The following is a 57,346-nucleotide window of genomic DNA, read 5'->3' as shown; positions in this document are numbered from 1 at the left end:
TCTGGATTCGTGTTTTCCCAGACAAGCCAATTACGAAAAAACCTCTTGAAGTTCGGATGGGTAAAGGAAAAGGTCCAGTTGAATACTGGGTAGCCGAAATCCAGCCAGGAAGAATGCTGTACGAGATGGAAGGGGTTAGTGAAGAATTGGCACGCGAAGCTTTCGAGCTTGCAGCGGCAAAACTGCCTGTCTCAACTACTTTTGTTACGAGAACGGTGATGTAAATGAAAGCTGCAGATTTGAGATCAAAAACTGAAAAGGAGCTCAGCGAAGAGCTGATCTCCTTATTGAAAGAGCAATTTAATTTGCGGATGCGTAAGGCAACCGGCCAATTGAATCAGACTCATCTTATGAAGAAGGTTCGTCATGATATTGCTCGTGTCAAGACTATCCTGAAAGAGAAGGCAGGTGAGTAATATGGCTGAAACAACTAGTGTTGTGCGCACAGAGACTGGCCGCGTAGTCAGCGACAAAATGGATAAGTCCATCGTCGTTCTGGTAGAGCGCCGTGTAAAGCATCCGATTTACGGAAAATATGTAAAACGCTCCAGCAAGCTTCATGCTCATGACGAGGCGAATGAGTGCAAAATCGGGGATCTGGTAACTGTCCAGGAATCCCGTCCGTACTCAAAGACCAAGACTTGGAAGCTGGTTAACATTGTCGAGCGTGCCGTTAAAGTCTAATCGAGCAACGTTAATAAAAGCTGTTAGGTGGAGATAACCAATGATTCAGACACAAACCGTGCTTGATGTAGCCGATAACAGCGGCGCACGTCGAGTTATGTGTATAAAAGTGCTGGGTGGTTCGCACCGTCGTTACGCAAGTATCGGAGATGTGATTAAGGTTTCTGTTAAGGAAGCCATCCCGCGCGGAAAAGTTAAAAAAGGTCAGGTATTGAAGGCCGTTGTGGTTCGGACGCGTAAAGGTGTTCGTCGTCAGGACGGATCTCTGATCCGCTTTGATGGCAACGCAGCTGTGCTGTTGAACAACAACGATCAGCCTATTGGTACTCGTATCTTCGGACCGGTTACTCGGGAACTCCGTGGTGAGAAGTTCATGAAGATCGTTTCACTCGCGCCTGAAGTGTTATAGGAGTCGGACCGGATGAATAAGATCAGAAAGAACGACGAAGTCCTGGTAATTGCCGGACGCGATAAAGGCAAGCGTGGAAAGGTTCTGCGTGTTCAGGCTGACGGTAAGTTGATTGTTTCAGGCATCAACATGGTTAAGCGTCACACTAAGCCGAACCCCATGCTGGGTACAGCGGGTGGTATTGTCGAGAAAGAAGCTCCAATTCAAGCTTCAAATGTTGCAATTTTCAATTCTGCAACCGACAAAGCAGACCGCGTAGGCTTTAAAATTCTTGAAGATGGTAAAAAAGTACGCATCTTCAAATCGACTAACGAAGTTGTCGATAAGTAAGGGTTGGGTGGTCTGATTATGGCTAAGTATAAAGAGCTCTATCAAAAAGAGGTCGTGCCGGCGCTAATGAAGGAATTCTCCTACAGCAGCGTTATGCAGGTGCCTCGTGTTGAGAAAATCACCCTGAATATGGGTGTGGGTGAAGCGTTGGGCGACAAAAAGCAAATTGATGCGGCTGTTGCTGATCTAGAAGCTATCACTGGTCAAAAGGCCGTGGTAACCAAAGCGCGCAAATCTGTTGCCGGATTTAAGATCCGTCAAGGTTTCCCCATCGGTTGTAAAGTGACCCTGCGCGGTGAGCGTATGTGGGAATTCATGGAAAGATTGGTCGACATCGCATTGCCACGTGTACGTGACTTCCGCGGTATCAACGGTAAGTCTTTCGATGGTCGCGGCAACTACTCAATGGGTGTGAAGGAACAGATTATCTTCCCGGAAATCGATTACGATAAAATCGATAAGGTCCGCGGTATGGATATTACTGTTACAACTTCTGCCGGTACGGATGCGGAAGGTAAAGCCCTGTTAAGTGCATTTAACTTCCCATTTAGAAAGTAAGGTGTTGAACCATGGCTAAAGTTGGAATGAAAAATCGCGAGTTGAAGCGCGAGCAAACGGTTGCCAAGTATGCTGAAAAGCGTGCTGCACTGAAAGCAATCATCAGCAGCCCTACTGCTTCGGATGACGAAAAGTGGGAAGCGCAGGTGAAACTGCAAAAACTGCCAAGGGATGCCAGCCCAAGTCGGCTGCGCAACCGCTGTCAGGTTACCGGGCGTCCTCACGCCGTATTGCGTAAGTTCCGTTTGTCCCGTATTAAGCTTCGTGAAGCTATGATGCGTGGCGATGTTCCTGGACTTAAAAAAGCAAGCTGGTAATATAGCGGCGCCGTTGGTAAGCGGTTTTACCGTGAAAGCGGTGAAACCGCTGCACAACTAAAATGTTTGGAGTAAGTAAATGAGCATGCAAGATACGCTTGCGGATATGTTCACTCGTATCCGTAACGCACAGATGGCGGAAAAAGAGTCTGTGCAAATGCCTTCATCTAAATTGAAGGTTTCCGTTGCTGAGGTATTAAAAACAGAAGGTTATATTTCTGACTTCAGCGTGTCCGGTGAAGCCAAGCCTACACTAGAAGTAGTGTTGCGTTACTTCCAGGGTCGTCCGGTAATCGAGAATATTTCTCGTGTTAGCCGCCCAGGTCTGCGCCAGTATAAAGGTGCTGATGAGCTGCCAAAAGTAAACGGTGGGTTGGGTATCGCAATCGTGTCTACATCAAAGGGCGTCATGACAGATCGTGCCGCTCGTAAAGCTGGTGTGGGCGGTGAAGTTATTTGCACCGTTTTCTAGGAGTGAATCATGTCTAGGGTAGCAAAAAGTCCTGTACAGATTCCTGCAGGCGTAGAAGTTAAGCTTGATGGTCAGCAAGTAAATGTGAAGGGGAGCAAAGGTGCCCTTTCTATCGACATTCATTCTACTGTTGAAATTAAGCAAGAAGATGGTCAGCTGACCTTTGAACCGAAAGGCGGTTCTAAAAATGCATGGGCAATGGCTGGGACCACTCGTGCGTTGATTAACAATATGGTCGTCGGTGTTACTCAAGGGTTCGAAAAGAAACTTGAGCTCATCGGTGTCGGTTATCGTGCTCAAGCTCAAGGCAAAGCACTGAACCTGACTTTAGGTTTTTCTCATCCAGTTGTTTATGACCTTCCAGAAGGTGTGACTGCTGAGACTCCTTCTCAAACCGAAATCATGATCCGTGGTATCGATAAGCAGAAGGTTGGTCAGGTTGCTGCTGAGATCCGTAGCATTCGTCCGCCAGAGCCTTACAAAGGTAAAGGTGTTCGTTACGGTGGCGAGCAAGTACGTGTTAAAGAAGCTAAGAAAAAGTAGGGCGCGGTCATGAGTGATAAAAAAGATTCTCGTTTGCGTCGGGCTAAGAAAACCCGTTTTAAAATTCGTGAACTCGGTATCAGCCGGTTATCTATTAACCGCACGCCCCGTCACATTTATGCACAAATTACCAGTGCTGATGGAAGTCAGGTTCTTGCTGCAGCCTCAACTCTAGATAAGGAGTTGCGTGCTGGCTCAACTGGAAACGTCGATGCGGCTGGTAAAGTTGGTGCTTTGATAGCAGAACGTGCGAAAGCAGCAGGTGTTGAAAAGGTGGCGTTTGATCGCTCCGGATTCAAATACCACGGTCGTGTAAAAGCGTTGGCCGATGCTGCGCGGGAAAATGGTCTCGAGTTTTAAGAGGTGGAACAAATGACAAATAACGAGCAAAAAGGGGCTGAGCTCCAAGAGAAGCTTGTTCAGGTCAACCGCGTGGCCAAGGTTGTTAAAGGCGGACGTATTTTCGGCTTTACTGCTTTGACTGTGGTTGGTGACGGTAACGGTCGTGTAGGTTTTGGTCGTGGCAAGGCTCGTGAAGTGCCAGTTGCGATTCAAAAAGCTATGGACGCAGCCAGAAAGAATATGATCAATGTGACTTTGAACGGTAATACTCTGCAGTATCCAATCAAGGCACGTCACGGTTCGGCCAAGGTGTTCATGCAGCCGGCTTCCGAAGGTACGGGTATCATTGCTGGTGGTGCTATGCGTGCAGTCCTGGAAGTGGCAGGTGTTCAGAACGTTCTGGCTAAATGCTATGGTTCAACTAACCCGGTTAACGTAGTTCGCGCTACTTTTGAAGGTCTGAAAGCAATGCAGGCTCCAGAAGAGATCGCGGCTAAGCGTGGCAAGACCGTGGAAGATATCCTGGAGTAAGTCATGGCAGATAAGAAGATTAAGGTGACTTTGGTAAAAAGCACTATCGGTACCCTGCCTAAGCATAAAGACTGTGTTCGTGGTCTGGGTTTGAGAAAGATCAATCACACTGTGGAAGTGGAAGACACTCCTGCAGTTCGTGGGATGATCAACAAAGTTAACTATTTGGTAAAGGTTGAGGGAGAGTAACATGCAACTGAATACTCTCAAGCCAGGTGAAGGAGCTAAGCAGTCTCCTAAGCGTGTTGGCCGTGGTATCGGTAGTGGTCTGGGTAAAACCTGTGGTCGTGGCCACAAGGGTATCAAGGCTCGTTCCGGTGGCGGTGTTAAGCCAGGTTTCGAAGGCGGACAACAGCCTTTGCAACGTCGTCTTCCAAAATTCGGTTTTACTTCCCGTAAAGGCCGTTTTGTTGAGGAAGTGCGTTTGAGTGAGATCGAAACACTGGGTACGGACATTGTCGATCTGGCTGCCCTTAAGGCTGCCAACATTGTTGATGCACGCGCCAAGTCAGTAAAGGTTATCTTGTCTGGCGAACTCACCAAAGCTGTTACTGTAAAAGGCCTTAAAGTCACCAAGGGTGCTCTGGAAGCTATCCAGGCAGCCGGCGGTAAAGTCGAGGAGTAAATGGCTAAATTGAACTCACTACCTGCAGGCGCAGGCAAAGGTCTGGCCGAGCTTAAAGCTCGGCTTTGGTTTGTACTTCTGGCCATTCTGGTGTATCGCATCGGTGCGCATATCCCGGTGCCCGGAATCAATCCTGATCAGCTGGCTGCGTTGTTTGAGCAGAACCAGGGAACTATCTTGAGCTTGTTCAATATGTTTTCCGGTGGTGCTCTCGAGCGGATGAGTATATTTGCGTTGGGAATTATGCCGTATATCTCGGCCTCTATTATCATGCAGTTACTCACGGTGGTGAGCCCTCAGCTGGAGCAGCTCAAGAAAGAGGGTGAGGCGGGACGCCGAAAAATTAGTCAATACACTCGTTACGGAACGGTAGTACTGGCAACGGTACAGGCATTCGGCATTTCAGTAGGCCTAGCCAACCAAGGAGTAACGTTCACTACAGGTCCCAGCTTCTTCTTTGTTGCTGTGGTTACTTTTGTTTGTGGTGCTGTGTTCTTGATGTGGCTTGGTGAGCAAATTACTGAAAGGGGTATCGGCAACGGTATTTCATTATTGATCTTCTCCGGTATTGTGGCCGGGTTACCTGGTGCTATTGGCAAAACGTTCGAACAAGCTCGGTTGGGCGAAATGAATGTTTTAACGCTGATTGCAATTGTGGTATTTGCTATCGCTATCATCGCTTTTGTTGTTTTCATGGAGCGTGGACAGCGTCGAATCACTATCAATTATGCGCGTAGGCAACAAGGCCGGAAGGTGTTTGCTCAGCAGAGCAGCCATCTGCCGTTGAAGGTTAATATGGCGGGTGTTATCCCACCAATTTTTGCGTCCAGTATACTTCTGTTCCCAGCTTCTCTGGGGCAGTGGTTTGGTCGTGGTGAAGGGATGGAATGGTTGCAGGTTGTATCTCAGGCTTTAGGGCCAAGTCAGCCTCTATACATCATATTGTTTGCCATTGCAGTTGTGTTTTTCTGCTTCTTCTATACGGCGTTAATGTACAACCCAAAAGAAGTTGCAGAGAACTTGAAGCGCTCCGGAGCTTTTGTGCCTGGTATTCGTCCAGGTGAGCACACTGCGAAGTACATAGATGGGGTTCTCACTCGTCTAACATTGTTCGGTGCGCTTTATATAGCTTCAGTAGCGTTACTACCTCAGTTTCTGGTGGTTTCTTGGAATGTGCCTTTCTATTTCGGTGGCACATCCCTGTTGATTGTGGTTGTCGTAGTTATGGATTTCATGGCCCAGGTGCAATCTCACCTGATGTCTCACCAGTATGAATCACTGATGAAGAAGTCCAATCTGAAAAATTACGGCAAGAGTGGATTAGTTAGATAATCGGCTTACGATTGGAGAAGGTCATGAAAGTAAGAGCATCGGTTAAGAAAGTTTGCCGTAACTGCAAAATCATTCGTCGTAATGGTTCTGTTATGGTGATCTGCAGCTCAGAGCCAAGACACAAACAAAAGCAGGGCTAAGACCTCTTACCTTGCATCCGACCGGTCAAAAAGAAGGTCGGTGGAAGGATGGATGTTAAAAAGGCCAAATTGCTTGATTTGTATACATGAAGGCGCTATTATTCTGCGCCTTTTAATTTGTTGGTGATTGCTCGATTTAGGCGACTGGCAACGGTAAGGCTGAATTTGAGTGAGAGTCCAATGGTATAAACGCGGAGTAAGATGGATGGCACGTATAGCGGGTGTCAATATCCCCGACAATAAACACACAGTTGTGTCCTTGACCTACATCTATGGTATTGGACGCACCACTTCCAGTGGTCTCTGCAAGGCTACCGGTGTTGATCCTCAGGCAAAGGTCAGAGACCTGTCAGAGGAACAGCTGGACGCACTGCGTAATGAGATCGGCAAGATCGTCGTTGAAGGTGATCTACGTCGGGAAGTGCAAATGAACATTAAACGGCTTAAGGATCTTGGTTGCTATCGCGGTCTTCGTCACCGTCATGGTCTGCCAGTTCGTGGTCAGCGCACTAAAACTAATGCGCGCACCCGTAAAGGTCCACGTAAGCCTATTCGTAAATAATTTTTAGGTATAGAGCATGGCAAAACCAGGTACACGTACCCGTAAAAAGGTGAAAAAGACCGTTGTTGACGGTGTGGCTCATATCCACGCTTCTTTCAACAACACCATCGTGACTATTACTGATCGCCAAGGCAACGCGCTGAGCTGGGCAACAGCTGGCGGCTCTGGCTTCCGTGGATCACGTAAGAGCACACCTTTTGCTGCGCAGGTAGCAGCTGAAAGAGCCGGTAATGCGGCCTCTGAATACGGCCTAAAGAACCTTGACGTTTTGGTTAAAGGACCTGGACCCGGTCGCGAGTCCGCAATTCGTGCATTGAATGCGTGTGGGTACAAAATCACTAACATCACTGATGTTACGCCGATTCCACACAATGGATGCCGTCCTCCCAAGAAACGTAGAGTGTAAGGAAGAGGAACAGTTTAATGGCTCGTTATATTGGACCGAAATGTAAATTGTCCCGTCGTGAAGGGACCGATTTGTTCTTGAAGAGTGGTGTAAAAGCTCTTGAAAACAAATGTAATATGGAAACCGCTCCTGGTCAGCATGGTCAACGTCGTGGCCGTCTGTCTGACTACGGTTTACAGTTGCGTGAGAAGCAAAAAGTACGTCGTATGTACGGCGTTCTGGAAAAGCAATTCCGTAACTATTACAAAGAAGCTGCACGTCTGAAAGGCGCGACTGGTGAAAACTTGTTGCAATTGCTGGAAAGTCGTCTGGATAACGTAGTGTACCGCATGGGCTTTGGATCTACCCGCGCTGAAGCTCGCCAGTTGGTCTCTCATAAGGCCATTCTGGTTAATGATAAAGCGGTAAATATTCCGTCTTACGTCGTTAAGCCAGGTGATGTTGTCAGCATTCGTGAAAAGTCCAAGAATCAGCTTCGGATTAAGGGTGCACTCGATATAGCTGCTCAGCGTGGCACTGTTGGGTGGATTGAATTAGATGCCGCTAAGATGTCAGGCGTGTTCAAGACTGTACCTGAAAGAACGGACTTGTCTGCGGACATTAACGAAAACTTGATTGTCGAGCTGTACTCTAAGTAAGGCTTGCAATTTGAATAGCCAATAGGGGCATCTATGCAGCGTTCAGTAAATGAATTTCTTACACCTCGTACTATTGAGGTGAATCAAATCACAGCGACTCACGCCAAAGTGACACTGGAACCGCTTGAGCGCGGATTCGGCCACACTTTGGGGAGTGCTCTGCGCCGCATTCTACTTTCTTCTATGCCTGGCTGTGCCGTGGTAGAGGTAGAAATTGAGGGTGTATTGCATGAGTACAGCACCGTTGAGGGTGTGCAGGAAGATGTAATCGAAATTCTTCTTAATATGAAGAATCTGGCGATTAACATGCATAACCGTGACGAAGCAACCCTGACCCTGAATAAGAAAGGTTCAGGTGCTGTGTTGGCGAGTGACATTCAGCTTGATCACGACGTTGAAATTGCAAATCCGGATCTGGTGATTTGCAACCTTAACTCCAACGGCGAAGTCAAGATGACTTTGAAAGTCGCTCGTGGCCGTGGTTACGAGCCAGCAGATGCACGTCATTCTGCGGACGACGAAACTCGCGCAATTGGACGACTGCAACTGGATGCCTCTTTCAGCCCGGTTCGTCGCGTTGCGTATAACGTTGAAAGCGCTCGTGTTGAACAGCGTACGGATTTGGATAAGTTGGTCATCGATCTAGAGACCAACGGTACTATCGATCCTGAGGAAGCGATTCGTCGTGCAGCGACAATCCTTCAACAGCAACTGGCAGTGTTTGTTGACTTCGATCAGCAGAACGAGCCAGAGAAAGTGGAAGAGCAAGAAGAGATCGATCCAATTCTGTTGCGTCCGGTTGATGATCTGGAACTGACAGTTCGTTCTGCGAACTGCCTGAAAGCTGAAAATATCTACTATATTGGTGATTTGATTCAGCGTACTGAGGTCGAGCTTCTTAAGACGCCGAACCTCGGTAAAAAGTCATTGACCGAGATCAAAGACGTTCTCGCTTCGCGTGGATTGTCATTGGGTATGCGCTTGGAGAACTGGCCACCTGCCAGCCTTCGAGGCGACGATCGGGTACTTGGCGGCTAAGCTATTAGGCCGGACTCGTCGAAGTTCGGCCACAGTTGAGCCCTCACTGAGGTTGAAGGATAAAGAAGATGCGTCATCGTAAAAGTGGTCGTAAATTTAACCGGACTAGCGCGCATCGCAAGTCGATGTTCCGGAATATGGCGGCATCGTTGGTAGAGCACGAGCTGATTAAAACCACGTTGCCTAAAGCGAAAGAGCTGAGAAGAGTGGCTGAGCCTCTCATCACCCTGGCTAAAAATGACAGCGTTGCAAACCGCCGCTTGGCGTTTGCTCGTCTGCGTGATCGTGATGCGGTCACCAAGTTGTTCAATGAGCTGGGCCCACGTTATCAGGCACGTCCTGGCGGTTACCTTCGCATTCTCAAGTGCGGTTTCCGTGCAGGCGACAGCGCCCCAATGGCGTATGTTGAGCTGGTTGACCGTCCTGTTGTTGACGTGGAAGATGCAGACGAAGAATAAATTCTTCGACGTGCTTCTGATGCAAAAAGAGCCGCCCATATGGGCGGTTTTTTTATGCCTAAATTATAGAGGCCACAGTTATAGAGGCCACAGTTATAGAGGCCATAGTTATAGCGGCAATTTCTGTTGAAGTGATAACCTCTATCGGCAAGGAATGAATTCCGCTCAGCGCACTTGTAGTATAAAAAAAGCGAACTGGGTTCGCTTTTTGATTGGGTTATTTTTTGGTAAATCTGTCAGCCGTTTAGCATGCGTTTAAGGAAACGCGCAGTATGGGATCTCTCGACATCCTGAACGGATTCTGGTGGCCCCTCAGCAATAATTTCACCTCCACCATTTCCACCTTCCGGTCCAAGGTCGACAATCCAGTCAGCCGTTTTGATAACATCAAGATTATGCTCGATAACCACGATGGTGTTTCCATGATCTCTTAGTCGATGAAGTACTCTAAGCAGCTGATCGATGTCATGGAAATGAAGGCCGGTAGTTGGTTCATCAAGGATATAGAGTGTTTTGCCCGTGTCGCGCTTGGAGAGTTCACGACTCAGTTTTACCCGCTGGGCTTCTCCGCCGGAAAGGGTGACCGCGCTCTGACCAAGGCGTATATATGATAGACCTACGTCAATCAGTGTTTGGAGCTTTTTGGAAATGACAGGAATCGCATCAAAAAACTCCCTGGCATCTTCAACGGTCATTTCCAGGACGTCATGAATAGACTTTCCTTTGTAAACGACTTCCAGAGTCTCACGATTGTAACGTTTACCTTTGCAGATATCGCAGGGTACATAGAGGTCCGGCAGGAAGTGCATTTCAACTTTGATCACTCCGTCGCCCTGACAGGCCTCACAGCGACCGCCGCGGACATTGAAGCTGAATCGCCCAGGTTTATAACCTCTGGATCTTGCTTCCTGAGTGGCTGCGAAGAGTTCTCTTATTGGGGTGAAGATCTGAGTATAGGTTGCAGGGTTTGAGCGTGGCGTTCGCCCTATAGGGCTCTGGTCAATGTCAATGACCTTGTCGAACTGATCAAGACCTTCTACGGCCTGATGTTTCTCTGCACTTAATGTTGTTGCCAAATTGAGCTTTTGAGCAGCAACCGGATAGAGGGTGCCATTTATCAGCGTGGACTTGCCTGAACCTGAAACCCCTGTCACACAAGTAAACAATCCTACAGGAATTTTTAGCGTTACATTTTTAAGATTGTTGCCTTGAGCCCCCTTAACAACGAGCTGTTTTTTAGGGTCTGCTGGTACTCGCTGTGAAGGTATGGATATTTCTTTTTTACCGCTGAGATACTGCCCCGTGACAGAGTGGCTGGAGGCCATGATTTGCTCTGGGCTGCCCTGGGCCACAATTTCCCCGCCATGTACACCGGCGCCAGGGCCGATGTCTACAACGTAGTCAGCTGTTCGGATGGCATCTTCATCGTGTTCAACCACAATGACGGTGTTACCTAGATCTCTGAGATGGTTGAGCGTCGCCAATAAGCGATCATTATCCCGTTGGTGCAAACCGATTGAAGGTTCATCGAGAACATACATGACTCCAACCAGCCCCGCTCCAATCTGGCTGGCTAGTCGAATACGCTGGGCTTCGCCTCCGGAAAGTGTTTCAGCACTGCGATCAAGGGAAAGATAGTCCAGGCCAACGTTGATCAGAAACTGCAGTCGAAGTTGGATTTCTTTGATGATCTTCGCTCCGATCTCTCCTTTTCTTCCAGTCAGATTTAATTGCTGGAAAAACTGTCCGGCTTCACCGATTGCCAGATGCGAGATTTCAGGAAGATTTCTGTTATCTACGAAAACATGCCGTGAGGATTTTTTCAGGCGGCTGCCATCACAATCCGGGCAGGATCTTTGGGTTAGAAACTTCGACAATTCATCCCTGACCATCTGGGAATCCGTTTCCCGGTAGCGTCTTTCCATATTGGGAATAACGCCTTCAAACGGATGTTCGCGAAATACAATATCGCCCCGACTATTTACATACTTGAATTTAATGCTGGTGTTTCCACTTCCAGAGAGGAGGGCTTTGCGGAAACTCTCTGGCAAATCAATGTAAGCAGTATCGATATCGACGTCGAAGTGATCAGCAAGACTGCTCATCATCTGGAAATAAAATACACTACGCCTGTCCCATCCTTTGATTGCACCTTCCGCTAACGTCAGTTCCGGACGTTCAACAACCTTTCCGGGGTCGAAATATTGTTTGACTCCGAGGCCGTCACAGGCGCTACACGCGCCGGCAGGGTTGTTAAAGGAGAAGACTCTGGGTTCTAGTTCGCTGACGCTATAGCCGCAGGTCGGACAGGCAAATTTGGCTGAAAAGATCAGCTCTTCACCTTCCTGATCCATGGGGGCGGCAATCACAATACCTTCGGCTATTTCTATACAGGTCTCGATAGATTCTGCCAGACGTGTCTGGATATCTTCGCGGATCTTAAGCCTGTCAACCACCGCTTCGATGGTGTGCTTACGTTTTTTATCCAGCTCCGGAGTATCGTCCAGGTCGACAACAATGCCGTCGATTCTGGCGCGGATGAATCCCTGGGATTTTAGGCCGTCGATGACGTGCAAATGCTCGCCTTTGCGGTTGCGGACTACCGGAGCCAACAACATCCATTTGCTGTTTTCAGGAAGTGCCATAATACGGTCAACCATCTGGCTGACGGTCTGAGCTTCCAGAACAATATCGTGGTCAGGGCAGCGGGGCTCTCCCACCCGGGCAAACAGCAGTCGCAGATAGTCGTATATTTCAGTAATGGTGCCAACGGTTGAGCGAGGATTGTGGGACGTGGACTTCTGCTCGATACTGATGGCCGGTGACAGCCCTTCGATATGATCAACATCCGGCTTTTCCATCATGGACAGAAACTGCCGGGCGTAAGTCGAGAGCGACTCCACGTAGCGGCGCTGACCCTCCGCATATAATGTATCGAAGGCCAACGATGATTTGCCGGATCCTGACAAGCCGGTAATAACAATCAGCTTATCCCGGGGGAGTTCGAGATCGATATTCTTAAGGTTGTGCGTGCGTGCGCCGCGGACCTGAATAGTGTCCATAAATCCTGCTTACCCGATGAAATAAACCGGCCATTATAAGGCTCTGGGCAGGAGTTTACTAACCGCATTGTCTCTTGTTCTGTAACCATACTGACAGAAATTGTCAGGAGAGTTGCTGCGAATTATTACAATAAAGTTGAACTCCTTCAGAGTAGGGATTGAGACATTAAACTGGGTCCGATGAAATGCTACAATGACGCCTTTTTTGCCCAGGCAGTCTTTTTTCGTATGAAATCGACCAATAGTTTACTACCGGCCGAGAAACGCTCGGTTTCTATTCTTGCTTCGCTTTATGCCATGCGGATGCTCGGTTTGTTCATGGTTCTGCCGGTTTTTATGGTGGAAGGGCAGAGCTTGCAGGGAGCTAATCCGACACTTTTGGGACTTGCCATCGGTGTATATGGACTAAGTCAGGCGGTACTGCAGATCCCATTCGGAATCCTGTCCGACAAGCTGGGTCGTAAAAAAATGATTTTTATCGGCCTTGTACTGTTTGCTCTGGGTAGTGTTGTTGCTGCCAGCAGTTCATCAATCTATGGCGTGATTGTTGGCCGTGTACTTCAGGGCGCTGGCGCTATTGCCAGCGTATTGATGGCGCTGTTGAGCGATCTTACCCGGGAAGAGAATCGCACCAAAGCGATGGCAACTGTCGGGATGACGATTGGTCTCTCATTTGCCGTGGCACTCGTGTTAGGACCTATTTTGACGGCCAGCTTTGGTTTAAGTGGCGTGTTCTGGGTGACGGCAGGTCTGGCGGTTGTCGGGATGTTGTTACTGACAAGAGTGCCCCAGGCGGTTCAATCGAAAAGGCATCTGGAAACCCAGGTGGTGACAGGGTCTCTCAGCTCTGTTTTTGGGAACAAGGAGCTGATGCGTCTGAATTGGGGAATCTTCTCTCTTCATTTGGTGATGACAGCGTTGTTTGTGGCCATTCCTATCTCTCTGTTAAATCAGTTTGGCTTTGAGAAGGCCCAACACGGGTATTTCTATCTGGCCGTCATTTTTGGGGCATTTGTCTCGATGGTTCCCTTAATTATCATCGGAGAAAAACGCCGGCAAATCCGCCGCTTCTTTCAAGGGGCGGTCTTGCTGCTGACAGTGGCTCTATTGGCAGAAATCTGGGGTATGACAGGCTTCATATCTTTTACTCTGTTGCTATTCTGCTTCTTTGTGGCATTTAACTATCTGGAGGCGACGCTGCCTTCTTTGGTCAGTAAAGTGGCTCCTGCTGGTATGCGGGGGACTGCGATGGGGGTATATTCCAGTTCGCAATTTTTAGGGGCATTTCTCGGAGGAACTCTGGGAGGTGTAGCCTATGATATGGGCGGTCTGGCGGCCGTCTATGGCCTTTGTGCAACGATAGGTTTAGTATGGACGATCCTGACAATGTCCATGCCTGAACCGCCTTATACCACCAGTCTTGTTTTGCCTTTAAGGCCTTTTGAGCATGGCTCAGCCGAGCAGGTGAGTCAGCAGTTGGGTAATATTCCCGGAGTGCAGGATGTAACCTTGGTGGTAGAAGAGCATCTTGCATATTTAAAGATTGATCGAAAGTGCCTTGATGAGGAGGCGCTTTATAAACACCCTCTGGCTGCGCGAGCCGAGGGGTAATTGGGTGCCAAGTGCCAAAATATTTTGTCACTCACTAGGGCTGGAAATCAATAAGTTACAAATATTGAGCAGCCAAAACTGTTTGTCACTCACTGATTTATAGGTACGATGCTGAATTCCGCATGCCAAAACCCGCTGTCACTGTCAGGAGGGAAGTTAGTAGAGTATGTGTGGATTGTGTAGCGAATGTCATTATTTTGTAAGCACGACATGCTTAAGTGTATGTTGGCTTTATAGAGATACCTTCAATTTAAGGCGAGAGTTATGTCTCGGGCCATGTGTTTCTTATCCGATCAAAATCACGATATTTCGTTTTGGCTAAATTTGCATCCAAGCCTAACTGTCTTTGTAAATTATCTTTGCTATACCTATTGCGCTCAAGAGCCCAGTGCTGCGGTAACATATTGCTTTGTATGCCGGATACCTAACTCCAAATGTTAAGTTTAGACTTGATGGTAATAGTTAAGGTGAGAGAGCTCAATCGTTTGAACTGACAGATGCTTATATAATAAGTGTCTGCCAGATCAAGCTCAGACTACCAACAGCATAGCGCTGTTATTAAAGACCTCCGCCAAGATTGAATCCACCAGGGTTGAGACCACCAGGGTTGAGACCACCAGGGTTGAGACCACCAGGGTTGAGACCACCAGGGTTGAGTCCTCCAGATTCTGGTTTGTCATCAAAAGGACGATGATAAGGATCTTCGGGATCTTTATCACTACTCGTATCATGGTTATTGGTCTGCTCTAACACTAAAGCTTCAAGAATTTCTAGTGTTGGGGTAATCGGAAGAACATGAATAGAAGGGTCAATATTAACACCTTTTGGCAATTCAAATTTAGCATATGGGATTTCTGTGCAAACACCGCAAGTACTAGGAGGTCCACCTAAGGTAACACTTGTACCTAATGAGACTGTTACATACTCTACTAGTTCTGGTGGCCATTCGGCCATGTTATTTGAGCAATTTCTAACAGTTCGACGCATATAATATTCATTGTCCAGAACTATTTTTCTTTTACACTCAATAAATAATATCTTTTTATCTTTTTCTGCTAATGCAAGCTCACCAGAAATTTCGTACTTGCCTGCTGAATATTCGACTCCTAAATTATGTCCATACTTGTCCTGTATGTATTTGTACTTTAAGTTAGGGTCAGCTAACAAGTCTGTAGAAGTTAATATAAAACATATAAAAGCAATAAATCTATTCATATTTGCCTCCCTGTCAGGGCTTGGAAAAAACTGTGATAATCTCGCTATTATTTATTCTAAGTATTTCTATAGGCTTTCCATGGAATTTTCCACTGCTTCCGAACATTAATATTATAGTTTCATCAGAAGTTCGCCATATTAGTGCTAATGCTCCAGTTCTAGATGCTTTCTTGATATCTTCAATAATTTGCGATGAAAAATTCTCGCCCTTATTTAATGATAGATTGTCGTAAAAGCTATGTGAAAAAATAATGTCTACTGGTCTTGCATTCCTATTCATTACCTTTTCCGCGTCTAACGTGCCAGCTTGTTTGGAGAAAAAGTAAACTGAAATAATTATAAAAATCCACGACCAAACCTTTAAAATGAATAGTCTTGGAAGAATATTCTTCATGCGCTTGGCTATATAAGGCCCTAATAGAAAAAGTATAAATGGAATAATCCAAATTAGTGATATCCACTTGAACCTTGTAATGACCTCAAATAAATTTGCAACAACGGAAAAGGAATATGTGAAGACTGTATAGTCATTAAATGAAAAGCTAGACCGATTAATGTTGAAAGTGGAAAAATACTCATTAACGTACTGCCATCCTGAGAAATAACAAATGATGGCTAAGCTTGTAATAGACTTAGCAGATAGCTCGAGAGATTTTCCATATAAACTAAGAGAGTCTAACTTTTCCATAGAGCTAAAATTATCACAATGGTTAAAATTTGGGGGCGAATACTTCCAATTATCGATTGTGTCCATAATGAGCTTTCGCTAAATCAAGAGGTAGGCTCAATGTTTACCTGGTATAATGTAGCACGCAATCTAATAATAGGTGCTTAAACATAGACAAGCTGTGCGCATTCATCTATAAGCCCAGCATACTCAATTGCTTGACGAGGCAAAATATGCCAATTGGGTAAGCCAAAAGTTTAGGGGAGGTATACAGTGAGTCAGATCTGGTGGTAGAAATAACACAGGACCTTTTAAAGACTTAGTTGAGCTTCTTTCGATGAAAGTGTCTCACCTCCGGAAGTTGGTAAACATCTTCTCTCTGAATTTAAAATACAAGTGATAGCAGTCAAAGATGGAAGTATGGATAAAATCAAGCCCTAAGTTTCAAGCTGGATAAATTGTTCCACTGAGAGGGTTATGGTTCAGGGGGCTGAAAGGGGATGGTTCTTCTATTCCTCTAGCTTTGATCGTTTCGCTACTTGCCCACCAAATCTGTAGATTAATGAGCGGATTTCGTCAATATAAGGATCCAGCTTGCGTGCAGGAATGCCGCACATGCGTCTCAAGCTATTAATGCTGATTTCCAAATCCGCAGCTATTAGCTGTTTTATCCCCCAGCTCACTTTCCGCAACAGGTACTGTTCTTTAGTCTCAACAAATTCATTGAGTACTTCTGTAGTCATAGGGAATCGCGCTGGTTGGGTTGTATATCTTTGGAGTTCACCATGCTCTGACAACAATGTGGTTACGGTAATTCGTTTTAGTTTGATATCACTTGATAGCAATAATTTGGCCGATTCGGTAATAGCTTTTGACAGTTTATAGTCAATATCTTGCCAGTCTAACCGGGGCTCTCTCCTGTCAGGCTGTTGCCCTCTAGTTTTGGCGATCATGGATTGAAACCACGCTTTATCCTTTTTAATCATGTAATCGTATATTCCAGGAAATCGTTTTAGGACATCACTTCGGGTTGCATCTGGTATCTCGACCAATAAATCTGTGATCACCTTTCTATGGCGTTGAAGGAGTATGTCTGAAGTTTTCTTCTTACGAACTATGCTGAGATTTGGGTAGGATAACTCAATCAGTAGAAGACTCCATTCGCTTACTTTGTGATCGTTCATAATCTGCTTTTTCTGAATGCCGTTTTCAAGTTGCCGAATAATCTGAGCAAGGCGCTTTATTCCTATTCGTTGGGTGGCGTGTGAGGAAAGAGGGATGTGAATGTTCTGATCTCGTGCTGTGGCTGCAATTTTCCAGGTAGTCGTATTAAGCGCTGCTGCACATGAGGAAATTCGGAATCCATAATTGTTTAGAGTGTTCTGCAGATTTAGTTTCCATTTTTCTGGTGGCGCTATTTCTGAAGGAACTGATGTACTATCTGCAGTATTTCGAGTAATGGTAATGTTGTTCTCGAAGTCTTGAATGCTTTCGAAGGCAGCAGCCAAAATAAGCAGTCCTGCGATGGTGGACAATTTCCGACCTGTTTTTGCATGAGAAAAATAGCGTCGTAACCAGGCAGAGGGCTTACCATTCTCCGATACAGAATAGTTGATAGAACTGAGGACTTTAAGACCTAGTTGAGCCTCAATGGCGCTGGCAAGCCGGGGATATTCCACAAGAGAACCTTTCCCAAAGCCAGATAAGATAACTCCATTACGTAGTTTATCGATCGGGGCGTCTCCGGGTGGCCTGGAGTCAAGAAGATAGGCGCTATTTCGAGCAAGCCATTTTGCACCTGCAGTTACATAATGCGTAGACACTGCTGTTGGCTGGAATGAATTACAAAGGCACTGCCCTGGCATTGTGAGCTTTTTACCTGGCAAAGGGTATCGGCCGCAATTATTACAGCCGTCACAGAGCACTTGATCATGTTTCCAGCAAACTGAAACGCCTGGAAGTTGGTGTGCTACTAGAAAATAAGCAAAACCGTAATTTACAATTTGTTCGTTGATGCATTTAAGGCAGAAACGAGGACTTTTTGGAGATGGGGGTGTACGGTACATTGTGAGTCCCATCCCAACGATAATTGGCCTAGGGCTCTCCGCCTTAGAGAGCATCTTAAAAGTTAATTGTCTTTTATCGCTAGGATGAAAATAAGTGAAATAAGGTAGGGCTGTATGATGTTTTATTAGTAGGCTAATGTCCTGCCAAGGATGTCCATTCGGCATTGCCAAGGCTATTTTGGCTAAATAGCCAGGGAGGGGAGAAAATAGTGTTTTGACGTAACGTTGGCCGATTAGAATCGACATTAGTTCGTGGTTGGCTATTCCTAATCGCTCAGCGCATCTGCCTACAACGGAAAATACTGTTTCCCCTTCTGCGGGGACAGGAAAAAATGGTAGACGCATGCAGCAATTCCATTATCGCTTAAAGTAGCACTTCTGGTAGGGATTTGGACTCTTCTGAAATAGAGTCTAGGAGAGTTTCGGCATCCTTCTTGGGCGTTTTAGGCTTGGATAGGATGCCCAATGAGCGCTCTTGTTCTGCTGCCTGTTGAGCTTTGATTTCCTCTATTCGGCTTAAGATAGCGTCTGCCTTAAGTTGTTCGAAGGCTTTTGGATAAAGGTCGTCATACTGCTGGATTATTTTTTTGTTATTGGACCGAAGGGCGTTAATGATACGATGTAACGGTTTAAAGCGTACATTGTAGACTTGCTTAATCAGATCTATTGAGACTGTTTCAATACCTGTGTCGATTGCTTCTATTTGCGAAGCAATGAAAAGCGCAATTAATATTCCGGTGACTCCTTGACTGTAGTCATATAAAACATCACGTATTTTATCGTCGTACTCTATCGGGCGCTGTACCCATTGGTACCCCCAGAGGATCTCACTAAATGCCGCGAAGTCGGGGTCTTGAGGAGACGCTGGGCGAGTGAGTTCGTGGTAGCCTCCCTCGACAATTCTCCGGGCTGTACTCAGATCAGATTTGAGGATGTTAGCTGCCTTATGTGTTCCAACCAGGATGACCGGTACGCGCAATTCATCGCGGATATTAATCAGGAGGGCTATAAACTCGCTAACCTCTTTTGGTGTACCTAGTAATAGGTTCTCTACACAGTCTAGTATGAGGGCTCCGACATGATGTGTGACGACGATACGGCGGAGTTGAGCAACGTAATGTGTTCGCGTCATCGATTTGTCTGCAAAGAATTTGGCATATAGCGGCTTTCCCAATAGCGCATCAGTATAGTCGCCATAAGACTTGCAGAATGCTTTTGCTGAGCACTGATCGGGGACATTTCTCATCAAATACAAAATTTGTGTTTCTGGAAATGGTTGGTTCTTGTAATTTGAATGCTGAATTACTGGTTTGCCTAGCATGCTCATACAACCTCGAATTAGGGTCGATTTTCCTATGCCCGGAATTCCACAGATCATAGAAATTGTGGAGAGACGACCTGTACCAGGGTCTATGACTGGGACGAATGATGGTTGCGTTGCTGCATGGTGTAGGTGCTGCTGTCCGGCAGCAGTCATCGGATTTCTTGTTGAGTAGCCGTCAAATACCTGGATGGCAAGGTGATTTAAAAACCGAACATGCTGGTTTGTCGGAAAGAGAAATCTTGATAACCGAGCGGGCAAGAACATTCGCATTGCAGCAGGAAGTTTCCGCTCTTCTGGAAGAAATGCTGGCATATCAGAAAGACGAATTATTGCATCGTCTCTATCCGTAGGAAGTGGGGAGAGAGTCTCTATAAGTGGATTGCCAGAAAACTCCGGTAAGGGGTATGTAGTGTATGTCGGCTGATCATTTATCCAAATCGGCATTCCCATTCTTCCATAGTTCTAGAGCTCGTTGGCCTGCTGTTTTTGAATGACTGGTTGAGGAGGTTTGTTCGTTCCTTTCTGACATTTCCCCACCATCAATGTAGTCTGCAGATATGGAAGCGATGGCTGCGGCAACACTTTTTTGCTCTTCCATCAGTTGCCGGCTCCTTTCTGCGGCAATTTCTATGTCGGTGTTAAGTCGGATTGCCTGTTTCGATTGCGACCGTGAGCTTGGTAATTTTGCAGCTTTACTACGGTCTATGGCGTTACGATTTCGCTGATTGATCCGTTTGGCCTTTTCTGACTTATTCACGATATTGTTCGTCTTGGCTTTGAATGCAAGCCGCTCAGCTTTCTCTCGATGCTCTTCGATTTCCCAAAATGACGCATTTAGGCGCTGTACGTCTGGATTGCTGTTGAAGGCCTCAAGCCAGTCTTGTCGCGTTGGGTCGAGATAATGAATCTTGAAGCTAATTAAATCATCATAGCGAACTTCGATTTTGAAATTGCCATTAATGGACGCTCTCTCAATAAGGCCAGAGGAAAGAAGATCGCTTGATAAATAGTGGTGTTTCTTGAAGTAAAGGCCCTGTGGAGTAACTGAGGCCATATCTTTCAGCATTAGTTCGCTTTTGACGACTTTGGAATCAAGTTTTCGTGTAAATCCTGCTCTATGATTTAGACCCCACTCAAATAGTCCACCATAGGTTATCGCTGAAATTCCTGCGTTAATGGCTTCTGCAGGTAGGTGTTCCACCGGAGCTGGATCATTGTTAAGGTCGATAATGATCTCGACGATAATTGCTTCTAGATCTTCTAATGTAAGCGCCGCTGATTTCTTGCCGTCATCGCCTCGTCGTGGAACATTCTTATTATGCTTGCCAGGCTTCATATAGAAGTTATCGCCGTGCTTGATATTCTCGAATTTTCCTTCAACAGATCCTTTTCGATCTGGTCGCATAGGGGGCATGATTTCTAACTTGATTCCTAACTCAGGAATTATGCCAGCTTTATCACTGACGAGCTCACCTCGATCTGCCGCAAGGCGACTGGGAAGATGTTTGGATTTCCACACCTCTTGGCTATAGGGGAGGTCAAGGCGTTTGAAAACATCAGTTTTTGGAGTAAAGCAGTTTCGCAATGCTTTTGCTGCCATAAACCAACTTGCTGGTTGGAGGGAAAGGGCATAACCGACAATAGCGCCAGACCACACATCTATAATGCTATAAAGAGTCGCTTCTTTGGTTAGCTTGGTTGGGTCAAGTCGAGAAACTATCCGAATCTGAATTATTGTTGCGTCGATTTCGTATCGATAGCCGGGGCCTAAAACACCATCTCTCGCCTTTCCTCGTATTGTTGATTTTTTCCGAGAGGGATGGGACATTCGGGGTTTGAGTTTTCTATCCCCTTCGGTTTTCTTAAGGAGTGAGGCAATATAGCGGAACTGACGGAAAGTGGGACACAGTTTTGGAGGTAAAAGAATGTCCTCAACAACTATCCTACTTCCTGGCTGTCTGGTGATTTGCTTCCCTTTTGAATAATATTTTTGCAAAGTCAGGACGTAGGACTCAAGTTCGGTATGCTTTCCGCTCAAGTAATAGAGTCGAATTCCTTTTTCGAGATTTTGACGGACAATTGGTAGCGGAAGCTGTCCGCTTTCTTCAAAGAGTTTGGACTTGCGGCCTCGCTTTTTTGAACCAGGTTTCTGTTGTCTATGAGGGGATTCAGAAGTTTTTTGTGGGCCAGCAAGCGCCAAGTCTGTCATCCCCCCCCAAAGATAATCATAGAAATGACGCCGAACTGTGCGCACATGAACATTATACTGTTTTGCGATCCGCGCGAACTCGCGTCCTCGATACGATGCATCAAATATCAAGCTGGAGTTGCCTATCACGTTCTCCATAATTGATAGTGCTCGCTCGTATTTTGCCAGGTTGGACTTAGAGAGAGCCTCTTTGCTTGCTGCAAGGTTGGTTCTGAAAGTCTCCAGTCTAACGATTCCGTTCGATTCGATGTCTGGATCAATTGTTTGAAGTAGGCGGTTAAATGGCGCTCTGATTGGCTGATTGTCTAGCCTTATAAGGGCAGCAGTAGTGCTGTCATCAGAAACCGCAACGACGCGGACAATGCCTTCAATGCAGGCAAGGCGGTCTGGAGCTGGGGCTAGTATGTCATTTAGCTCAAGCATGTATCATTAATTCTCAGCAGTTCTGGAAGGTAGTTCTCATGAGTGATAAGCATGCTATCGAGATTGAAGACTAACAGCTTGGTCCAAATCGCTTGACCAAGTAGGTGGAAGCAGTCACCGTTATTAATCCCAAGTTTGTCTGATGTGATTGTGAGGAGTTGATTCAGCGTGAGTTGTTTAGACCAATATTTCCGAACAGCGGATAGAAATTCGGGAATTTTGCAGTTCAGGCTGTCAAGTTCTCGGGCAACCATCGAGGCTCGAAATAAGTCGAGATTTCTGAACTTGTTATAGGGAATCATGGTGTCTGTGGCTAGGGTCCATGGGACGCTTCTGCGCTCCCAGAACGTTTTTTCGATCAAAATTTTTTCTAATGTGCGAGCGGCCTTAGGGTTTGTTTTCTCGATGTCTGAAGCAGGCTTACAACAAAGTACATGTAATGAATGGGAGGTGCCTGTTTTCACTGTCAAGACAAGATCTGACGTCTGAACCCGATGTGCGCCAGTGGCTGAATAGATCGGATGGGATATGCCCAGCTCTCCAGCTATTTGCACTGTCTCTTCTACGGGGAGAAGGGCATATTGCTCGCGGATCTCTATGACTGAGTCTGAGAACTCTGCTAGTACATGATAGGCGTACTCGATATCAGATAAGTAATGATGCTTGCGTTTTAGCTTGAGCCCTTCGACAATTGCAGAGCGGCCTCTAGAAGGAACATCTCTGACAAAGAAAAATGGTTTGTATTTCGGACCGCTCCCTTGTCCGAACCCCATTTTGATCCAACGTTTGATGGTCTTATCTGAAGGTGACCTGCTTTTTGGCATATTCACATCCCTGAATTCGCCTAACAACATCTTAATCTTTGGCAAATAGTTCAGGATAAAATCAAGTACCTAAACTCTACCGTTACGAAATAATGTACACCTTTTGAGCAGAAAAATAATATACATGTCCGAGGATGACAAGTGTCAGTTAGATGAAATAGTTTTGACCCGGTACATTACCCATCTTTGATGGCTGCATAGTTGAGCAATACTGGAGGTATGCCATCCGTTTCAAAGGATGTATGCCAGTTGATAATAAAATAGAGTGGGAAATATTCAATTCATATATTTTTTGTGCATGGCAACTTATAGCTCCCCTTTAAATGAGGTACATGTTGCCTTGGTCCCTACTATCACTAATAGAGACTTTGCCCTACTCATTCCCACATAGAGGAGTTCTATACTACGAGTTAAATCAATCGTATCGAGACCCCACAAGATGACGATGGGAGACTCAAGTCCCTTAAACCGTTTAATCGTGTCAATCAGGACAGTATTATCGGAGCGAATACCTTCCTCCAACCAAATTGCCGGTTTGGGTAAGGTCTGTCGCGTCAACGCTGCGTAATAATCGGCTTTACGTAGCGCATCCCCCACAAGGACTGTGATATCTCCTGCAGGAACCCCCTGGCGAGTGACAAGATCTACTATGCGGCTACTGATTTTTACGGCCTGGGCATCGCGCCCTGATGACATCTCGAACAGAACATCGTCGCCGTCAATATTGGGCGGGCTAACGGGGACGCCCTTATAGTGTTTGTACACAGCCTCATGAATCGGTGCGGTGTTCCTGCAGTTGGCTGTCAGCGTGAATGGTTCCTCACGGATAGGAAAGGTTCCAGCACGCGCATAAATATTTTGGTTGTCGTCGTAGAAGACATATAACGGCGCCCGTTCATAGTCCGACATTGAAAGTTCGAGTGGGACCCAATACTCCTCACGGAAGTCTTGGCCTTCGTCACACACAATTGCATCATATCGGCTAGGAATAATCTCAAGGGAATAAGCAAAAGCATTGGGGAGCTGTACGTCGTAGAGGTCCTTCCCTGGGTACGTCACTTTAGCTTCTGCGATGAGATCACGGCCAGACATCTGATTGGCCTTTTTGACTTGCCTGTAGCAAAGCTGGTGAAAGCTCATTACTTCGAGGTTGCTCGTACCAGCACAAGAGCTAGAGAGGTGATCCGCTAATTGTCTGTTATAACATGTCAGGAGAGTCTTGAAGCCTTCTGAAGCAAGGCGGCGAGCCTTCTCAAGAGCAAGTACAGTCTTGCCGGTACCAGCTCCTCCGCTTACAGCGACCCTACGATGTGAACGCAGAAAATCCAGGATACGCACTTGATCCTGTGTGAGCATCAGTCTTTGAGCCTCTTGATCGACAAGCTGTGAGGCGATAATTGGAGCTACGACAAAGGACCTCGCGAAGACTTCACGCATTACGTCAATGCCACGACGATCTATCGGCGAGAAATTTCCAGCATCATTGCCCCAGTATGCGAAGGCTTTATCAATCCATGACTTGGGGTCATGAAGAGTTCTGGCTGAGCCAATTAATGTTGTAGGCATGTCTGGGCGGCCTAATGCGTTGGGGTTACCAAGGTCAGGAAAGAAGACAGTATGACCACGAAGTACATTGCCCAGGTTAAGGTTGTGCCACTGTGGGTATTCGTTCAGCTTTGAGCGAATGGAGTATTTTGCCCTCAACGCCTGGTTGATTGGGTTTTTAATGGGATGTTTTATTTGGTGTCGGTCTATTGAGAACCATTCATTAGAGTTCGCATCAAAGCCCACTCCACCGCCTTTCACCTCAATACAGAGATAACCTTGATTAGGATGACATACCAAGAAATCTGTTTCGCCATCCTTTGCTTGTTCTTCCTCTCGGCGCAAGATCCAGCCAACCTGAAAAAATACAACATATTCCTTAGGTAGTTTATCTCTCAGAGCCCGGTATACCTTTGCCTCCGCTTGCGATGCTAGGTCTTTGAGTTGTGCTTCAGACAGGTCAGGAATTATTGTTGCCATCGGAATCATCCAAAATACGCATGCGGTACAAGTTCAATGTCACGTGAGGGGTTGGTTGTGGCTTTCCGTCAAACAGGATAGTTAATAGTTTTGTGCTACCCCGAGTGACTACATCTATTATTTTTCCGATACCCATATCCTTATGCTCTATCCGGACCCCGGGAAAAAATTGTGCGGCAGGATCTGCTATTTCCTCCGTTACTGCATCCCGCCAGTTGCCGTCAAACATGAAAGCCGTAACTTGGGTTGCCGGACTATGGATGGGGTGGATACGTATAAGTTCCGGGTCAGAAACAAACTCAACCACATACAACCAGTAGCGGTCACCGTAGTCTTGAGCATTGCTGAATTGGAGACGTGATAGACCGACGCCGGTGTGCCCCCACTCACCGTTTACTCCTTTAACTTCTATGAGCCGATCTTCGCCGGTTACCGGATTGCGGCTGATGATGTCGTAACCAGGATGTGTTTGAGCCATTTGTTCTGGTACGCGGCCATGTTCTTGTTCGTAGGCGCATACTGCTTCACGAGCTAAGGCTTCCGCAGCCAAGTTATGCTCCAACGGCCCCTCAGTGTCAGATAAATCCTCTTGTTTTTGTCGAACGTAGGAAAGCAGCCGTCGGTCCCATTGTTCCTTGTGCTTAGGCCTTAACTTCGTCTTGTGTAGCTCGCTTTGTCCTGTCCGAATACTGCCACCATTTCGGGATGTTGGACTGATTCGTTTGTCGACTATCCGGTTTGGGAGTCCTGTGGATTCTCGACCATTGGGTCGCACTAACGGCCTTATTGCGCTTTGAGGCTCAGAGTCGTAGGAGGGTAATCTCTGCTCATTGCCGTCAGGTTGGGCTTCCAGTTCCTTAGTGCTCTCTACTGCCTTGGTCGCAGTTTCACTTTCATTAGGACTAAAAGATTCAGTAATGCTTCCAATCGCACCGAGATCGGGAGACGTCAAATCCTTAAAGCTGTTAACTTCCTCGTTAAGCTTCGGTATACCAGCATCGCTTAGCTCAAGGTGCGCGTCCTTTACGGACATACCTATCAAAGGGCGAACACTAAGTGTCAACTTGGATATTTCACTGCCTGACTCCTCGGGCATCAGTTGATGAAATAATGCATTGAGAATATGAGCCCAACTCCGATCGCAAACCGGACGCGCAAGGATTAATAGCCCTTTCTCTGGGTCGAAGAACGCTTGCGCTGAGGCTGGTGGAGCGGTTACCTGCTCCCCTCCAACATTAACAGAGGCTTGAATGCGGACTAAATCGTGGCTAACGGCCCTCAAATCCGAGAGAGCCTTCCGCATCTTTCTCCGGACGGTTGTCGGTTTATCGTTCAGCAATCGGGTGAGGATGTCTACCCGATCAGTCAGTTTTATGACAAATTCTGATTCATCCACTTCCGGTCCGTCTACAAACTCAAGTATAACCTGTGCACTTTCACATAACCGTCTGACGCCAATCTTTTCAAGAAATGGCCACAGCTCCGGTTCTGGTTTGCACAAGGCCTGGTCGAGCTCTCCGCCGAAAAAGCCAGTATGCCACTCGCTATCCTGAAGTAGTACCTCATCCATATAGACAGGGCGCCCGTGCAAGTTCAAGATGGTTGGGGCTTCTTGCAAACGTTGTATATCAGAAGGCGTCAACTCCTCCTGCTCAAAAGCGGTGGACATACCGACCAAGCAAACGTCGTAGACAGCCTGGTCCTGGTCTGTCATGGGTTTGGATTTCTCGAAATACTCGCCAACAATATCGAGTATTATGTCGACAAAATCCCTACCTTCCGGCGAATTTTTTACCCCGATTGCTTCAAATAATGGAGTGAATAATTCGTAGGTGTCCGGAATAATGTAAGCATAGCGCCCGAGTTGTTGGGGGACCCAGTACAATTGATTAGGGCGAACGAATGTCTTTTGGCTTTCAACATATATGCATCGAGTATCCTTAAGGGTAGCAATCTCTGGATCGTCTTTTAGCGCACGTTCATTTAGTACCTGGTAAGTTGAAACATGTGGCTGAACCCCTGTTTGGATACAGTGCTGCAGATGGTTGATAACTAGGTGGGTTGGAGGGTTGATGGTAATCCCCAATTTTTCTAGAAGCTCTGACTTTAGGCGTGCAGTATTTTTGAAATCAAGTATGTTGGCTTGTGAACGGAAAGCTTCAGCGCGGTAGGGAGCGTGTAAGGAATCAGATTGGTACCATTCTTCCGAGTTCCCATCTGCGGGGAAGCAGGCAGTTTGTTGTAGACCATGGAGAGCTTCCACAAAGGTCGCATTCTCTTTCCAATTTTCGTAGTTGTCGCACAAGACGTAAAACGCCTCACTACTTGCGCGTCTGGTATCTTCTGTAGGTCTATATTTTTCAGCAATGAAAAGCATTCGATCTACTAGGTGCCTAGCACTCGGAGTTCGTCGTATGCCGAGATTGTCGATGAATGTGTGTACAGACCTCGTTTCAGGAATACGGCTGTGGGCTAGCCAGAGGTGGCGGGCGTCTCCCAATACCTTTACTAGATCGTCTGTTCGGCGATAAGTATTTCTCGGAAGCGACCAACCACCATCTTGAGTGGGAACGATAGGTAGTGATGCGAGCAACCGTAGGATATCGTTGTTGTCTAGTAGTGGCGGGTGATCAGCGAGTTCATTGATAAGCCGGCTGTATTTGGACGGGTCTAGCGGTCCGCAGTCATCAAACAGGTTTGGCAGTACAGTCCGTACAAATGTTTCGATTGTCTGAGTTTCCACACCCAGTTCTATCGTTAGAAAATTTCTAGCTGAGTCTGTAAGGACAGAGATGTCCAGCAAGTTGGCTTGGCCTGTGGGGTCTGTAAAGTCACCAGGAAGAAGCACTTGTGTGGCTTTAAGGAGCCCTTGGCTTGTTTGCCATATGGGCAGATTCCTGAGTTGTTGATAAACCTCGTTCTTGATTGTGTCGCGTTGGTTCAGTTCGGCAAATAGAGAATAAAGGTCGCGCAGGTCATTTGGATCAACACTAATGATATCTGCGATATCACTGGTTTTGTACATATCGTCGATGTGAGAAATCACCGCGGTGAGATTGAGTTTCTTCATCAACCGGATGATTTTTGGATACCTTGTTAGAACGCTAGAGGCAATCGCAAGCCTTGGCAGCAATACTGTAATGCGCGAAGCATCTAACCCGACAGGCACAGTGTAGGATTGGCTGATAGATACTGCGATCAAATCTTCTGTGACGGCACAAGGTAAAGCTAAAAGCCGCTTTATCGTTGGATTAGTTGTTTCTGTTTCTGGAAGAAGTTCGTTAATAATGCTCCAGAGAGAGCGATAGAATGGCTCCAATCTTTCCTGGTCGATTTCCGTTGATCCTGCCACCAGTTTCGCCATTGCTGATTCCAGTAGCGCAACCAGGCGTTCAAGGGTCAGAATCGGCGCGCCCAATTGGTTCATCGCCGTTTGAAATGGACGCAATTCTTCGGTAACGAGCTTACCACCTACTTCCAGCAGTGCCGTTGCCTGCTGTTCATTCAAAGTGATACGAGGAAGAAATACGCCGCTGGGTTGTTGGAGGCTGCCATCCCGAGCCTCAGCGATATGTGCACTGGGCGCGGTGGTTATCAGGTGCTCCCAAAAACGTTTGAAGCAAGGTGGACGTTCTGTCGACCTATTGGCGATATTGTAGGCTTGACTGAGAATCTGCCAAAGCTGGACGGAACCAAGCATTTGCAATAGTCCTTCGGAGTCTCGGGCCAGTTCAGCCGCTGCAGTATCAATGAGCATCTCATTCCATGCTTGCTCGTGCTGATGGCCAGCAAAGATTACAGCTTTGCGATCAGACTCAGGGAAGAAGTCGGCGTTGATATGTAGGGGAAGCCCAATGGATTGCTCCGTAGGTAAGAACGCATAGAGGAGCCCCTCAGCTAGCGGTTCAGGTTCAATTCGCAAACCAATGCTTATCTTGGTGCTTCGATGAAATGCTTCCAGCCGAGGGTGTGTAGTGTAAAGGCGCTGGGCTGCATTCGCTGCATCGGCGTGAAGGATATGCCAGTGCTCGACATCGCCACTAGGCTTGAAACTGACAATGAGGTCCGAACTTTCACTTCTGTCTAGATCGCAGGCCATTATGAGTTGGCCATTTTGCCGTAGCTCTGCTTTTCGAACATGGCGAAGGAACAGTAGGCTATTGCGCAGAACTGCCTGGAAATCGGTGACAAGCTGTTTGATATGGGTAGGGCTTATATGGGAAATGCCAAGTGCAAGCCGCGCCTCAGTGCTGGGATTACTCGCCCAGGGTAGAAAGAAAGACGTGCCTTCAGGTTCATCGAAGGCCTCGATAAACCATTGTCCCCGCTCAGGGTGAAGCACTAATTTTATGCCTGAAGAGCGGATCTCGGGATGATCAGTCACCTGATAGGTGGATACGAAGCCGATACCAAAGCGACCAATGTTCTCTCCGCGTGACAGCTTCCCGCCGCTGCCTACATCTGTGATTCGGTGGTAATCACACTTATAGTTGCCATCGGAAAGTAACCCACATGGGTTGTCCAAGTCACCACAGTAGGTAAAATGGCCGCTGTTACGCACTAATAAGCCACTATCTGTGATATCGAATACGACTTCTTCGGCTTTCGCATCATCCGCATTCTGGATGAGTTCCAACGCCATCACATCGTAGCCCTGCAGTCCGGCTAGGTGACTCCGTATGTTGCCGAGGAGGTTAGCCGTGTAGGAGCCACTAGAGTTGGGCTGGGCTGGCTGATCCATGTGCGCCTCTCAAATCCTATGCTCATATAATATGTTCAATCTTGCCGTACCCTTGCCAATATTACCAATATCTATGGAACTAGCAGCATTAACGGGGTAAACATGTTAAAGGCAACACCGGCGGGATGTTCACACTCGATGAAGTGGCGGCTTACCTCAAGGTGGGTAAGCTACTGCTTATCGATTGTAGCCGCCAGGAAAATTCCTGCATTCAAGGTAGAGGACTCTCAGCGTTTATCCCGTATCGACATTAATCAGTTTTTAAAAAATTCATTTTCGGAATGCTGTTTATTGAACACCCATCGGATAAGTTCGATTGAAAGCATGAACTGTTTCGTAAGAGCACATTTCCCTACCCTAAAAAACAACCTGAATTATTAGAAGAACCACTTAGCGACAAAGCCTCCTATGACCAAACATTCTATGTGTTGCGTCGCGCTCGCTGGCAGCGGCGCCTATCACTGGTTTGCATAAACAGCCAATAAAACAATTGATATTTGGAAAATAGATGGCGTGTGATTGATTAAACAATTTTTTTGTTTGATATAATTGATATATTGGTTGAAATTATCTTTATGGTGGTTTTGTGGGTAAAAAAGTAATTGATGCGGTTTCGCAACGAACGATGACGGCCCCTAGATTGCGGGAGATATCACAGAGTTTACTGAAGTTGGCTGATTCCCTGGAACAGACCAAGCCAGGTGACGCCATCTCCCTGAAGGAAATGGGCAAGCTGGTCCGAAGCCGACGGGAAGCGAATAAGATGAGCATGGAAACGGCCGCGGAGGTGGCAGATATCAGCTTAACCACGTTGCAGAATATTGAGTTAAGTAAAGGCGTTAGCCCCAAGATCAAAACCGTGCAAGCACTGGGCGATCTCCTGGGTTTTGACGTGATGTTAGTTATCAGATGAAAGCGAAAGTGTTTTTTGCTGGAAGGCTCTCGGGGATCCTTAAAAAGCTTCCGGACGGACGGTTCAGTTTTCAGTACGTTCCAGAATACCTAATTGACGGTAGCCCGATTAGCTTGAGTCTCCCGTTACAGGAAGAGCCGTATCTGTCGAACGGACTCCATGGATACTTCTCCGGTCTTCTAACGGAGGGCTGGTTGAGGGAAGTCCAATCGCGAACCATGAAGATTGATCAAAAAGATGAGTTTAAGTTTTTGATACGCACCGGTGCCGATTTGCCCGGGCTCGTGGCTGTGGAACCGGACGAAAATGAATATTTGTAATATCTGTTTAAAGCCTGGAACTTCCCGGGCCCCGTATTATCATTCGAAGTGTTTAAAGCAATTGTTTCAGACCGACAGAGTGGACCCCAGGATCTCTTTCAATCGAGGCGAGCTATTCACCGAAGTATCGAAGAAATTTCCCCGGTATTCCATCGGTGGGATTCAGAAGAAAGGGCTGTGTAAAGTTGTTCGAGGTGATCTGACGATTGTCGACTCCAAAGGGACGCATATTATCAAGCCCAGTCCGGAGCAGTATCCCTACACCTCCGAGAATGAGCATCTAACAATGACCCTGCTCAGAATGCTTGGTCAGGATGTAGCGAAGTCAGGCCTGGTCCCGTTTAAAGATGGCGAGTTATGCTATATCACGCTTCGCTATGACAGGATAGAAACGCCTATTCACCAGGAAGATATGCTGCAAGTAATGGGGATCTCTAATAGCGATTCCGCCAGAAAGTACGACTGTGCCAGTTACGAAGATGTGCTGAACACAGTTAAGAAGGTATCCGGCTTAGCCGCCACCATCCCTGTGTTTAATCGAATCCTGTGTGCGTACATTCTGGGAAATGGTGACTTCCATCTCAAGAACATCTCTGTGGAGGTGGGAAGCCCTGTCAAGCTGACTCCTGCATATGACTTCATCAATACTGCGTTATATGGAAATAATTGCGAAATTATGGCTCTTAAGCTGCTGAGCAACGGGGAACCTGACATCTACTCAAGAGCGGGAAAAGGACTCTATTATGGAGGGGATTTCGTTCAACTTGCGGAAAAAGTAGGTATTCCGTCTGGAGCGGCAAGAGGCCAGATCCAAAGGATATTGAAACTGGCGGCAAAACTTCCACGTACTGCATTAGGGCTGCTGCCAAATGATCTGGAGAAGAAGTACATCGAGGTTCTGGATCAGCGGGCCCGATTCTTGGAAGTGTTCCGATATCTGCACATATAAGAAGAGTTTTTTAGTCGAGCTTCCTTGTTGGATGCGTGAACTATCCTGACTTTCTGGGTCTTATTATTGAGGGTTTCAGCCCTTGAAAGCATGAAAAACTGCACTCAATTCTCCCCAATATCGCATGTTGCGTTGCCAGCAATGATACTTTCAAGCACGGAGTTTGGAGCAGTCTAATTAGCTATTGATAATTAGTGCGGCAATAGCTGCAGCTCCCAGTAAAAGTAGTCCCGTATTCGACTTCTTTTTTTTCTCAACTGTTATTCCCTGAGCTAGAGCATTTTTGTACGTTTGTTCAATACATTGGGTGATGGAAGACATGGACTCCCCATAACGTTCAGAAAGTTCGAATAGCTGCTCCATTGTAAGAGAGTAATCGCCCTTCTCAAGGCGGGAAAGGCTCGAAACCCCTATATTTGTACCTTCTACAGCTTGATACTGATTCAAACCCGCTTTTTTCCTGTAGTGAGTCAGTACAGCACCTACGACTTGATCAAAAATTAATCCAGGCTTCATGTTGATTAAATGCAATGTTTGTGGTTTTGTTGAATTTGCTAAATAAGCAAATTATGTAATTTGACTAATTGGGGGAATTGTAATGGTTGGTATAGTGATAGTCTACATGGGGTTATATCAGCATTGGGCTTTAGTGTCAGATCGACAGCATTCGGGCAAGCCTATGTTGATTTCGAATACTCGCAGAAATGGTACCGTTAGGGAGGAACCATGGGATACGGTAGTTGGAAATCGTCCTTATAAAGTGTTCCCCGCCATGACGCATGAGCCAGTCCACACTATTGTGGCCAGAGCAAGAAAAGCAATAGGGTCTGTGAGATATGATCTACTAGATTACAACTGTGAGCATTTTGTTAAGGAAGTCGTCACAGGTGTAGCGAAGAGCAGCCAATCGTCGATGTTGAAAGTATTAGCCGGGCTGGCGGCCATTGGAGGGATATACATTGTCACGAGGAACCGCTGGGTGGCTTAATAGTCTTTTATAGATAGACAGGGAGAGCTAACCAGCTTCATTTTGCTTGGGTCTATGGTTAGTCGGAAAGTGGTAGCCAACATGATTTTTTTAAGATCTCTTTACTATAGAGTTTCTAGAAAGGCGATGAGAGCACGCAGTTCATTATCACCAGAAATCTCTATGTAGCCCAACAATGGAGATCGGGCACTCAACATTTTTCCATAGCCAAGTAGTTCTTCATCTGAGGTCCAGCCACGTTTCACAAAATAGGGAATCGGATTGGCATGGAAGAGTACAATGTCCTCAAGCGATTTATATTCTCCGTTGTGCCCGTATGGTCCTGTTTCAGCCACTTTGATGAGCGGCGGGGTTCTAAACTTAAAGCGGTCTATCGCCTTGAAGGTTACGTCAGCTCTACCGATATCTTGATGGTGAATATACGGCCCATATTCTCCTTGGGGTACTCCAATAGAATGGAACTGGAAGTCGGAGAAGAAAGGGCCATTGTGGCAGGCTGCACATCGACCCTTACCGTAGAAAACTAGAGCGCCTTCTTTCTGCTCTTCGGTGATTGCTTCCTGTTCACCCTCAATGTACTTTTCCCACTGAGACTGCTCACAGAGGCTGACCTTCTTGGCAATGAAAGCCGCAAGTGCGTTTCCAATGGTTGGAAGATCAAGAGACGAAAGCCCTGCCTTTTGCATGGCCGTCCGCAACTTATCGGCTTCGTTGGAGATATCAGACTCAATAATTTGTTGAATGACATTGTTGGCAGCAGTCAGCTTATCTGAATAATAGGCTTTATTGATTTGGCGTAGGTTTAGGTTTTCATCAAATGGCTTTAATCTTCCCAAAAACTCATCTCTTGCCAAAATGGGCATCGTAGCAGCAACAGCTAGTGGAGACTTATACCCAAGTTGGTAACCTTCCCCAACAGGAGAAATGATACGGCCATTCGTTTCCTGGATTACCCCATTCCAGAAGAAGATCTTATAGTCTTTATGTGCTCGCCCGAAGAGGGTAAAGGAATTCCTCGGGACAACAATTCCATCGCTGTATACGCGATCTACTGATTCTCCTTGTCCACCAACACCGACTGACACCGGCAATCCATCTGTTAGCGCTAATCGATCAATGTGGCAGGTTGAGCAGGAAGTATCCTTATCGCCACTTAAGACAGGAGAGTTGAAGATAATTTCGCCAATGGGGATTAATTGTGGATCGATGAGTTGTTCATTTACCCTGCAACTCACAGCCTTTAGCTGGAAGGTATCGATCACTCGTTGGAGCTTGGCATCAAGTGAAAGAGCGTCTGCTTGCATGGAAAGAAGGACGGCGCCGAGGCAGAGTAGATGATTTTTCATCTTTCAGTGAACCGATGCTGTTGAACTAACGCTTCAGTCCCCTTTTGATCAAGTTCGAGTGCTTTGAGGCCCAAATAGGAAAGAAGGTCTTCTGACAGACCGGCAGTTAGCATCAACTTCCGAGTCTTGTCATAATCGTGACAAATGAGTAAGTGTACTTGAGCTGTGTGGTTGAGAGATTCGTTTTGCTCCTGCTCTGCAAACCACGTTTCGTCCATCGCGTTAGCACAGGCTGATGAGAGTTCTATATAGTCATCATAATAAATTGCCAACGCCAAACCTGGAGCTATGAGGTATTTTCCTAGCCAAGCGATGCAAAAAGCTGATACAGACCACTGGAATAGGTGCTTGGTCATTGTGCTGCTATCCCAAGGGAGTTTAGCAGCTCCTGATCTATTAAATCGGAAGCTGAAAGTCCCTTGTCTATACGATAGCTAAAAATGGCTTGCCTGGTTTGTGGCCCCATGATGCCGTCAACAGCCCCCTGATAGTAGCCGAGTAATTGTAGAGCTAATTGGACACGCCTTATTAGAAGGGCTCTATCCTGTTTGGCTTTCTGCTTCTCGCTTGGCGTGGAGTATTGTGGTTTGCTTGGCTGGCCAAGTGGATCTGACTGCTTGGTAGGAGGCGGTGTATAGGAGGGTTTGGGAGTGTAGTAACTGCTCCCCCCGGAAGATGAGCGATGAGAAGAGTGACTTCTATGGGAGGAATGACTGCGATGTGCGGCTATATAATCCGGCGTTTTCAAATTCAACGGAGCAATTATTGTATCGTTGGGGAACTTGGCCGAATCGGAATGGCTATTCTGTGGGAGAGCCGTGTCCAAGGCCGAACTATTTAATGACAGAAAACCTGGCAATAAGGCTGCTAAGTTCCATTTACGCATTGTTCGATTCTCCTGGGGGGATGATGAAACTTTCCTCTCGATGATGTGAAATATCCAGGGCATTTGGATTTTAGCTGACATTGAGAGCATTCATTCGGATAGTAGTTCTTCCAATCGGAGATAGACTGGACAGCATAGGGCCATAAATCTTCGGGAATATGGCATAAGGGGAAGTTAAATAAGCATACGGGGAGAGAAGCCTCAATGGCAGCTTCAATCCCATTCCGTAGATCATCCAAATAAGATGATGGGGAGAGGTAGAGGTTATGCCAACTATTTTTAGCCCACCCGGTAGGTTCCAGGTTCATGATGGAAACTTGTACGATGTTGGATAGGCAGCGAGAGCTGAACTCGACGATTGTTGAGATGTCCTTGTAGTTTTGTTGGGTTGGTATGATCCGTAACTCAATTGGAATGCCCAAATTCCCTGCGTTAATTAACCCGTTTATGGTATCTCTATATGCTCCATGAGCGCCGACTAACCTATCGTGATTGCTTCCTAGAATGGAATAGAGCGGGATCCCAAAAGTAATCGACGTATCTTGGCAGCGCTTAGCGATTTCAGAAGCGAAGCCAGTATCAGAGAAAGCGCGGCCATTGCTTAGTATATGCAAAGACGTTGATGGAGCATGAAGGATCACGAAATCCAGGAATCGGAGAAATTTCTCCCGATATAGCAATGGCTCACCACCACTGATGCCGATAATGTCATCTGATTGAAATGCCGCTATTGCCAGTCCTGCCTGAACTAACAAGTGGTCATCGTCTCTTTCTTTAGGCGGCTGGGAGCAAAATAAACAACGGTTATTGCATCGCTCAGTTACAAGAACCGTATTGTGGTTTGCATTGCGAGAGAGAATGACCCGTAAGGTTCCGTTAGCGTTAACAACACCGATGTCTCCATCGCTGATGTTGCCAAGCAGACCAGAGCTTCTTACCACACCTGTAATGCATTGAGAATTAGGCTTAGGAGAGTAAACGTCGTCTTTAATTAGAATCTGGTTCAAATAGTGATTGGAGGAATCAGGGACGGTAGTGCGTAGTAAATAGTGTCCTGCAGCAATTGGATTTTCCGGGGGGAGCTGAAAGACGTCTTTCCGGATGGTTTCAACCATGACACCAATCCTTCAAGATATTCCTTGTAGGGGGATGGCTGTAATAACGGTCTAACAAAAAGCGAAACATGTTCTTGTGATAGTGACAAAAAACAGAGAGGGACTTATCTCCAACAGGCTCTCCCATAAGGCTAATATGCTGACAAGGGTCTGATCCACAATAGGGTTGGTAGGCGCAGGTTTCGCATCCTGGATGAACCAGGTTGAATGATGAACTAATCAGTTTTTGGTAGAGGTCATTTTTAACTAGGGAAAGAGAATTCACTTCCCCGCAAGAAAAATCGATGTCGCCGATGACCCGTTGCAACATCCTGGTTTCGTCGCTTCCATACACCTTTGAATCGTAGTTAAAGAGAACACAGTTAAGTAATAACCCACTAGGCGACTTCAGGTCTGCATATTGTGAGTATCCGGGAATCAGTACTCTTTTAAGGTGAATAGCAGCGGAGCTTTCCACTAGTGGGATGCCTTCTTGATTGTGCTTGATTATGGTATTGAATAGCTTCTCATAGAATGTCATGTACTCTGCAATACTGTACTCCGTTGACGGCTTTGTATTGGCAAAACCATAGGGGCTGATCGGCCTTACGAACATCTCGTTGATGCCAAGTTCCAGATGGGCTTCGATGATAGATTCGGGAGCCTCAAGGAGGCTTCTGGTTACTGTCGTGACGGTGGCAATTCGATTTGCCCCTAATTCTTCAAGAATTCTTTTGACAGAGTGTTTCAACCGTTCATAGGAGTCTTGAGATGGAAGTATCCGGTTGGCATTGTGTACTTCTTGCTGCCCATCAAGAGAAGTGGAGAAGTACACCGCCCGATTCCTGGCCCACGAGAGAATGCTTTCGTCCATTAACGAGAGACTGGTGGTGATTACCAACTCAAAATTACCTGGCTGTAGCTGACTCTCCGCCTGATCATAGATTGCTTTGATCAAATCCATTCGGAGTAGTGGCTCACCTCCTTGAATTTCAATTTTGTAGGGAGGGGGCGATAGTCGTTTGATGGTGCTGACAATGATTGAAATAGCGTTCGGATCCAAGTCATAGCCAGAAGCTTTTGCATTGGCCCGGCTGACTTGACAGTAATTACAGGCGTGATCGCAGCGTAGCGTCGGCACAATCATGAATATCGGACGAAATTCGAGTTCCCCTAATAGCTTCTTGGCTAGTGCCGAACTTAGTGCAGCTTGAGTTGCGTCTAGGTTGTCGTTGTCAGAGACAAAGAGTTTGCTTTGAAGTAGATCATTTAAGGTCCTATTGGAGGTTGCCGAGGACTCGATAAATTCATCAAATTCTGATTGGTCCAAACAAGAGTGGAAGCCCGCCACATTGCTGAGGAAAATACTCCCACTGTCGAGGCGGTCGAAATTGAAAGGCAGCATCCTCACGCTTCAAGCCTCTGTTGAATACTCTTGAGAACATTGAGAGTGATTGCCTCGCGAATCGTTGAGGTCTTTTCCATGACATTTTCCCTAAGGGTGTAGTCGTTGAGTAGCTTGTCAAGCTCGTAGAATAGGTCATTGGAAGGGGATTCAAATTGGATTATCCAATGCGTTGAGGAGTCGCTTAGTTGCCATCGTGAGTAGGGAGTGAGCCAATATAAAGTATTTCTGATTACCCACTCGGTGTAGTCAGATTTCTGCAATTCTCTGATTTCCATATGGCCTCCTGCTTTCTTAATAAACTATAGACTGTCCATAAGAGTTGCGACAAATCAAGCCGCACTATCGGCCTAGAATAAGGATCACAAAATAGAGTAACGACTGTTCTTTGAACAGAAACGTTCTTTATGAAACTAGGAGAACGATGTAGTGGTCAACCAATCCCGGACATTGTTTTAAGTTTTTCTTCAGCCACAACCGGAGCAACTCCATCATTAAATGCATGAGGCCTTTGTCGGTTGTAGTAACTCATCAGGTAATTCCCGATATCCCTCCTGGCTTCTGCCAAGCTTCGATACCCAAACCTTGGAATCCATTCTGTTTTGAGACTCCGGAACAAGCGTTCCATCGGAGCATTGTCCCAGCAGTTACCCCGACGGCTCATGCTTTGCTCCATGCGGTAGCGCCAGAGCCTCTGGCGAAACTTACGGCTAGCATATTGGCAGCCTTGATCAGAGTGGAACATAACCCCTGAAGGTTGCCCTCGTTGTTCCCAGGCATGATCCAGCGCTTTCACCACCAGATCAGTATCCGGGCTGGATGATATAGCCCAACCTACAACTCGGCGTGCAAACAAGTCCAGAACAACCGCCAGATAACTCCAGCTCTGACCGGTCCAGATATACGTGATATCTCCACACCAGACTTGGTTCGGTTTGGCTACAGTAAACTCTCGGGCCAGACGATTTGGGATATCAAGCCGCTCCAGTGTGGCCTGTTTATAGTTATGAGGCCCTGGTTGCTTGCTGATGAGTCCTAATTCATTCATCAAGCTTCTGACCTTAAAGCGCCCAATCATCACTCCTTCATCATTGAGCATGCCAGCGATTGTTCGACTCCCCGCAGAGTTTCGGCTTTGAGTGAATATTCGATTCACCCTGGCTCGTAGCTGCAGATGCTCAACATTGATTCGACCACAACGTTGGCGATGCTCGTAATAACTAGAGCGACTGACGCCGAACACTTTACAGACCATTTCTACGGGCTTTTGCTCACTCAAGCGGTCTATTAGCGCGTACGATTGATTTCGTCCGACATCAAGAGAGCGGTAGCCTTTTTTTAAATGTCCTTTTCCTGCTCCAAGCGCTTACAACGGGCTTCCAGTTCCTGAATCAGCTGTTGCTCTGGAGTAAGAGCTTTGCCCTTGGGAGTAATACCATTACGTTCTTCTGACAGTTGTTTCACCCAGCGTCGAAGGGCATTCTCTCCCACATCAAGTGAAGTACTGGCTTGGGAAATGGTATATCCTTGATCAAGCACCAGACGGGCGGCTTCTTGCTTGAACTCTGGTGAAAAGGAACGTCGTTTTCTGGTCATTGAACACCTCTTGTATGGTGGCGATCATACCACCTAATTTGGTGTCCGAGATTATTAGACCACTACACGACCTATTTTTATAAGGTTAGAGGATAAATTGAGTGGAAGCGCAAATGTCAGTTAAGGGCCCCAACATAGACATCGAAGGATGTGCTATCTTTTTAAATCATATCGGATGGTGACAGGGCATTACGGTTCCAAAGCAGCAATTGGGACTGCGTTCTAAAGGAGCAGGTAAGACTCAGCATGTTTAAGGGTGGAATTGCAGATAAACTTGGCAACGGGTATGAGTCAAAGTGGATTGTTAAGTACCTAATATTACTTGTTTCAGGAAAAGCTAAATGGTTTAAATTCGAGGGGCTGGATACTGAATACACTGGCTTTGAGTTTGCCTGCGAGGTTAATGGCCGAACAGAGTGGCACCAATCTAAGAACAACTGTTCGAAAGGTAACTGGTCAATTAATAGCCTAGCAAGCGAAGGCATATTAAGAGCGTTTGCTAATAGGCTAGGAAATGATCCTACTGCACGATGTTTTTTTGTATCGCAAGACAATGCCAAAGACTTCAGAACATTATCAGAAAAATCACGCATAGCTGATGATCTACCCCAGCTAGAAGATCATCTATCTAGAAAACAGGCTGAAGCGCTTGCTGAGTTAAGAATACATTGGGACGTTGATGATGCACTTCTTTTTGATTGGTTGAATCGAAGTATTGTTGAAATTATCCCTGAGCGTGAACTGGATACTTTTATTGACTGCTATGGCGACCTTTACTTTCACGATGGTAAAGGCACTTATTCGTTTCTTAGAGGTATATTGGAAGACAACTTCAACACCAAGCTAACGACGGATGATCTGAGAGAACAAATAGCAAAAAAGGGAACATTGGAATTTAAAAGCTGGCTTTTTGATTCGACGCTGAAAAAGAAAGTTGATATAGAAACAGAAGCTTATTTGGATTCCTACTTACCCTTTGGTTTTTCAGGAACCATAATTGAACGGCAGACCGAGAACGATGTTGTCGATATGGTTTTAAACAGGCAATCCGGCGCAGACATTATATTTGTTACAGGTTCTGCAGGGGTGGGAAAATCTGGAATCAATCGAGGAGTATTAAAAAAGCTGATAGATAAAGAGATACCTGTGTTAGCTTTTCGTATTGACCAATTTCTATCATGCAACAATAAGGAAGAGTTAGGGGCGCAAATTACAGGGCAACGAGAAAGCCCTGTGACAATTCTTAAAACCTTGGCTCCTGATGATATTGCAGTACTTTTTATTGATCAAATCGACGCTGTTAGCGATATTTCTGGTCGAGGAGGAAATGTCAAAAAGGTCCTTTTTCGATTGCTAGAAGAAGCCAAATCATTCGGCACAATAAAAGTCGTAATGTCTTGTAGAACATTCGACTTAAACAACGATGCTAGGCTTAAGGACATTTATGACCAAGACGCAGTCTCAAGCATTGAGGTTCCACAACTGGATTGGGATAGTGAAATATTGCCCTTATTAAAAGGAAAAGATATTGAAGTACAGCAATTTACGGATAAACAGAAGAATTTGCTCAGTCTGCCGATCAATTTAACAATTTTTTTAAATATTTATGAACAAGGCTTTTCATTCAGCTCAACTACCGCTCTATATCGTGAGTTCCTAATTAAGAAGCAGAGACATATTTCCTCCACCTCAAGTCCAAATTGGACTTTGGCTCAGGTTCTTGGTGAACTTTCACTGTGGATGAGTGAAAAGCAACAACTATCAGCACCAGTTCAAATACTTGACCAATATCCAAATGCGCTTGAAATTTTGTCGTCGGAAGGACTAATAACGATTTCTAAGCATAATGTTAACTTTTTCCATGAGAGCTTTTTCGATTACATTTACGCGAGAAGCTTTGTTACTAGTAAAATTAGCATTGATGAGATGTTATGTAGCGGTGAGCAGCATTTATTTAGGCGAACACAAGTTCGTCAGATCTTAGAAGCTATACGCGAAATTGACAGCCAGCGCTATCTGGAAGAGCTATGCCAGATACTCACAAGCGATAAGATTCGTTACCATATTAAATCAGCGATAGCTAGGTGGTTACGATCACTTAATAGCCCTACGAGCACCGAATTTAGGCTGCTTAGTGAGTTAAATACTGAGAAAGGTGAATTTCACTCATTATTTAGGATGGCTGTTCTCGCGCCAGGGGCTTGGTACAATCTATTAATAGATAATGGTTGGATACGACAATACCTAACGAAGGGCAGCGAACGAGAAATACACGACATCTTATGGCTTTTGTCTATATGTGCAGAGAAATCCCATGAAAGTGTAGCATTAGTATTACGTAAAACGTTAGCAGTAAAGCCTGAATTGGTAAGTAAGCTATTTTCTTGGTTTATTAAACTTCATTTGCGCGAACCTGCGCCGGCATTACTAGAGCTATATTTAGAATTGATAGATCAGAATCCTAAATGTTTTCTTAAGAGCCTAGCTGATTATAATTTTTCCCTGCATTTTCATGGATGGGTTGATTCTGCACCAGACCTATGTGGACAGCTCATTAGGAAGGTTTTCTCTATATGGTGTAATGAGAACCCCGATGAAATCCCTTTAGTTGGAGGCAAAGAATCAATTATTGATTCGCACTCCCTATCCGAAATTGCAAAGAAGTCACCCTTAGCCTTTATTGAAGGTACCACAGAAGTTTTTATTTCTGCGGTTACGGCTGCAGTTAATACTAATGAATATCATTATGAAATTAGTCGAAGAGCTTATTCAGGTATAAATCATGGCTTCGACGACTTTTTGAGTAAGTATCGTAAGTCAATTATTCAGGTCGCAGTTGAGCAGCCCAGTGTTGCCAAGGAGTATTTATTACTTCTACCAGCTAAAAAACATAACTGCTTTATGCATATATATCTCGAAGCTATAGCTTCTGCACCTGTATCGCTGTCATATTTGCTACCTGATCTTATTGATGGTGAAATGGCATTTGAAGCAGGCTTTAATGGGGCCAAGTGGTTATCCTTGGCAAACGCATATAAGTCTGCTTCGCCTTATTTGAGTGAGCAGGAATCTAAAATAATAGAAGAGCATATCACCAGCTATATGCCTGAAATAAACTATTCGCTTAGTGCTTATCAAATGGCTATAAGTGATTGTGATAATATCTGGAATACTACAACTAAAACAGCAATTGGCTATTTAAACCGATCAGGTTATTTACAATGGTGTATTCTAGAAACCGTAGGTGAAAAGTTACGTAACGATGTAACGAAACAAAAGCTTTCGCAATTACGTAGGAAATTTCCCAACGGTAAAGTTGAAAAACCTGACCATAACGAGGCTTCATGGGTAGGCCCCCCTTTACCAAAATCCTCAACAGAGAAGATGGATGACGAAAGTTGGCTTTCGGCAATAAAAAAATACAATGAAGATTGGTCATCAGGTAGATCTCTTGGAGAAGGCGGAGCAAGTGAATTGGCAGGCTGCTTACATGGATATGCTGTACTGAACCCGAAAAGGTTTTCTGCTCTTAGTCTAAAAATACCTCATGATTCAAACCCTGCATATGTCAGAGAAATTGTTAGGGGACTTTCCGAGTCTGAAAATAGTTCAATTACTGATGCTGAGCTTATTGACGTTATTATGCATGCTCACGGGCATCCTAAAAAGCCTTTTGGTGAGGCTATTGCAAGGTTGATTAGATGCAAACCTCATCTTACTGAGAATTCAGAGATACTCGATTTATTGATATGGTACGCACTTAATGGCGAGTCTAGTGAAGATGTTGATGAATCAAATTTGGCAAGAGAATCCATAGATATAGATAGCTTGTTAGAAGGTGGAGATCAATTGCACATTAGAGGTCTTAATGGTGTTCGAGGAAGTGCGTGGGATGCGTTACATATTGTGCTTGCTGATGTTTCTTCAGCTGAAGAAAAAATAATTGATGCAATTAAATTTTCTGTAGAGAATGAGCCATTAGTGAGTGTGCGCTGTTGTATCATGGAGTCTTTTTGTGCCATTTTTAATAAGGATAAAGATCTTTTTTCAAAGTTGATTTATCAATTGATTGATCCAGATAATTGTAAAGTTAATGAAACGCATACCGCATTGTCACCGCTTATAACTTATACAGGTATATACCTTTTCCCGTATGTTTTTATTCAACTTCCTGATTTGGCAGTGAGACTGGTTGATAAATTGATAAATAGCAATAATGCTAATATGCACTTAATTGGTGTATGGCTAATTTATTGTGAGAGCTTCCGGGATGAAGGGTTTATTGAAAACGCAGAGTCCTATCCAATAACAAAACCCGTATATAGGAAGATCATGGCAAGTGTTGCTAGAGATGTCATAGGTTGGACTGCTAGTAAAGATCGTGCCGAAATGCTATTGAACGAGTTTTTTCATGATGTTGATGGTGATATCAGGCGTAGGGCTGCATCTGCCTTTAGGAACCTTGAAAAAGATGATTTTGTACATTACAAGAATATGTGTCATAACTTTATTGATTCCCCGGCTTTTACCTTTCACGGTTCATATATGCTATATAAGTTTGAGGATGTCGAAGAAAATATTAGTGACATAATTGTCTCATCAGCGGAAAAAATTATTAGCACAGCTATTGCAAAAAAGCAGGCAGGCGAGACGTTTGGTTCTGATCTACATCAAATTCAAGATCATTTAAAGAGTGCTTATTTGGCTTCTGAAGCTAATCCTGAAGAACGAAAGAAGATTCTAGATCTAATCGATCTTATGTTGGTTTATGAGATATATGGAGGCGAAGAGATTACGACTCTAGATGATCGCTATTAATGTATAAATTGTTAATAAGCTGAGTTTAAGTGCAGTATATTCTAGCTTCTTTCCGTTTTGGCTATCAGGGCGGGTCTGTTCAATTATAAAAAAGGCGACTTTAAAGTCGCCTTTTTAAAACCCGCAAAATGTTTCTAGACATAAAATGTCTGATTACAATTTTTAGCATAAATTGGCCATTGAGGTCATTTTATGTGCAGATCAACACAAGGGTGTCCATAATCTATGGATGAGGAAAGTTAGAAAAGGGACATCCACTAACTGGTATACTGAAAGAGAACTAGGACTTCCACAACCCCTCTGACGGAGCGGTTCTCGTTCCGTAGTCTTCTACTTTTTTATTCAGTATTTAGATTCAAGGATGATCGACCCTAGCTAAAGGAGCTCATTACCCTTTCCGATACCCATAATTATTTTGTATTACCTGCTACGTGTGTCGGGTGTTTTTGTTTGGTTGCGACCACTTTTCTGGACAAAGTTATGGACAGCACAGTTGATGGATTGCGGGTCAACTGTTTGAAATGTCCGATATCTCCGCAATTAACTTTTACCCTCCCAAACATCGGATGATATAGTGGTTCTGTGTGACTAAAACAGTGGTATGTTTATGAGTAAACATGATAACCCTCTGTCTAAAAAGGAAAAAGAAGATATTGAAAGGGGAAATGCGGAAGCTGAGGAATTATTGAGAGAACTGGAATCTTTTTCTGGAGCGCAGCGACTTGGAGACGAAGCGTATGAGACCGCAATGAGAGAGTCTGAGAACAGACGGAGACTGAAAGACACCTCCTAAGAAACAGGGTTCTGTCGGATCAAATTGAAACAATTCCATATAATAGGAACAGAGCTTATTAAATCAAGATAGGCATCCAAGCGGTATAGAATTGGTTTTGATTTAATCAGCTACCAAAGCCAGCACTAGAACTTATTCCTTTTCGCAATATACAAGACGAAGAAATCGGGATTAGTATGATTTGAGGCGATACGATATCATTAGCCCTTTCGACTCATTTAAATGAATGCAGGGTAGGTGGAAGGGTGAGATTGCTCGGCTCTATCTGCCAGTATTAGTATAAGTTAATTAACTCATTGATTTGTAAAAGAGCAGACTGACAGCCAGTTTTGGCGAGTGACAGTTCATTTTGGCGAGTGACAGCTCATTTTGGCTATCGGCATGGGGAGAGCGATATGGCGCGTGGTGTAAATAAAGTAATTTTGATTGGTAATTTGGGAGCTGACCCGGAAACTCGATACACACCTTCCGGGAGTGCGGTCTCGAATCTGAATATCGCTACGGATGAAAGTTACAAGGACAGACAAACCGGTCAGATGGTGCCGCGGACTGAATGGCACCGGGTTGTTATGTTTGGCAAGTTGGCAGAGATTGCCCAGCAATATTTGAAGAAAGGCTCCAAAGTCTATATCGAAGGTCGCCTGCAAACCCGTAAGTGGCAAGATCAAAGCGGACAGGATCGTTATACCACTGAGATTGTGGTCGACATGCAGGGGCAAATGCAGATGCTGGACGGCCGCGGTGGTATGGATAACTCTTCAGCTCCTATGGATGATGGATGGGGACAACAATCTGCTCCTGCATCTGCGCCAGCAGCACCACAGCCGCAAAGAGGCGGCGGATATGGAGGTGGTGCTTCCAGCGGTGGGTATGGTCAACAACAAAGGCCACAGTCTCAACCTCAACCCCAGCATCAGCCGCAGAACAGTCCACAACCCATCGACGACTTTGATGACGATATTCCGTTCTGACGAGCACTATAGATAATAGTGTAAAGAAGAGCCCCATTAATTGGGGCTTTTTTGTGTTTGTCTAAAATGTGATTTTTATGCAGCACTATCATCATGTGCTATGGGGGCTGAGTTCGATCCTAGGTAGTGGAATTGATCCGGCCAGGCAGTTCGGGAGAACGTAGCGTCAAATAAAAAAGCCCTGCAGGACAGGGCTTATGAAGAATACTTGTGATTACTATCGGTGGAGAAGAGATTCGTCTGAGATATTCAAAACGATATCACTGCTCGAAGTTCCTGGCGAAATATCCATTAGCAGCTGAGTGCCTGCTTCGGTTCCATCTGTGCGCCAAAGTTCACGGCCATGTTCTTCGTCTGTAGCGGTAAATATCAGCACGTCGTTGACTTTGGTAAGGCCTGATGGATAGGAAGAACCAGCAGGGTTGATATCCGCCACAAGCTTCAGGTCGTTGCCTTCGACTCGATATAGTTCCCGGTCTTCCATAGCATCCATCGCCTGTAAATAGGCAGTACCGTTCAAATCAGTAAGATATCTGGGTAAATAATCAAGATTATTATCCATCGATATCTTGACGACATCATCTGCCCCATTTAATCGCCATAGGGCAGCGTAGGTTTCATCCGGGCTGGATCTGTTTACTCCGTAGAAGCCATTAGATGTCGTATATATTATGGCAAATGCCGAAGTTGGCACATCCACCATATCAGGGTCTCCAGATTCCCCTTTGCTGAACCAGAGTCGTTCATTTCCATAAGCATCGCTATTGGCCTTAATCAGCAAAGTATCAGCAACAGTATAAAGTTGAGGAGAAGATGAGCTTGGTCCAGTCCACAAGTCTTCAATACGGGATACGACACCGGATTCCGGATCAAGAATCAGAGGTTCAATATCCATTGGTGGGGTGGGGACCAGGCTTATGTTGTACGCCAGAGGACCGGATAGCATTGAGCCTCCCAATGCCAGTTTGTTGCCAAAGGCCGTAAGATTAGTCGGATAGTAAACCGTGGGAGAAACCTGACGGGTTCCTTCTTCTGTGCCATCACTTTCCCACAACACTCGTAGGTTTGATTCATCGCTGGAATAGGCGTTGAAATACAATTTTCTGCCTACTACGGTGAGGTTCTCTGGTGAGCCGTAATGAGTCCCCGGTACCAGGTCTTTGAATAGCCTCGTGCCATTTTCTGTTCCGTCAGTAACCCAAAGCTCACGGCCGTTTTCGTTATTTTCCTGGGAGAAGTAAATCTTGCCATTAAAGCTGGTCAGACCGTAGGGCATGTCTCCCTCTATCACTTCTCCTATTGTTTTTGTTCCTTGAGCCGTACCGTCAGTAACAGCAAGAGCCGAAACTGGAGCTTCCTCTTCGTTCCACCATCCAACGGGGATCAGCCAATTGTCACCGAGCTTTTTGGGACCGAGTGCGACGACCACTTTTTTTAACAACCTGGTTCCATCCTGTGAGCCGTCAGTGATGTACAGGCCTAATGTATTTTCCCGGGACGGGGCCATTATTTCCGTTTCATTCATGGATTGAGCCAAAAAGAAGGTAACTTCCTTGGACTCAGATGAAGAGTCACCACCCGAGGACGATGATCCTCCACAACCACTGAGTACAATTGTGCCCATGCAAAGGGCTGCCACTAACAGACGCATTATTTACTCCTTCGTTTACTACATTCCCCCAGAGAGAGGGCTCCAGAAAATTCAGGGGGAGATGGTAGTCAAAGGTGACAATGAATATCCTGCCAATCTGTTGGACAAATCTGCCAAACGCTCCATAATCTTTCGTTTTCGAATAAGAACTCCTGATGCATAAGCCCAAAACTGTCGTTATCGCATTGTTTGATGATGTTCAGCTCATGGATGTGGCTGGGCCAGCGGAAGTGCTATCTGTCGCTAATGCCTTAATGGACAAACCCTGCTACGAACTACACTATTTCAACCTCGACGGGGATCATTCACCTCGAACCTCGGCCGGTGTTGCGTTGGATTGCAAACCGCCATGCGAGGAAGTATTTCGTGAGATTGACCTGCTGCTCATTCCCGGAGCAAGGGATCATATAATTCTGAAAAAAATCGAACAGCAGGATTTTATGGGACGCTTGCAGGCTTTAGTTCAGCGGGCCAAGATCAAAGCGTCTATTTGTATGGGAAGTTTTTTTCTGGGGGAATTGGGTTTGCTGGATCAGCGCAAGGTGACCACGCACTGGGATGGTATCGATCGTCTCAAGTGCCGGTATCCTATGGCGAAGGTGCAGAACAATATCCTGTATGTTAACGATGGCGATATCTGGACCTCTGCGGGAATTATGTCAGGTGTGGATATGATGCTGGCTATGGTCATGAATGACCTTGGCCCTCAGATGGCGCTTAGTGTGGCCAGAGTCCTAGTGGTTTACCTATTCCGTGACGGAGGACAGGCTCAGTTCTCCGCGCCAATCGATTTTCAGTCCAAGGTACGGGATCCGGGAATGCTGTCTCTGATAGCGTGGTTGGAGGCCAACCTAAACAGGGATATATCGGTGAATGAAATGGCAGAGGAGAGTGGTAACTCCGTTCGCAGTTTGCATCGAAAATGCCTGAATGCATTTGCTCTGACTCCAGCCCAACTATTAACCAAGCTAAGACTTGAGCGAGCGCGGTCGTTATTGGCACAGCATGAGCTGAGTATTAAAAATGTTGCAACACAATGCGGTTTCAATCAAACAGGATCGTTTACAAAAACTTTCGGTAAGCACTTCGGTGTATCGCCGAGCGCATATCGGGACCGTTTTTTTGGACATGATGAAAGCAAGTGATGGTACCCGGCGATAGTGACTGTCTGTTAACCCCATATTTCTATTGACTCAATCTACCCCAGGCCAACCGGATTGTTACGTTGCCGGACTCAATGATTATCCCTGTTCAAATTGATCATGTGCAGATAAAGAGCATGCTGCTGCTGATTGATTTGCAGGCCTTCATTGGACAAAAATATTTTTGCAACAATGGCTTACTGGACTAAGCTAAAGTTATATTAAAACCATCTTCCAGGTGGTGCTTTATTTTTCAATTGCTTGAGAGGCTAACTTTGTTGTCCTGGCCGTTATTTCGGCGTGGCAGGAAAGGGCTGGTAGGGATTGAAGTACGAGCGAACGGATTGGCAGTCGCAGTGGCAGAACCCGCTGCGGATGGGAACCGCATCAGCAGGCTCGATTTTATCGAGGCAAAAGCGGCGCAACGTTCCACAGCTCTGAAAGACTACGTCAACACCCATAAACTTGAAGGCATGTCCTGTAATCTGGTGCTACCGCCGGAGCTATACGGCTGGCAACAGATTGAGCGCCCCCCTGTGGAGGATGATGAACTGGCCCAGGCGGTTCGCTGGAAGATTAAGGATACCCTGGATTACCCCATCGACGAAGCGGTGGTGGATGCCTTTGAATTCCCCTCAGATGCACTACGTGGCAAACCTCCCCAGGTTAATGTTATCAGTGCCCGAAAATCCCTTATTAAAGAACTCATTGCCATGGTCAACGGCAGTGGGCTGAATCTTAAGGCTATTGATATCACTGAATTGGCGCTACGGAATCTTGTACTGGGAGTACAGGAGGAAGGGAAAACTGTTGCGCTGATGATTATGCAGGAACATCGTGGCCTGATGTTGCTGATCAAAGATGGAGCGGTCTACCTTTCACGAAGAATTGAAGCCGATATGGAAGGCTTTGATGATCCCGATATCAGTGCCCGTGTTGGTCAACAGCTGGCTCTGGAGATCCAGCGTTCCATGGACTATTTCGAAAGCCAACTCGGCCAAACCCCGCCTCGATCCATTATTGCCTCTTCAATTATGCATGAGGCGGAACTGCTTTCCCGCCTGGATGAAACCCTTGGGTTGGAGATTAAAACTTTACCGGAAGATCGGCTGGGAATAGCAGAAGACCAGTTTGTGTCTGCTCAGCATTGGGTCGCCTGTGGTGCGGCGTTGCGTGTAACCACCAAAGAAAGGTCAATACATGCAGCAGGTTAATCTCTACACCCAGGAATTCAGGCCCAGAAAAGACCCTCTGGCTTTTAAGAATATGCTGATGGTGCTGGGCGTTATATTGGTTATCGGTGGAATATACAGCGCCTATCTGTTCTGGGATGTGCACCAGCAAAAACAACAAGCGGCGTTATTGGATCAAGGGAATGTTCAGTTGCAGCAGGAGGTTGATGCTTTGCAGAAGCGGCTGGAGGTTCGGGCCCGTGATACGCAGCTTCAAAGCGAAAATGACGTGCTCAAAGCGAGATTGAAAAACACCCAGCAGCTACTCGACATTATCGATGAAGGGGTTAACGATGAAGACGAGCAGGGTGTTTTCGGCGAAATTCTGACAGCACTGGCCAAGCATCGATTGGAACCCATGTGGTTGAACCGGATCGCTATTCTGCAGGCGGGTGAACGTTTGATTCTGAGTGGACAGACGCAGGAACCTGATGTGATTCCCCAGTATTTGAAGGCGCTAGGCACAGAGCCTGTACTGAGCGGCCGGGCATTCAATGTTTTTCAGATCGAAAAGCCGGAAGGTACTCGTGATGACACCCGGATATTCAAGGTGGATACACTTACTTCCCCTGAAGGTTCCAGTCAGAACTCTGGTGCTGACAATGATGGTCTCTCGTCTAACGTTTCTACATTGATCGACAGGGGCACCAGCTAGTATGGAGATGAACTGGAAGCTTTTGGCAAAGCGTATCAATCGGCTGAATCAACGGGAGAAAGTCATTCTGTTGGTGACCTGCGTCGCTGTTCTGTTGATGCTGTTTTTACAGCTTGCCTGGGGGCCGCAATGGAAGGAACAAAAGCGGCTGAACCAAAGCTGGAGCAATGCCCAAACGCTTAACAATTCACTGAGTATCCAGAAAGAAACGTTGACCCAGGCATTGGCGCGGGATCCGAACCAGGCGCTGAGAGAGGAGAATCAGCAGCTCAGGAGCAGACTTGAAGAGAAAGAAAATGAGTTGAGAGCTAGCCTCTCCCGCTTGGTGACCCCTGACGAAATACCGCCGGTTTTGGTGGCGTTGCTCGGGGATAATCCTGGATTACAGGTGATTCGCGTTGAAAAACTCCCCACCACAAGAATTCAGCAGGGTGAAGGTAAAGGTGCGGCTGTATTGTTCAGTCACAAAGTCAAAATCGTGGTGGAAGGAACGTTCTTTGATGCCTTGGGTTACGTTCGGAAAATCGAAGCAGATACCGGAAGGATCCGGCTCATCAGCCTGGATTATCTGGTCGAGCAGTACCCACGCGCGGAAATGACTTTGGAGTTGGAAACACTGGGCTTGGATGAGAGGTGGCTGGGTGTTTGACATAAACGCTTTCCGCTCGCTGATCCTGTACGGCCTGTTGATGATATTGGCAGCTCCGGTCTTGGCGATCGAGACGACCAAGACGATTGGCGGCGTGTTGTTGAAAGACCCGACCCGACCCGCAGGCTGGCAGGCTGGCAGAGTTGCCGCGGTCCAACCACAAAAGCCTGTTGTGAGATTGGATTCCATCATTTTTTCACCCCAGCGTAGAGTGGCTGTCCTGAATGGCAATAGCATGGCCGAAGGGCAGCAAAGTGGCGGTGTGAAAGTGGTCAAAATAGAGCAACGACGCGTGCTACTGGAATGGCAAGGGGTGCGTTGGTATGCGACTGTGTCAGGAGCAACGGATGATGCCATCAGTATTCGGCGGGCGCAGTGACGAGTATTCGGAGAGTAGAATGATAAGATTCTGGCGTACCTTGTGTGGTGGTGCGATGGCCCTGGTGTTAGGGGCGTGTGCGGGTATCGGGCCGAGCCCGGTGAGTACAGACAATACACAGCATATTGAGGAGCAGTTACGCGAGGCACAACATTCTCAAGCACCTGCCAAACCTGACGCGCCTCCCCGGGCCGTTACCCGTGAACTGATTCCTCCCCTGAATGCCACCTCTCGCCTGCCTGAAGCCGAAGAGCGCTTTGATATCACGGTCAATGAACTACCCGCGAAGGAGTTTTTTCGAGGATTGGTCAGGGGGACTCCCTACAACATGGTGGTGCATCCAGACGTGACTGGCACGGTGTCTCTGGATCTGAAAAATGTCACTCTGGCGCAGGTCATGGAGCTGGCCCGTCAGTTATACGGCTATGACTACAAGTACAGTGACGGTATTTATAAAGTACTGCCTGGTGGTATCCGGACCGAGATATACCAAATCAACTACCTGAACATAAAGCGTCGGGGCGCATCGGACATCATGGTCAGCTCCGGACAGCTATCCAGTTCTGTTTCCGGTTCCAGTGCCGGTGGTTCTTCTGACAATAACAATAACGCGACTACGACCTCCAATGCGGTGTTGTCCCGGATTACCACTGAAACAGAATCTGATTTCTGGTCGACCCTGCAACAGACCCTGCTGACCATTGTCGGCGATGATGATGGACGTTCTGTGGTGACCAATGCCAGCGCTGGAATTGTGCTGGTAAAAGCCCTTCCAGAAGAGCTTCGTTCAGTGGAGGATTTTCTGAAGCGCTCCCAATTGATATTGCAGCGCCAGGTCATTTTGGAAGCCAAAGTGTTGGAGGTGGAACTCAGTAAAGGGTATGAGCAGGGGATCAACTGGAGCTATTTCGATGAGTTCTCCTCGCAGTTGGACCTGAATGGAGATCCCACCAAGAGCCTGACACTGGGGCAAACTTCCGACGCATTAACCAATACCGGTATCGAAGGTATTTTCAGTGCAGCACTGCGCATTAATGACTTCACCACGCTCATTCAATTGCTTGGGAAGCAAGGTTCGGTTCAGGTGCTGTCCAGTCCCCGTATTGCCACGATTAATAATCAGAAAGCGGTGATAAAGGTCGGAACCGACGAATTTTTCGTGACCGGTATTCAGACCAATGACAGCAACAACAGCGATGAAACCTCTACGGAAGTGGATATCACACCATTCTTCTCGGGTATCGCGCTGGATGTAACCCCACAAATCGGCGACGACGGCGATATTACTCTCCACGTGCATCCCACTGTCAGTGATGTGGAAGACCAGACCAAAACCATTGTGATTGGTAACCGGTCTCTGATATTGCCACTGGCACTGAGCACGGTGCGGGAAACCGATAGTGTCATCAAAGCCCGCAACGGCCAGGTCGTGGTCATTGGCGGGTTGATTCAAAACATCACCGAAGATGATTCAGCAGAAGTGCCGTTACTCGCCGATATTCCCTGGCTGGGTGAAGCTTTCAAACAGAAGCGCCAGTCGGAGCGTAAGAGTGAGCTGGTGATATTGATTCGGCCGATTATTTCCGATCCTTCCGTGGTGAACTCGGACCTGCAGAAGTCAGAGGGCCGGTTTAATGAGCTGCGAAATGTCATTGAGCGAGATTATCGCTGAGCGAAAGGGGGGGCTATGTACGAAACGCATTTCGGATTTACGGAAGCGCCGTTTTCATTAACGCCGAATACCCACTTTTATCTTGACTCGCTCAGTCACCAGAACGCATTTCAAACGGTGCGGGTTGCATTGGATACCATGGAGGGATTTATCAAGATTGTCGGTGAAGTGGGAACCGGCAAAACCCTGTTGTGCCGCCGTCTGCTGAATACACTGGCAGAGCCGTACGTGACCGCATACATTCCCAATCCACAGTTGTCTCCCCTGGATCTGTGTCTGGCAGTTGCAGAAGAGCTGGACGTTATGATCGAGCCTGGGGCCGGTCAACATCAGCTTCTCAAGAAGATTAATGAAAAGCTGGTGCAACACGCCATATCTAACCGGCAAGTGGTATTGGTCATTGATGAGGCTCAAGCCATGCCGGATGCCACCATTGAAGCTTTACGCCTGTTGACCAACCTGGAAACCGAATCCCGCAAGCTACTGCAGGTGGTGCTGTTTGGTCAGCCTGAATTTGACGAGTTACTCAGTCGACCTCACCTGAGACAGCTCAAGCAGCGCATTACGTTTCAGGAATATTTGAAGCCTTTGTCCAGTGAACAGGTAGGGCATTATCTACAGCATCGTGTGGTGCTCGCCGGTTATAACGGATCAGGATTGTTTCACCCTAAGGCGATCAAATGGATTGGTCGTTCAAGCGGTGGGGTTCCCCGCCTGATCAATATCCTGGCCCATAAAGCGTTGCTGGCTGCCTATGGTGACGGGCATCGTCAGGTGTCCGGCAAGCATGTGCGGCGTGCGGTAAAAGATACTGAAAGCGCCCGGCCTATTGGCTGGTTACTGGGGAGCTGGGCATGAGCCTGCTCAACGATGTTTTGCGTGATCTTGATAAGCAGAATGCTGCCAGGAGACAAGCTGGGCATCTACCGGCAGGATTAACCGGTCAGGCGCTGCCTGTCGGGAGCCGTATGAAAATATGGTGGTGGCCGGCGATAGGGATTTTAGTCATCTGTCTGGTGATATTTGGTTGGCTGAGTTGGCAGCGGGGCCAGTTTGTTGAGGCACAACTGGCAGATCCAAATAAGCCTGCATTGTCTGATGCTTCCCGTTCACAGGAATCGGATGTGAATCAGGAATCATCCCAACCCGAGAGATATGCACTTACGGATTCCAGCATCGCCACAGATTCTGTGTCCCTGCCTGAAGATACTGTGTCCCTGCCTGAAGATACTGTGTCCCTGCCTGAAATTGCTGAACCGCAACACCAGGAAAACTTGGATTCGGGCACCGTAGTGGAAGAGATTCCTGCACCTCGAGAGGAGCAGGTGAGAAATAGCACTAACGATTCTATGGTTTCTCTGGATGAGGGGACGTTAAACGTCACTCAGTCGAAAGCAGAGCCTGTTGCGCAAAAAACAGCGCTAATGACGGATACAGTACCGCCTGGGAAACTGGAGAGGGCACCAAAGCCGGTTCCCCTGAAATCGATCTCGAAGCGGGAAGTGACGACAACTGAATCCACGCCCTTTGATCCTGTGGAAAACTCCGTTGACCATCCGCAGGAACCTTCTTCAGTTGCTACGCAGCCTGCGAAAGCTGTTTCTCAGGCCGCTCCTGCCATTCAACCTTCTCAGAACCCATCAGCCCTAGCAGCAAGGAGGTTGCGTGAAGCGCGGGACCTGTATCAGAAAGGGAAAACTCTTGAAGCAGAGGACATGCTCAGACGTCAGCTCGACAAGACACCCGAAATGGATGAATCCCTCTATCAGCTGGGGGCCTGGTTTTTAGCGCGGGGAGGAATACAGGAAGCTCTGACATTACTAAACCAAGTGAACGAATCCAGCGGGGCGGCTTTACGGGAAATCAAAGCCCATGCGCTGGTGTCCTCCGGACGAGAGACGGAGGCAATGTTATTGCTGGATTCCAATCCGCCCAACGCACGTGAGTTTCCACGCTACCAAAGTTTGAGGGCCGGGCTGCTGCAACAGGCGGGGCAGTATGAAGAAGCATTAAAGCTGTATGCCGAGCTGGTTGATACCGATCCCCGGCGGGGAGATTGGTGGGCTGGCCTGGCGATAGCGCTGGATCAGACCGGTCGGGTGGATTCGGCTTTGAGAGCCTATCAGCAGGCGCTATCTGATCCGACGCTGACGGGCCAGCTTTCGGTATATGCCCGGCAGCGAATTGAACAGTTGCATCGTTATATTGGTTCTCATGCTACTGGTAGTTAGATTTTTTGATCGACAGCTAAGCTTTATCGATTGGTAGTAATACGTTTTCCATCGACAGTAAACATTCCATGTGGAAATAGACGACAGACCTATGGCAGAACCCAGAAAAAAAATCCGTCTTGGTGACCTGCTGGTGCAGGGGGAAGTCATCACTGAAGAGCAACTGATGACAGCTCTTAGTGAGCAAAAGAAGACTGGCGCCAAATTGGGACGGGCGCTGATTGAACTTGGTTATATGGATGAAGATAGTCTGCTGCGCTTCCTGTCCAAGCAGCTTGGCATTCCATTTGTCCAGCTTCGTCACTTCCAGTTTGACCAGGAGTTGATCAAGAAGCTACCTGAAACTTCCGCCAGGCGCTTTCGTGCCATTGTGCTTTCTGAGGACCAGGGAGAACTCTTGGTGGGGATGTCCGACCCCATGGACATCTTTGCCTATGACGAGTTGGTCCGTCAGCTTAAACAGCCCATACGACAGGCGGTGGTAAGGGAGAGCGAACTGCTGAATACCCTGGATATGGTCTATCGGCGTACCGAGGAAATTGCCAGTATCGCCGTTGAGCTGGAAGATGAATTGGGCGAAGACGCCTTTGACCTGGCGCAGCTGGCTGCCGGTGGAGATGATTCGGAAGCGCCCGTTGTTCGTCTGTTGCAGTCCATTTTTGAAGATGCGGTTGTCGCGAGAGCTTCCGATATCCATATCGAACCTGATGAAAATGTGGTGCGTATCCGACAGCGTATAGATGGTGTACTGCATGAGCAGGTCATGAAGGAGAAGCGTATTAACGCTGCTCTGGTGTTGCGCCTGAAGCTGATGTCCGGGTTGAATATTTCCGAGAAACGCTTACCCCAGGACGGGCGATTCAATATCCGGGTGAAAGGGCGTTCCATTGATGTTCGTTTGTCCACCATGCCGGTGACCTATGGCGAGTCCGTGGTCATGCGTCTGCTGGACCAGACCGAGGGCATGTTGAACCTGGAAGCCACAGGGATGCCTGATGAATTGCTGCAGCGTATCCGGGTATTGATCAAGCGCCCCCATGGAATTCTGTTAGTCACCGGGCCGACGGGGAGTGGTAAAACCACCACTCTGTATGGAGCGCTGACAGAACTCAATAGTTCGGCATCTAAAATCATCACGGCGGAAGATCCTATTGAGTACCGCTTGCCTCGAATTACCCAGGTTCAGGTGAATCCCAAGATCGGCCTGAATTTCGCCACTATTTTGCGTTCTGCCTTGCGTCAGGACCCGGATATTGTGCTGGTGGGGGAAATGCGTGATCAGGAAACCGCTGAAATCGGGTTACGGGCTGCTATGACCGGCCACTTCGTATTGTCCACTTTGCATACCAACGATTCCATCTCCAGTGCCATGCGTCTGATTGATATGGGAGCCGAACCCTATCTCGTCGCCAGTGCATTAACCGCGGTGCTGGCGCAGAGACTGGTCAAGCGGATCTGTGATGATTGTAAGCAACCTTACACGCCGACAGAGCAGGAAAAGATATGGTTGCATGGCCTGACACATACCGGGCTGCCGGACCATTTCTATCGCGGCAAGGGGTGCTATCAATGCGGCAATAGCGGATACCGGGGAAGAATCGGGGTTTTTGAGTTGCTGGAAATGAATGACTCGCTGTTGGAAGCCCTACGCTTAAACAATCAGAGTCAGTTCGTATCAGCCGCCAAAACGGCAAAGCTGTATCGACCATTGGCGTTAAGTGCGTTGGATTATGCCCGGGAGGGCGTCACCACCATCGATGAAGTATTCCGAATTTCAGCGTCCCTGGGAGAGGGGGTTGGAAAAGCGGCGATTGATTTCAGTTAGGTTGAACGATGGCGCAGTTTGCATACAAGGGTAGAGACAGCAAAGGGGGCCTGGTGGAAGGCACTCTGGAAGCGGCAAACCAGGAGGTGATTGCCAATGAACTGCTGCGCCAGGGAATTACGCCGACCAGCATTCGTGAAAAGGCGGCCCAGAAAGATGTGTTCGAAGCCATCCGGAAACATCCACTGTTTCGACGCAAGGTGACATTGGATGAGCTGATTATTCTCTGTCGCCAGATGCATGCGCTGACCCGAGCCGGAATACCCATTATCCGAGCTA

Annotated in this window: 57 protein-coding genes (2 of these 57 only partly in view); 39 read left to right on the top strand and 18 right to left on the bottom strand. The window is 46.7% G+C overall.

All coding sequences use genetic code 11. The features are described 5' to 3' along the window. The 20 genes from rplP to rplQ all read left to right on the top strand — a co-directional run. Positions 1–224, top strand: partial view of a 50S ribosomal protein L16 gene (gene rplP / locus BTA51_RS23970; RefSeq protein ID WP_020406336.1) — the 3' portion only. Its footprint begins 190 nt before the window's first position; the window shows 224 of its 414 coding nt (coding positions 191–414); its start codon lies beyond the left edge, outside the window; it ends in the stop codon at positions 222–224. Then, positions 225–416: a 50S ribosomal protein L29 gene (gene rpmC, locus BTA51_RS23965; RefSeq protein WP_020406337.1), complete on the top strand. Its 192-nt coding sequence runs from the start codon at positions 225–227 to the stop codon at positions 414–416. It abuts the gene before it with no gap. 1 nt (position 417) lies between these two features. After that, the gene (rpsQ, locus tag BTA51_RS23960) at positions 418–684 is read left to right on the top strand and encodes a 30S ribosomal protein S17 (RefSeq protein ID WP_094711618.1); all 267 of its coding nucleotides are present in this window, start codon (positions 418–420) and stop codon (positions 682–684) included. Positions 685–724: 40 nt separating this feature from the next. After that, positions 725–1,093, top strand: a complete 369-nt coding sequence (gene rplN / locus BTA51_RS23955; RefSeq protein WP_094711617.1) for a 50S ribosomal protein L14 — start codon at positions 725–727, stop codon at positions 1,091–1,093. 12 nt (positions 1,094–1,105) lie between these two features. Continuing rightward, the gene (gene rplX / locus BTA51_RS23950; RefSeq protein ID WP_094711616.1) at positions 1,106–1,423 is read left to right on the top strand and encodes a 50S ribosomal protein L24; all 318 of its coding nucleotides are present in this window, start codon (positions 1,106–1,108) and stop codon (positions 1,421–1,423) included. Between the two features lie 18 nt (positions 1,424–1,441). Continuing rightward, positions 1,442–1,981, top strand: a complete 540-nt coding sequence (gene rplE, locus BTA51_RS23945) for a 50S ribosomal protein L5 (RefSeq protein WP_094711615.1) — start codon at positions 1,442–1,444, stop codon at positions 1,979–1,981. Positions 1,982–1,992: 11 nt separating this feature from the next. After that, on the top strand, positions 1,993–2,298 hold the full coding sequence (rpsN, locus tag BTA51_RS23940; RefSeq protein ID WP_094711614.1) for a 30S ribosomal protein S14: 306 nt from the start codon (positions 1,993–1,995) through the stop codon (positions 2,296–2,298). Between the two features lie 79 nt (positions 2,299–2,377). Then, positions 2,378–2,770 (top strand): 30S ribosomal protein S8, encoded by a 393-nt coding sequence (gene rpsH / locus BTA51_RS23935; RefSeq protein WP_094711613.1) that lies wholly within the window; start codon positions 2,378–2,380, stop codon positions 2,768–2,770. 9 nt (positions 2,771–2,779) lie between these two features. Further along, positions 2,780–3,313, top strand: a complete 534-nt coding sequence (rplF, locus tag BTA51_RS23930; RefSeq protein WP_094711612.1) for a 50S ribosomal protein L6 — start codon at positions 2,780–2,782, stop codon at positions 3,311–3,313. Between the two features lie 9 nt (positions 3,314–3,322). Then, on the top strand, positions 3,323–3,673 hold the full coding sequence (gene rplR, locus BTA51_RS23925; RefSeq protein WP_094711611.1) for a 50S ribosomal protein L18: 351 nt from the start codon (positions 3,323–3,325) through the stop codon (positions 3,671–3,673). A gap of 12 nt (positions 3,674–3,685) precedes the next feature. Continuing rightward, a complete protein-coding gene (rpsE, locus tag BTA51_RS23920) occupies positions 3,686–4,186 on the top strand; it encodes a 30S ribosomal protein S5 (protein WP_094711610.1) in 501 nt (166 codons plus the stop codon). Positions 4,187–4,189: 3 nt separating this feature from the next. Further along, a complete protein-coding gene (gene rpmD / locus BTA51_RS23915; protein ID WP_020406347.1) occupies positions 4,190–4,375 on the top strand; it encodes a 50S ribosomal protein L30 in 186 nt (61 codons plus the stop codon). Between the two features lies 1 nt (position 4,376). Then, the gene (gene rplO, locus BTA51_RS23910) at positions 4,377–4,811 is read left to right on the top strand and encodes a 50S ribosomal protein L15 (protein ID WP_094711609.1); all 435 of its coding nucleotides are present in this window, start codon (positions 4,377–4,379) and stop codon (positions 4,809–4,811) included. Further along, the gene (gene secY, locus BTA51_RS23905) at positions 4,812–6,143 is read left to right on the top strand and encodes a preprotein translocase subunit SecY (RefSeq protein ID WP_094711608.1); all 1,332 of its coding nucleotides are present in this window, start codon (positions 4,812–4,814) and stop codon (positions 6,141–6,143) included. A 23-nt stretch (positions 6,144–6,166) separates the two neighbouring features. After that, a complete protein-coding gene (gene rpmJ, locus BTA51_RS23900; protein WP_094711607.1) occupies positions 6,167–6,283 on the top strand; it encodes a 50S ribosomal protein L36 in 117 nt (38 codons plus the stop codon). A gap of 205 nt (positions 6,284–6,488) precedes the next feature. After that, positions 6,489–6,845 (top strand): 30S ribosomal protein S13, encoded by a 357-nt coding sequence (rpsM, locus tag BTA51_RS23895; protein ID WP_094711606.1) that lies wholly within the window; start codon positions 6,489–6,491, stop codon positions 6,843–6,845. Between the two features lie 16 nt (positions 6,846–6,861). After that, entirely contained in the window at positions 6,862–7,251 is a 390-nt protein-coding gene (rpsK, locus tag BTA51_RS23890; protein WP_020406351.1) for a 30S ribosomal protein S11, read from the top strand. Positions 7,252–7,268: 17 nt separating this feature from the next. Next, positions 7,269–7,889 carry a 30S ribosomal protein S4 gene (gene rpsD, locus BTA51_RS23885; RefSeq protein WP_094711605.1) on the top strand — a complete coding sequence of 207 codons (621 nt, stop codon included), beginning with the start codon at positions 7,269–7,271 and terminating at the stop codon, positions 7,887–7,889. 33 nt (positions 7,890–7,922) lie between these two features. Then, positions 7,923–8,927: a DNA-directed RNA polymerase subunit alpha gene (gene rpoA / locus BTA51_RS23880; protein WP_094711604.1), complete on the top strand. Its 1,005-nt coding sequence runs from the start codon at positions 7,923–7,925 to the stop codon at positions 8,925–8,927. Between the two features lie 68 nt (positions 8,928–8,995). After that, positions 8,996–9,385 (top strand): 50S ribosomal protein L17, encoded by a 390-nt coding sequence (gene rplQ / locus BTA51_RS23875; RefSeq protein ID WP_094711603.1) that lies wholly within the window; start codon positions 8,996–8,998, stop codon positions 9,383–9,385. 236 nt (positions 9,386–9,621) lie between these two features. On the opposite strand, the gene uvrA is transcribed toward rplQ, so the two are convergent. Further along, complete coding sequence (uvrA, locus tag BTA51_RS23870; protein WP_094711602.1) at positions 9,622–12,447, bottom strand: excinuclease ABC subunit UvrA; 2,826 nt, start codon at positions 12,445–12,447, stop codon at positions 9,622–9,624. Positions 12,448–12,675: 228 nt separating this feature from the next. Between uvrA and BTA51_RS23865 the strand changes: the two genes are divergently transcribed. Beyond that, positions 12,676–14,058, top strand: a complete 1,383-nt coding sequence (locus tag BTA51_RS23865) for an MFS transporter (RefSeq protein WP_094711644.1) — start codon at positions 12,676–12,678, stop codon at positions 14,056–14,058. A gap of 558 nt (positions 14,059–14,616) precedes the next feature. On the opposite strand, the gene BTA51_RS23860 is transcribed toward BTA51_RS23865, so the two are convergent. The 4 genes from BTA51_RS23860 to BTA51_RS23845 form a co-directional block, all read right to left on the bottom strand. Next, entirely contained in the window at positions 14,617–15,273 is a 657-nt protein-coding gene (locus tag BTA51_RS23860) for a hypothetical protein (protein ID WP_094711601.1), read from the bottom strand. A 13-nt stretch (positions 15,274–15,286) separates the two neighbouring features. Further along, positions 15,287–15,553, bottom strand: a complete 267-nt coding sequence (locus tag BTA51_RS30000; protein ID WP_141215668.1) for a hypothetical protein — start codon at positions 15,551–15,553, stop codon at positions 15,287–15,289. Between the two features lie 896 nt (positions 15,554–16,449). Further along, positions 16,450–18,351, bottom strand: coding sequence for a TnsD family Tn7-like transposition protein (locus tag BTA51_RS23850; protein ID WP_094711599.1), 1,902 nt, complete (start codon positions 18,349–18,351; stop codon positions 16,450–16,452). A 19-nt stretch (positions 18,352–18,370) separates the two neighbouring features. After that, entirely contained in the window at positions 18,371–19,384 is a 1,014-nt protein-coding gene (locus BTA51_RS23845; protein WP_256385756.1) for a TniB family NTP-binding protein, read from the bottom strand. 47 nt (positions 19,385–19,431) lie between these two features. Between BTA51_RS23845 and BTA51_RS30690 the strand changes: the two genes are divergently transcribed. Then, positions 19,432–19,680: a hypothetical protein gene (locus BTA51_RS30690; RefSeq protein ID WP_246841155.1), complete on the top strand. Its 249-nt coding sequence runs from the start codon at positions 19,432–19,434 to the stop codon at positions 19,678–19,680. A 74-nt stretch (positions 19,681–19,754) separates the two neighbouring features. Here the strand turns inward: BTA51_RS30690 and BTA51_RS23840 are convergent, their stop codons facing one another. The 4 genes from BTA51_RS23840 to BTA51_RS23825 all read right to left on the bottom strand — a co-directional run bounded on the left by BTA51_RS23840 (position 19,755) and on the right by BTA51_RS23825 (position 29,552). Continuing rightward, positions 19,755–21,962 (bottom strand): DDE-type integrase/transposase/recombinase, encoded by a 2,208-nt coding sequence (locus BTA51_RS23840; protein ID WP_094711597.1) that lies wholly within the window; start codon positions 21,960–21,962, stop codon positions 19,755–19,757. After that, complete coding sequence (locus BTA51_RS23835; protein ID WP_094711596.1) at positions 21,950–22,816, bottom strand: TnsA endonuclease N-terminal domain-containing protein; 867 nt, start codon at positions 22,814–22,816, stop codon at positions 21,950–21,952. Before BTA51_RS23835 ends, BTA51_RS23840 begins: the two co-directional genes overlap by 13 nt. Before the next feature lie 276 nt (positions 22,817–23,092). After that, positions 23,093–24,811 (bottom strand): DEAD/DEAH box helicase, encoded by a 1,719-nt coding sequence (locus BTA51_RS23830; protein WP_094711595.1) that lies wholly within the window; start codon positions 24,809–24,811, stop codon positions 23,093–23,095. Beyond that, positions 24,792–29,552, bottom strand: a complete 4,761-nt coding sequence (locus BTA51_RS23825; RefSeq protein ID WP_210404912.1) for a DUF3883 domain-containing protein — start codon at positions 29,550–29,552, stop codon at positions 24,792–24,794. The genes BTA51_RS23830 and BTA51_RS23825 overlap by 20 nt, the downstream gene beginning before the upstream one ends. A gap of 586 nt (positions 29,553–30,138) precedes the next feature. On the opposite strand from BTA51_RS23825, the gene BTA51_RS23820 reads away from it, so the two are divergent. The 3 genes from BTA51_RS23820 (at position 30,139) to BTA51_RS23810 (ending at position 31,734) form a co-directional block, all read left to right on the top strand. Then, positions 30,139–30,465, top strand: coding sequence for a helix-turn-helix domain-containing protein (locus BTA51_RS23820; RefSeq protein WP_094711594.1), 327 nt, complete (start codon positions 30,139–30,141; stop codon positions 30,463–30,465). Then, positions 30,462–30,785, top strand: a complete 324-nt coding sequence (locus BTA51_RS30945) for a HipA N-terminal domain-containing protein (protein ID WP_094711593.1) — start codon at positions 30,462–30,464, stop codon at positions 30,783–30,785. Before BTA51_RS23820 ends, BTA51_RS30945 begins: the two co-directional genes overlap by 4 nt. 61 nt (positions 30,786–30,846) lie before the next feature. Next, positions 30,847–31,734 carry a HipA domain-containing protein gene (locus tag BTA51_RS23810; protein WP_168188277.1) on the top strand — a complete coding sequence of 296 codons (888 nt, stop codon included), beginning with the start codon at positions 30,847–30,849 and terminating at the stop codon, positions 31,732–31,734. Positions 31,735–31,911: 177 nt separating this feature from the next. Here the strand turns inward: BTA51_RS23810 and BTA51_RS23805 are convergent, their stop codons facing one another. Then, complete coding sequence (locus BTA51_RS23805) at positions 31,912–32,250, bottom strand: helix-turn-helix domain-containing protein (protein ID WP_094711591.1); 339 nt, start codon at positions 32,248–32,250, stop codon at positions 31,912–31,914. Positions 32,251–32,332: 82 nt separating this feature from the next. Between BTA51_RS23805 and BTA51_RS30940 the strand changes: the two genes are divergently transcribed. Beyond that, positions 32,333–32,722: a lecithin retinol acyltransferase family protein gene (locus BTA51_RS30940; protein ID WP_094711590.1), complete on the top strand. Its 390-nt coding sequence runs from the start codon at positions 32,333–32,335 to the stop codon at positions 32,720–32,722. 104 nt (positions 32,723–32,826) lie between these two features. Here the strand turns inward: BTA51_RS30940 and BTA51_RS23795 are convergent, their stop codons facing one another. The 7 genes from BTA51_RS23795 to BTA51_RS23765 form a co-directional block, all read right to left on the bottom strand. After that, on the bottom strand, positions 32,827–34,068 hold the full coding sequence (locus tag BTA51_RS23795) for a His-Xaa-Ser system-associated MauG-like protein (protein WP_094711589.1): 1,242 nt from the start codon (positions 34,066–34,068) through the stop codon (positions 32,827–32,829). Beyond that, the gene (locus BTA51_RS23790; RefSeq protein WP_094711588.1) at positions 34,065–34,424 is read right to left on the bottom strand and encodes a TIGR03982 family His-Xaa-Ser system protein; all 360 of its coding nucleotides are present in this window, start codon (positions 34,422–34,424) and stop codon (positions 34,065–34,067) included. Before BTA51_RS23790 ends, BTA51_RS23795 begins: the two co-directional genes overlap by 4 nt. After that, positions 34,421–34,954: a His-Xaa-Ser repeat protein HxsA gene (gene hxsA / locus BTA51_RS23785; protein WP_094711587.1), complete on the bottom strand. Its 534-nt coding sequence runs from the start codon at positions 34,952–34,954 to the stop codon at positions 34,421–34,423. The genes BTA51_RS23790 and hxsA overlap by 4 nt, the downstream gene beginning before the upstream one ends. Beyond that, the gene (hxsC, locus tag BTA51_RS23780; protein ID WP_094711586.1) at positions 34,936–36,069 is read right to left on the bottom strand and encodes a His-Xaa-Ser system radical SAM maturase HxsC; all 1,134 of its coding nucleotides are present in this window, start codon (positions 36,067–36,069) and stop codon (positions 34,936–34,938) included. Before hxsC ends, hxsA begins: the two co-directional genes overlap by 19 nt. After that, entirely contained in the window at positions 36,062–37,453 is a 1,392-nt protein-coding gene (hxsB, locus tag BTA51_RS23775; RefSeq protein ID WP_210404911.1) for a His-Xaa-Ser system radical SAM maturase HxsB, read from the bottom strand. Before hxsB ends, hxsC begins: the two co-directional genes overlap by 8 nt. A 2-nt stretch (positions 37,454–37,455) precedes the next feature. Beyond that, on the bottom strand, positions 37,456–37,731 hold the full coding sequence (gene hxsD / locus BTA51_RS23770) for a His-Xaa-Ser system protein HxsD (RefSeq protein ID WP_094711584.1): 276 nt from the start codon (positions 37,729–37,731) through the stop codon (positions 37,456–37,458). A gap of 155 nt (positions 37,732–37,886) precedes the next feature. Beyond that, positions 37,887–39,049 (bottom strand): IS3 family transposase gene (locus tag BTA51_RS23765; RefSeq protein ID WP_094711583.1). Its coding sequence is split into 2 segments (ribosomal slippage): positions 37,887–38,797 and positions 38,797–39,049, totalling 1,164 coding nucleotides; the frame shifts between segments, so codons are not numbered across the junction. Between the two features lie 246 nt (positions 39,050–39,295). Here BTA51_RS23765 and BTA51_RS23760 point away from each other — a divergent pair. From BTA51_RS23760 to ssb, 3 genes are all read left to right on the top strand, one after another. Further along, the gene (locus tag BTA51_RS23760; RefSeq protein ID WP_094711582.1) at positions 39,296–43,867 is read left to right on the top strand and encodes an AAA family ATPase; all 4,572 of its coding nucleotides are present in this window, start codon (positions 39,296–39,298) and stop codon (positions 43,865–43,867) included. A gap of 607 nt (positions 43,868–44,474) precedes the next feature. Further along, positions 44,475–44,660: a hypothetical protein gene (locus tag BTA51_RS23755; protein WP_094711581.1), complete on the top strand. Its 186-nt coding sequence runs from the start codon at positions 44,475–44,477 to the stop codon at positions 44,658–44,660. A 395-nt stretch (positions 44,661–45,055) separates the two neighbouring features. After that, positions 45,056–45,631: a single-stranded DNA-binding protein gene (ssb, locus tag BTA51_RS23750; RefSeq protein WP_094711580.1), complete on the top strand. Its 576-nt coding sequence runs from the start codon at positions 45,056–45,058 to the stop codon at positions 45,629–45,631. A 217-nt stretch (positions 45,632–45,848) separates the two neighbouring features. Here the strand turns inward: ssb and BTA51_RS23745 are convergent, their stop codons facing one another. Beyond that, on the bottom strand, positions 45,849–47,282 hold the full coding sequence (locus BTA51_RS23745; RefSeq protein WP_094711579.1) for an ELWxxDGT repeat protein: 1,434 nt from the start codon (positions 47,280–47,282) through the stop codon (positions 45,849–45,851). A 155-nt stretch (positions 47,283–47,437) separates the two neighbouring features. On the opposite strand from BTA51_RS23745, the gene BTA51_RS23740 reads away from it, so the two are divergent. From BTA51_RS23740 to BTA51_RS23695, 10 genes are all read left to right on the top strand, one after another. Then, entirely contained in the window at positions 47,438–48,427 is a 990-nt protein-coding gene (locus tag BTA51_RS23740) for a GlxA family transcriptional regulator (RefSeq protein WP_094711578.1), read from the top strand. Positions 48,428–48,702: 275 nt separating this feature from the next. Then, on the top strand, positions 48,703–49,638 hold the full coding sequence (locus BTA51_RS23735; protein ID WP_246841154.1) for a hypothetical protein: 936 nt from the start codon (positions 48,703–48,705) through the stop codon (positions 49,636–49,638). Then, the gene (locus BTA51_RS23730) at positions 49,625–50,311 is read left to right on the top strand and encodes a PilN domain-containing protein (protein WP_094711576.1); all 687 of its coding nucleotides are present in this window, start codon (positions 49,625–49,627) and stop codon (positions 50,309–50,311) included. Before BTA51_RS23735 ends, BTA51_RS23730 begins: the two co-directional genes overlap by 14 nt. A gap of 1 nt (position 50,312) precedes the next feature. Continuing rightward, positions 50,313–50,960, top strand: a complete 648-nt coding sequence (locus BTA51_RS23725) for a hypothetical protein (RefSeq protein WP_246841153.1) — start codon at positions 50,313–50,315, stop codon at positions 50,958–50,960. Continuing rightward, positions 50,953–51,339 (top strand): general secretion pathway protein GspB, encoded by a 387-nt coding sequence (locus BTA51_RS23720; protein WP_246841151.1) that lies wholly within the window; start codon positions 50,953–50,955, stop codon positions 51,337–51,339. Before BTA51_RS23725 ends, BTA51_RS23720 begins: the two co-directional genes overlap by 8 nt. A 19-nt stretch (positions 51,340–51,358) precedes the next feature. Beyond that, positions 51,359–53,011, top strand: a complete 1,653-nt coding sequence (mshL, locus tag BTA51_RS23715; protein ID WP_094711575.1) for a pilus (MSHA type) biogenesis protein MshL — start codon at positions 51,359–51,361, stop codon at positions 53,009–53,011. Positions 53,012–53,026: 15 nt separating this feature from the next. Further along, positions 53,027–53,869, top strand: a complete 843-nt coding sequence (locus BTA51_RS23710) for an ExeA family protein (RefSeq protein WP_094711574.1) — start codon at positions 53,027–53,029, stop codon at positions 53,867–53,869. Continuing rightward, positions 53,866–55,242 carry a lipopolysaccharide assembly protein LapB gene (locus tag BTA51_RS23705; protein WP_094711573.1) on the top strand — a complete coding sequence of 459 codons (1,377 nt, stop codon included), beginning with the start codon at positions 53,866–53,868 and terminating at the stop codon, positions 55,240–55,242. The genes BTA51_RS23710 and BTA51_RS23705 overlap by 4 nt, the downstream gene beginning before the upstream one ends. Positions 55,243–55,333: 91 nt before the next feature. Beyond that, positions 55,334–57,067 carry a GspE/PulE family protein gene (locus tag BTA51_RS23700; RefSeq protein ID WP_094711572.1) on the top strand — a complete coding sequence of 578 codons (1,734 nt, stop codon included), beginning with the start codon at positions 55,334–55,336 and terminating at the stop codon, positions 57,065–57,067. Positions 57,068–57,075: 8 nt separating this feature from the next. Further along, positions 57,076–57,346: the 5' end (the start) of a type II secretion system F family protein gene (locus BTA51_RS23695; protein ID WP_094711571.1), read on the top strand. The gene runs 959 nt beyond the window's last position; the window shows 271 of its 1,230 coding nt (coding positions 1–271); it begins with the start codon at positions 57,076–57,078; the stop codon falls past the right edge of the window.

Source organism: Hahella sp. CCB-MM4 (assembly GCF_002260525.1).
Lineage (GTDB): Bacteria > Pseudomonadota > Gammaproteobacteria > Pseudomonadales > Oleiphilaceae > Hahella.
Note: the sequence above shows the minus strand (reverse complement) of the source record. Positions and strands in the feature narration are given on the sequence as shown.

Excerpts from the sequence above, each read along its gene's own strand:
- rpmC (WP_020406337.1), top strand. The coding sequence starts at position 225 with ATGAAAGCTGCAGATTTGAGATCAAAAACTGAAAAGGAGCTCAGCGAA.
- rpsQ (WP_094711618.1), top strand. The coding sequence starts at position 418 with ATGGCTGAAACAACTAGTGTTGTGCGCACAGAGACTGGCCGCGTAGTC.
- rplN (WP_094711617.1), top strand. The coding sequence starts at position 725 with ATGATTCAGACACAAACCGTGCTTGATGTAGCCGATAACAGCGGCGCA.
- rplX (WP_094711616.1), top strand. The coding sequence starts at position 1,106 with ATGAATAAGATCAGAAAGAACGACGAAGTCCTGGTAATTGCCGGACGC.
- rplE (WP_094711615.1), top strand. The coding sequence starts at position 1,442 with ATGGCTAAGTATAAAGAGCTCTATCAAAAAGAGGTCGTGCCGGCGCTA.
- rpsN (WP_094711614.1), top strand. The coding sequence starts at position 1,993 with ATGGCTAAAGTTGGAATGAAAAATCGCGAGTTGAAGCGCGAGCAAACG.
- rpsH (WP_094711613.1), top strand. The coding sequence starts at position 2,378 with ATGAGCATGCAAGATACGCTTGCGGATATGTTCACTCGTATCCGTAAC.
- rplF (WP_094711612.1), top strand. The coding sequence starts at position 2,780 with ATGTCTAGGGTAGCAAAAAGTCCTGTACAGATTCCTGCAGGCGTAGAA.
- rplR (WP_094711611.1), top strand. The coding sequence starts at position 3,323 with ATGAGTGATAAAAAAGATTCTCGTTTGCGTCGGGCTAAGAAAACCCGT.
- rpsE (WP_094711610.1), top strand. The coding sequence starts at position 3,686 with ATGACAAATAACGAGCAAAAAGGGGCTGAGCTCCAAGAGAAGCTTGTT.
- rpmD (WP_020406347.1), top strand. The coding sequence starts at position 4,190 with ATGGCAGATAAGAAGATTAAGGTGACTTTGGTAAAAAGCACTATCGGT.
- rplO (WP_094711609.1), top strand. The coding sequence starts at position 4,377 with ATGCAACTGAATACTCTCAAGCCAGGTGAAGGAGCTAAGCAGTCTCCT.
- secY (WP_094711608.1), top strand. The coding sequence starts at position 4,812 with ATGGCTAAATTGAACTCACTACCTGCAGGCGCAGGCAAAGGTCTGGCC.
- rpmJ (WP_094711607.1), top strand. The coding sequence starts at position 6,167 with ATGAAAGTAAGAGCATCGGTTAAGAAAGTTTGCCGTAACTGCAAAATC.
- rpsM (WP_094711606.1), top strand. The coding sequence starts at position 6,489 with ATGGCACGTATAGCGGGTGTCAATATCCCCGACAATAAACACACAGTT.
- rpsK (WP_020406351.1), top strand. The coding sequence starts at position 6,862 with ATGGCAAAACCAGGTACACGTACCCGTAAAAAGGTGAAAAAGACCGTT.
- rpsD (WP_094711605.1), top strand. The coding sequence starts at position 7,269 with ATGGCTCGTTATATTGGACCGAAATGTAAATTGTCCCGTCGTGAAGGG.
- rpoA (WP_094711604.1), top strand. The coding sequence starts at position 7,923 with ATGCAGCGTTCAGTAAATGAATTTCTTACACCTCGTACTATTGAGGTG.
- rplQ (WP_094711603.1), top strand. The coding sequence starts at position 8,996 with ATGCGTCATCGTAAAAGTGGTCGTAAATTTAACCGGACTAGCGCGCAT.
- uvrA (WP_094711602.1), bottom strand. The coding sequence starts at position 12,447 with ATGGACACTATTCAGGTCCGCGGCGCACGCACGCACAACCTTAAGAAT.
- BTA51_RS23865 (WP_094711644.1), top strand. The coding sequence starts at position 12,676 with ATGAAATCGACCAATAGTTTACTACCGGCCGAGAAACGCTCGGTTTCT.
- BTA51_RS23860 (WP_094711601.1), bottom strand. The coding sequence starts at position 15,273 with ATGAATAGATTTATTGCTTTTATATGTTTTATATTAACTTCTACAGAC.
- BTA51_RS30000 (WP_141215668.1), bottom strand. The coding sequence starts at position 15,553 with ATGAATAGGAATGCAAGACCAGTAGACATTATTTTTTCACATAGCTTT.
- BTA51_RS23850 (WP_094711599.1), bottom strand. The coding sequence starts at position 18,351 with ATGCGTCTACCATTTTTTCCTGTCCCCGCAGAAGGGGAAACAGTATTT.
- BTA51_RS23845 (WP_256385756.1), bottom strand. The coding sequence starts at position 19,384 with ATGATCTGTGGAATTCCGGGCATAGGAAAATCGACCCTAATTCGAGGT.
- BTA51_RS30690 (WP_246841155.1), top strand. The coding sequence starts at position 19,432 with ATGATGGTTGCGTTGCTGCATGGTGTAGGTGCTGCTGTCCGGCAGCAG.
- BTA51_RS23840 (WP_094711597.1), bottom strand. The coding sequence starts at position 21,962 with ATGCTTGAGCTAAATGACATACTAGCCCCAGCTCCAGACCGCCTTGCC.
- BTA51_RS23835 (WP_094711596.1), bottom strand. The coding sequence starts at position 22,816 with ATGTTGTTAGGCGAATTCAGGGATGTGAATATGCCAAAAAGCAGGTCA.
- BTA51_RS23830 (WP_094711595.1), bottom strand. The coding sequence starts at position 24,811 with ATGGCAACAATAATTCCTGACCTGTCTGAAGCACAACTCAAAGACCTA.
- BTA51_RS23825 (WP_210404912.1), bottom strand. The coding sequence starts at position 29,552 with ATGGATCAGCCAGCCCAGCCCAACTCTAGTGGCTCCTACACGGCTAAC.
- BTA51_RS30945 (WP_094711593.1), top strand. The coding sequence starts at position 30,462 with ATGAAAGCGAAAGTGTTTTTTGCTGGAAGGCTCTCGGGGATCCTTAAA.
- BTA51_RS23805 (WP_094711591.1), bottom strand. The coding sequence starts at position 32,250 with ATGAAGCCTGGATTAATTTTTGATCAAGTCGTAGGTGCTGTACTGACT.
- BTA51_RS30940 (WP_094711590.1), top strand. The coding sequence starts at position 32,333 with ATGGTTGGTATAGTGATAGTCTACATGGGGTTATATCAGCATTGGGCT.
- BTA51_RS23795 (WP_094711589.1), bottom strand. The coding sequence starts at position 34,068 with ATGAAAAATCATCTACTCTGCCTCGGCGCCGTCCTTCTTTCCATGCAA.
- BTA51_RS23790 (WP_094711588.1), bottom strand. The coding sequence starts at position 34,424 with ATGACCAAGCACCTATTCCAGTGGTCTGTATCAGCTTTTTGCATCGCT.
- hxsA (WP_094711587.1), bottom strand. The coding sequence starts at position 34,954 with ATGCGTAAATGGAACTTAGCAGCCTTATTGCCAGGTTTTCTGTCATTA.
- hxsC (WP_094711586.1), bottom strand. The coding sequence starts at position 36,069 with ATGGTTGAAACCATCCGGAAAGACGTCTTTCAGCTCCCCCCGGAAAAT.
- hxsB (WP_210404911.1), bottom strand. The coding sequence starts at position 37,453 with ATGCTGCCTTTCAATTTCGACCGCCTCGACAGTGGGAGTATTTTCCTC.
- hxsD (WP_094711584.1), bottom strand. The coding sequence starts at position 37,731 with ATGGAAATCAGAGAATTGCAGAAATCTGACTACACCGAGTGGGTAATC.
- BTA51_RS23760 (WP_094711582.1), top strand. The coding sequence starts at position 39,296 with ATGTTTAAGGGTGGAATTGCAGATAAACTTGGCAACGGGTATGAGTCA.
- BTA51_RS23755 (WP_094711581.1), top strand. The coding sequence starts at position 44,475 with ATGAGTAAACATGATAACCCTCTGTCTAAAAAGGAAAAAGAAGATATT.
- ssb (WP_094711580.1), top strand. The coding sequence starts at position 45,056 with ATGGCGCGTGGTGTAAATAAAGTAATTTTGATTGGTAATTTGGGAGCT.
- BTA51_RS23745 (WP_094711579.1), bottom strand. The coding sequence starts at position 47,282 with ATGCGTCTGTTAGTGGCAGCCCTTTGCATGGGCACAATTGTACTCAGT.
- BTA51_RS23740 (WP_094711578.1), top strand. The coding sequence starts at position 47,438 with ATGCATAAGCCCAAAACTGTCGTTATCGCATTGTTTGATGATGTTCAG.
- BTA51_RS23730 (WP_094711576.1), top strand. The coding sequence starts at position 49,625 with ATGCAGCAGGTTAATCTCTACACCCAGGAATTCAGGCCCAGAAAAGAC.
- BTA51_RS23725 (WP_246841153.1), top strand. The coding sequence starts at position 50,313 with ATGGAGATGAACTGGAAGCTTTTGGCAAAGCGTATCAATCGGCTGAAT.
- mshL (WP_094711575.1), top strand. The coding sequence starts at position 51,359 with ATGATAAGATTCTGGCGTACCTTGTGTGGTGGTGCGATGGCCCTGGTG.
- BTA51_RS23710 (WP_094711574.1), top strand. The coding sequence starts at position 53,027 with ATGTACGAAACGCATTTCGGATTTACGGAAGCGCCGTTTTCATTAACG.
- BTA51_RS23705 (WP_094711573.1), top strand. The coding sequence starts at position 53,866 with ATGAGCCTGCTCAACGATGTTTTGCGTGATCTTGATAAGCAGAATGCT.
- BTA51_RS23700 (WP_094711572.1), top strand. The coding sequence starts at position 55,334 with ATGGCAGAACCCAGAAAAAAAATCCGTCTTGGTGACCTGCTGGTGCAG.